The 55490-nt window shown below is 68.0% G+C and carries 52 protein-coding genes (1 of these 52 running past the window's edge); 22 read left to right on the plus strand and 30 right to left on the minus strand.

The window, feature by feature from the left end; translation table 11 throughout:
* Nucleotides 1-85: 85 nt before the first annotated feature.
* Nucleotides 86-748 carry a glycosyl transferase gene (locus MLE27_RS13865; protein ID WP_243312683.1) on the minus strand — a complete coding sequence of 221 codons (663 nt, stop codon included), beginning with the start codon at nt 746-748 and terminating at the stop codon, nt 86-88.
* A gap of 114 nt (nt 749-862) precedes the next feature.
* Here MLE27_RS13865 and MLE27_RS13870 point away from each other — a divergent pair, with 114 nt between their 5' ends.
* Nucleotides 863-1126: a hypothetical protein gene (locus tag MLE27_RS13870; protein ID WP_243312684.1), complete on the plus strand. Its 264-nt coding sequence runs from the start codon at nt 863-865 to the stop codon at nt 1124-1126.
* Entirely contained in the window at nt 1123-1719 is a 597-nt protein-coding gene (locus MLE27_RS13875; protein ID WP_243312685.1) for a DNA-3-methyladenine glycosylase I, read from the plus strand. The genes MLE27_RS13870 and MLE27_RS13875 overlap by 4 nt, the downstream gene beginning before the upstream one ends.
* 4 nt (nt 1720-1723) lie before the next feature.
* Here MLE27_RS13875 and MLE27_RS13880 read toward each other — a convergent pair whose 3' ends face one another.
* From MLE27_RS13880 to MLE27_RS13890, 3 genes are read right to left on the minus strand one after another with little or no spacing between them, the layout of a single operon-like run.
* Nucleotides 1724-2614 carry a cell division protein FtsX gene (locus MLE27_RS13880; protein ID WP_243312686.1) on the minus strand — a complete coding sequence of 297 codons (891 nt, stop codon included), beginning with the start codon at nt 2612-2614 and terminating at the stop codon, nt 1724-1726.
* On the minus strand, nt 2590-3276 hold the full coding sequence (locus MLE27_RS13885; RefSeq protein WP_243312687.1) for a cell division ATP-binding protein FtsE: 687 nt from the start codon (nt 3274-3276) through the stop codon (nt 2590-2592). The genes MLE27_RS13880 and MLE27_RS13885 overlap by 25 nt, the downstream gene beginning before the upstream one ends.
* 16 nt (nt 3277-3292) lie before the next feature.
* Nucleotides 3293-5527 (minus strand): vitamin B12-dependent ribonucleotide reductase, encoded by a 2235-nt coding sequence (locus tag MLE27_RS13890; RefSeq protein ID WP_243312688.1) that lies wholly within the window; start codon nt 5525-5527, stop codon nt 3293-3295.
* Between the two features lie 296 nt (nt 5528-5823).
* On the opposite strand from MLE27_RS13890, the gene MLE27_RS13895 reads away from it, so the two are divergent.
* Together MLE27_RS13895 and MLE27_RS13900 are read left to right on the plus strand one after the other, a co-directional pair.
* Complete coding sequence (locus MLE27_RS13895; RefSeq protein WP_243312689.1) at nt 5824-6543, plus strand: DUF554 domain-containing protein; 720 nt, start codon at nt 5824-5826, stop codon at nt 6541-6543.
* A 146-nt stretch (nt 6544-6689) separates the two neighbouring features.
* The gene (locus tag MLE27_RS13900; protein WP_243312690.1) at nt 6690-7190 is read left to right on the plus strand and encodes a hypothetical protein; all 501 of its coding nucleotides are present in this window, start codon (nt 6690-6692) and stop codon (nt 7188-7190) included.
* Between the two features lie 64 nt (nt 7191-7254).
* On the opposite strand, the gene MLE27_RS13905 is transcribed toward MLE27_RS13900, so the two are convergent.
* From MLE27_RS13905 to MLE27_RS13945, 9 genes are all read right to left on the minus strand, one after another.
* Complete coding sequence (locus tag MLE27_RS13905) at nt 7255-8148, minus strand: RluA family pseudouridine synthase (protein ID WP_243312691.1); 894 nt, start codon at nt 8146-8148, stop codon at nt 7255-7257.
* 196 nt (nt 8149-8344) lie between these two features.
* Entirely contained in the window at nt 8345-9193 is an 849-nt protein-coding gene (locus MLE27_RS13910) for a hypothetical protein (RefSeq protein ID WP_243312692.1), read from the minus strand.
* 88 nt (nt 9194-9281) lie between these two features.
* The gene (locus MLE27_RS13915; protein ID WP_243312693.1) at nt 9282-9782 is read right to left on the minus strand and encodes a hypothetical protein; all 501 of its coding nucleotides are present in this window, start codon (nt 9780-9782) and stop codon (nt 9282-9284) included.
* A 1-nt stretch (nt 9783) separates the two neighbouring features.
* Complete coding sequence (locus MLE27_RS13920; RefSeq protein ID WP_243312694.1) at nt 9784-10467, minus strand: tetratricopeptide repeat protein; 684 nt, start codon at nt 10465-10467, stop codon at nt 9784-9786.
* Between the two features lie 9 nt (nt 10468-10476).
* Nucleotides 10477-11238: a CsgG/HfaB family protein gene (locus tag MLE27_RS13925; protein WP_243312695.1), complete on the minus strand. Its 762-nt coding sequence runs from the start codon at nt 11236-11238 to the stop codon at nt 10477-10479.
* 41 nt (nt 11239-11279) lie between these two features.
* The gene (locus tag MLE27_RS13930) at nt 11280-12665 is read right to left on the minus strand and encodes a hypothetical protein (RefSeq protein WP_243312696.1); all 1386 of its coding nucleotides are present in this window, start codon (nt 12663-12665) and stop codon (nt 11280-11282) included.
* Between the two features lie 38 nt (nt 12666-12703).
* Nucleotides 12704-13345: a hypothetical protein gene (locus MLE27_RS13935; protein WP_243312697.1), complete on the minus strand. Its 642-nt coding sequence runs from the start codon at nt 13343-13345 to the stop codon at nt 12704-12706.
* A 177-nt stretch (nt 13346-13522) separates the two neighbouring features.
* Nucleotides 13523-14257 carry a FecR family protein gene (locus tag MLE27_RS13940; protein ID WP_243312698.1) on the minus strand — a complete coding sequence of 245 codons (735 nt, stop codon included), beginning with the start codon at nt 14255-14257 and terminating at the stop codon, nt 13523-13525.
* Nucleotides 14254-14655, minus strand: coding sequence for a MerR family transcriptional regulator (locus tag MLE27_RS13945; protein WP_341482536.1), 402 nt, complete (start codon nt 14653-14655; stop codon nt 14254-14256). Before MLE27_RS13945 ends, MLE27_RS13940 begins: the two co-directional genes overlap by 4 nt.
* Before the next feature lie 130 nt (nt 14656-14785).
* Here MLE27_RS13945 and MLE27_RS13950 point away from each other — a divergent pair, with 130 nt between their 5' ends.
* The 4 genes from MLE27_RS13950 (at nt 14786) to leuA (ending at nt 21269) form a co-directional block, all read left to right on the plus strand.
* Nucleotides 14786-16192, plus strand: coding sequence for an MBOAT family O-acyltransferase (locus MLE27_RS13950; RefSeq protein ID WP_243312699.1), 1407 nt, complete (start codon nt 14786-14788; stop codon nt 16190-16192).
* 9 nt (nt 16193-16201) lie between these two features.
* Complete coding sequence (locus MLE27_RS13955; protein ID WP_243312700.1) at nt 16202-17326, plus strand: alginate O-acetyltransferase AlgX-related protein; 1125 nt, start codon at nt 16202-16204, stop codon at nt 17324-17326.
* A gap of 118 nt (nt 17327-17444) precedes the next feature.
* Nucleotides 17445-19253 carry a methyl-accepting chemotaxis protein gene (locus MLE27_RS13960; RefSeq protein WP_243312701.1) on the plus strand — a complete coding sequence of 603 codons (1809 nt, stop codon included), beginning with the start codon at nt 17445-17447 and terminating at the stop codon, nt 19251-19253.
* A 315-nt stretch (nt 19254-19568) separates the two neighbouring features.
* Nucleotides 19569-21269 (plus strand): 2-isopropylmalate synthase, encoded by a 1701-nt coding sequence (leuA, locus tag MLE27_RS13965; protein ID WP_243312702.1) that lies wholly within the window; start codon nt 19569-19571, stop codon nt 21267-21269.
* Nucleotides 21270-21697: 428 nt separating this feature from the next.
* On the opposite strand, the gene MLE27_RS13970 is transcribed toward leuA, so the two are convergent.
* The gene (locus MLE27_RS13970; RefSeq protein ID WP_243312703.1) at nt 21698-22495 is read right to left on the minus strand and encodes a 2-amino-3,7-dideoxy-D-threo-hept-6-ulosonate synthase; all 798 of its coding nucleotides are present in this window, start codon (nt 22493-22495) and stop codon (nt 21698-21700) included.
* Between the two features lie 244 nt (nt 22496-22739).
* On the opposite strand from MLE27_RS13970, the gene MLE27_RS13975 reads away from it, so the two are divergent.
* From MLE27_RS13975 to MLE27_RS14000, 6 genes are all read left to right on the plus strand, one after another.
* Entirely contained in the window at nt 22740-22970 is a 231-nt protein-coding gene (locus MLE27_RS13975; RefSeq protein ID WP_243312704.1) for a hypothetical protein, read from the plus strand.
* 151 nt (nt 22971-23121) lie between these two features.
* Nucleotides 23122-23358, plus strand: coding sequence for a MoaD/ThiS family protein (locus MLE27_RS13980; RefSeq protein ID WP_243312705.1), 237 nt, complete (start codon nt 23122-23124; stop codon nt 23356-23358).
* 40 nt (nt 23359-23398) lie between these two features.
* A complete protein-coding gene (gene moaA / locus MLE27_RS13985) occupies nt 23399-24421 on the plus strand; it encodes a GTP 3',8-cyclase MoaA (RefSeq protein WP_243312706.1) in 1023 nt (340 codons plus the stop codon).
* Between the two features lie 5 nt (nt 24422-24426).
* A complete protein-coding gene (locus tag MLE27_RS13990; RefSeq protein ID WP_243312707.1) occupies nt 24427-25665 on the plus strand; it encodes a molybdopterin molybdotransferase MoeA in 1239 nt (412 codons plus the stop codon).
* Nucleotides 25662-27626 (plus strand): molybdopterin biosynthesis protein, encoded by a 1965-nt coding sequence (locus tag MLE27_RS13995; RefSeq protein WP_243312708.1) that lies wholly within the window; start codon nt 25662-25664, stop codon nt 27624-27626. Before MLE27_RS13990 ends, MLE27_RS13995 begins: the two co-directional genes overlap by 4 nt.
* Nucleotides 27627-27636: 10 nt before the next feature.
* A complete protein-coding gene (locus MLE27_RS14000) occupies nt 27637-28167 on the plus strand; it encodes a GNAT family N-acetyltransferase (RefSeq protein WP_243312709.1) in 531 nt (176 codons plus the stop codon).
* Between the two features lie 97 nt (nt 28168-28264).
* Here MLE27_RS14000 and MLE27_RS14005 read toward each other — a convergent pair whose 3' ends face one another.
* Nucleotides 28265-30265 carry a LysM peptidoglycan-binding domain-containing protein gene (locus MLE27_RS14005; protein ID WP_243312710.1) on the minus strand — a complete coding sequence of 667 codons (2001 nt, stop codon included), beginning with the start codon at nt 30263-30265 and terminating at the stop codon, nt 28265-28267.
* A 232-nt stretch (nt 30266-30497) separates the two neighbouring features.
* Here MLE27_RS14005 and MLE27_RS14010 point away from each other — a divergent pair, with 232 nt between their 5' ends.
* On the plus strand, nt 30498-31238 hold the full coding sequence (locus tag MLE27_RS14010; RefSeq protein ID WP_243312711.1) for a TrmH family RNA methyltransferase: 741 nt from the start codon (nt 30498-30500) through the stop codon (nt 31236-31238).
* A 19-nt stretch (nt 31239-31257) separates the two neighbouring features.
* Here MLE27_RS14010 and MLE27_RS14015 read toward each other — a convergent pair whose 3' ends face one another.
* The 4 genes from MLE27_RS14015 to MLE27_RS14030 all read right to left on the minus strand — a co-directional run bounded on the left by MLE27_RS14015 (nt 31258) and on the right by MLE27_RS14030 (nt 35955).
* On the minus strand, nt 31258-33171 hold the full coding sequence (locus MLE27_RS14015; protein ID WP_243312712.1) for an autotransporter outer membrane beta-barrel domain-containing protein: 1914 nt from the start codon (nt 33169-33171) through the stop codon (nt 31258-31260).
* A 602-nt stretch (nt 33172-33773) separates the two neighbouring features.
* Nucleotides 33774-34433 carry a hypothetical protein gene (locus MLE27_RS14020; RefSeq protein ID WP_243312713.1) on the minus strand — a complete coding sequence of 220 codons (660 nt, stop codon included), beginning with the start codon at nt 34431-34433 and terminating at the stop codon, nt 33774-33776.
* Nucleotides 34434-34520: 87 nt separating this feature from the next.
* The gene (locus MLE27_RS14025; protein ID WP_243312714.1) at nt 34521-34907 is read right to left on the minus strand and encodes a flagellar protein FlaG; all 387 of its coding nucleotides are present in this window, start codon (nt 34905-34907) and stop codon (nt 34521-34523) included.
* Nucleotides 34908-34995: 88 nt separating this feature from the next.
* Nucleotides 34996-35955, minus strand: a complete 960-nt coding sequence (locus MLE27_RS14030; RefSeq protein ID WP_243312715.1) for a DUF429 domain-containing protein — start codon at nt 35953-35955, stop codon at nt 34996-34998.
* A 126-nt stretch (nt 35956-36081) separates the two neighbouring features.
* On the opposite strand from MLE27_RS14030, the gene ileS reads away from it, so the two are divergent.
* Complete coding sequence (gene ileS, locus MLE27_RS14035; protein WP_243312716.1) at nt 36082-39165, plus strand: isoleucine--tRNA ligase; 3084 nt, start codon at nt 36082-36084, stop codon at nt 39163-39165.
* Between the two features lie 87 nt (nt 39166-39252).
* Here the strand turns inward: ileS and MLE27_RS14040 are convergent, their stop codons facing one another.
* The 8 genes from MLE27_RS14040 to MLE27_RS14075 form a co-directional block, all read right to left on the minus strand.
* Complete coding sequence (locus tag MLE27_RS14040) at nt 39253-39942, minus strand: phosphatase PAP2 family protein (protein ID WP_243312717.1); 690 nt, start codon at nt 39940-39942, stop codon at nt 39253-39255.
* Between the two features lie 350 nt (nt 39943-40292).
* A complete protein-coding gene (fliQ, locus tag MLE27_RS14045) occupies nt 40293-40562 on the minus strand; it encodes a flagellar biosynthesis protein FliQ (RefSeq protein WP_341482538.1) in 270 nt (89 codons plus the stop codon).
* Between the two features lie 172 nt (nt 40563-40734).
* Nucleotides 40735-41496: a flagellar type III secretion system pore protein FliP gene (gene fliP, locus MLE27_RS14050; protein WP_243312718.1), complete on the minus strand. Its 762-nt coding sequence runs from the start codon at nt 41494-41496 to the stop codon at nt 40735-40737.
* Nucleotides 41408-41800, minus strand: coding sequence for a flagellar biosynthetic protein FliO (gene fliO, locus MLE27_RS14055; protein ID WP_243312719.1), 393 nt, complete (start codon nt 41798-41800; stop codon nt 41408-41410). Before fliO ends, fliP begins: the two co-directional genes overlap by 89 nt.
* Complete coding sequence (fliN, locus tag MLE27_RS14060; protein WP_243312720.1) at nt 41793-42341, minus strand: flagellar motor switch protein FliN; 549 nt, start codon at nt 42339-42341, stop codon at nt 41793-41795. The genes fliO and fliN overlap by 8 nt, the downstream gene beginning before the upstream one ends.
* 15 nt (nt 42342-42356) lie before the next feature.
* Nucleotides 42357-43334: a flagellar motor switch protein FliM gene (gene fliM / locus MLE27_RS14065; RefSeq protein ID WP_243312721.1), complete on the minus strand. Its 978-nt coding sequence runs from the start codon at nt 43332-43334 to the stop codon at nt 42357-42359.
* Between the two features lie 9 nt (nt 43335-43343).
* Entirely contained in the window at nt 43344-43925 is a 582-nt protein-coding gene (locus MLE27_RS14070) for a flagellar basal body-associated FliL family protein (RefSeq protein ID WP_243312722.1), read from the minus strand.
* 36 nt (nt 43926-43961) lie between these two features.
* Complete coding sequence (locus MLE27_RS14075; protein WP_243312723.1) at nt 43962-44654, minus strand: YggS family pyridoxal phosphate-dependent enzyme; 693 nt, start codon at nt 44652-44654, stop codon at nt 43962-43964.
* 123 nt (nt 44655-44777) lie between these two features.
* On the opposite strand from MLE27_RS14075, the gene MLE27_RS14080 reads away from it, so the two are divergent.
* Nucleotides 44778-45650 carry a 4Fe-4S ferredoxin gene (locus MLE27_RS14080; RefSeq protein WP_243312724.1) on the plus strand — a complete coding sequence of 291 codons (873 nt, stop codon included), beginning with the start codon at nt 44778-44780 and terminating at the stop codon, nt 45648-45650.
* Between the two features lie 318 nt (nt 45651-45968).
* On the opposite strand, the gene MLE27_RS14085 is transcribed toward MLE27_RS14080, so the two are convergent.
* On the minus strand, nt 45969-46136 hold the full coding sequence (locus MLE27_RS14085) for a rubredoxin (RefSeq protein WP_243312725.1): 168 nt from the start codon (nt 46134-46136) through the stop codon (nt 45969-45971).
* Nucleotides 46137-46173: 37 nt separating this feature from the next.
* Between MLE27_RS14085 and MLE27_RS14090 the strand changes: the two genes are divergently transcribed.
* Both MLE27_RS14090 and MLE27_RS14095 read left to right on the plus strand, forming a co-directional pair.
* Nucleotides 46174-47934 (plus strand): ABC transporter ATP-binding protein, encoded by a 1761-nt coding sequence (locus MLE27_RS14090; RefSeq protein WP_243312726.1) that lies wholly within the window; start codon nt 46174-46176, stop codon nt 47932-47934.
* Nucleotides 47935-47986: 52 nt separating this feature from the next.
* On the plus strand, nt 47987-48763 hold the full coding sequence (locus MLE27_RS14095; RefSeq protein WP_243312727.1) for a dienelactone hydrolase family protein: 777 nt from the start codon (nt 47987-47989) through the stop codon (nt 48761-48763).
* Between the two features lie 84 nt (nt 48764-48847).
* Here MLE27_RS14095 and lepB read toward each other — a convergent pair whose 3' ends face one another.
* Both lepB and topA read right to left on the minus strand, forming a co-directional pair.
* Nucleotides 48848-49498, minus strand: a complete 651-nt coding sequence (gene lepB, locus MLE27_RS14100) for a signal peptidase I (protein WP_243312728.1) — start codon at nt 49496-49498, stop codon at nt 48848-48850.
* 73 nt (nt 49499-49571) lie between these two features.
* A complete protein-coding gene (gene topA / locus MLE27_RS14105; protein WP_243312729.1) occupies nt 49572-51977 on the minus strand; it encodes a type I DNA topoisomerase in 2406 nt (801 codons plus the stop codon).
* Nucleotides 51978-52065: 88 nt separating this feature from the next.
* Between topA and era the strand changes: the two genes are divergently transcribed.
* From era to MLE27_RS14120, 3 genes are all read left to right on the plus strand, one after another.
* On the plus strand, nt 52066-52983 hold the full coding sequence (era, locus tag MLE27_RS14110) for a GTPase Era (protein WP_243312730.1): 918 nt from the start codon (nt 52066-52068) through the stop codon (nt 52981-52983).
* Between the two features lie 193 nt (nt 52984-53176).
* The gene (hisG, locus tag MLE27_RS14115) at nt 53177-54055 is read left to right on the plus strand and encodes an ATP phosphoribosyltransferase (RefSeq protein ID WP_243312731.1); all 879 of its coding nucleotides are present in this window, start codon (nt 53177-53179) and stop codon (nt 54053-54055) included.
* 10 nt (nt 54056-54065) lie between these two features.
* Nucleotides 54066-55490 carry the 5' portion of a glycosyltransferase family 39 protein gene (locus MLE27_RS14120; RefSeq protein WP_243312732.1) on the plus strand. 360 nt of this gene lie beyond the right edge of the window, so 1425 of the gene's 1785 nt are visible here — the first part of the coding sequence; it begins with the start codon at nt 54066-54068; its stop codon lies off the right edge, out of view.

Consider the following 55490-nt stretch of genomic DNA (forward strand, 5'->3'; position numbering starts at 1 on the left):
CGGCCCCCGGATATTCTTCCGATATGTCCGGGGGCCGCGCCGCGCGGAGGGCTGGGGCGCTGACTACAACCACAACAGTAGCGAATCATTCACCTCGACGCTTGCCCTCAGCCGTACCGTCCAGCCCGCGCCCTGCGTCGTACACCCCCACCACGTCCCCGATCACCTTCACGCTGCGCGCCCGCAGCCAGTACCGCCGGATGTTCACGTAATCAGCCTGGTACCCTCCCTCGGAGGCCCAGCCGCGGCCACGGTTCACGGCCAGATCCCGCGACACGCACACGCACAGCGAATCCACGTTGCACTGGCGAAGGATTTCGCCATCCGGCCCGGTGCGGGGCAGCAGCCCCACTTCGGGATAGGCCCGGCTCACGTCGATCCGGGCCACCACCAGTTCATGCTCCAGGTGCGGCAGGTAGCTGGCCAGGGCCGTTTCGGCGAGGGTGTTGTCGTCGTCGAGGAACAGCAGGTGCGAGCCCCGGGCCATGCCCATGAGCCCGTTGCGGATGGCGTTGCCGAAGTCGCAGGATTTGGGGAAATCCACGAAGCGCGTGGGAATGCCCAGGCGCGGCCGCACGCCCTTGAGGCCGTCGAAGCCCACCAGCCACTCCACCTGCCCGGGCCGGAGCAACCCCAGGGCCTCTGCGCGGCGCGCGGCGGCCTCCAGGCTGCGCCCGGCCTGCTCCAGGGCCAGGGGCCTGTCGCCCCGGCTGGGGGTGATGACGCTGAAGATCGTGCTGGGGCGCATGGACCTCTCCTGCCGGACAGCTTTACCAAATCGCCGGGGCTGCGTATATGGCGCGCTGCATGGGTCCGTGCCCCTTCCCGGGGGGCGGGCCAAACCACCACGGGAGACGAAGCGATGAAAGGCGTCTGGGACGGATTGGACAAGGAACGCGTCAGCCACGCGGTGCTCACGGCCTTCGGCTCCGACGAATACCTGGAGCTGCTGGCGGCCATCAACAACGCCGACACCCCCGAGGAGGTGCGTCAGGCGCGCGCGGGCCTCAAGGAAGTCATGGCCCTGTGGCGCCAGGAGTGCCCCGAGTACGCCTTCATGGTGGACTGCCTCTATCTTTTCTCGGAAAAGATGGAGGTCTATCTGGCGGGCGAGGGCGGGGAGTGAGCGCCGAGCCCGGCCCCGACGGCAGGCCGCGCTGCCCCTGGAGTCTGGGGCATCCGCTGCTGCTTGAATATCACGACGCCGAATGGGGCGCGCCCCTGCGCGACGACCGCGCGCTCTTCGAGCTGCTGATCCTGGAGGGCTTCCAGGCGGGCCTCTCCTGGCTGACCATCCTCAAGCGCAGGGAGGGCTTCAGGGCGGCCTTCAAGGGCTTCCACCCGGAAGAGATCGCCACCTGGGGCAAGCCAGAGGCCGAACGTTTACTGGCCGACCCCGGCATCATCCGCAACCGGCTCAAGGTGGAGGCCGCCCCGGCCAACGCCAGGGCGTTCCTGAAACTGCGGGATTCGGGGAAATCCTTCTCGGACTATCTGTGGGGCTTCGTGGACGGGCGCCCCGTGGTCAACGCCTGGAAGGAGATGTCCCAGGTGCCCGCCGTGACGCCCCTGGCCGAGAAGGTCAGCAAGGACATGAAGGCCAAGGGCTTCCGCTTCGTGGGGCCGGTGAGCGTCTACGCCTTCCTGCAGTCCGCCGGGCTGGTCAACGACCACCTGGTGACCTGCTTCCGCTTCGCCGAGACAACCGGGAAAAGCTGAGACTCTACCGCCGGGCGGCCAGCAGCCCGCCCAGGGCGGACATACACGCCGCCAGGGCCACGATTGCGGCCGTCTCCTCCAGGGGCATGGGCGCAAGCTTGATCCACAACGGCGGCCCGTAGAGCCGCCCGGCCAGGACCAGGCGCAGGGCCGCCAGCGCCGCCAGCCCCATCAGAGACCCCGCCACGCTCGTCAGCGCCGCGCTCACCACCCAGGGCAGGCGCACGAACCATTCCTTCGCGCCCACCAGGCGCATCAACTCCACCTCGGCCCTGCGGCCCTCCAGACAGAGCCTCGCGGCCAGATAAGCCACCAGGGCCACGGCCAGGGCCAGCGCCCCCGCCAGCGGCCCCAGCGCTGCGGCCGAGAGGCTGCGCAGGGCCTGGGCCACGTCCAGTTGCGCCGGGGCGATGCGCACCCGCTCCACCCCGGGCAGAGCCTTGAGCCGTTCGAGCAACTCGCGCGCGGGGGACGTGTCCGTGCCGCGCACCGCGAACGAGGCCAAAGCCTTGGGCGGCAGGGTGGTCGCGACAGCAGGGCGGGGGAAATCGTAGCCTTCGTCCATGGTGGAGCGCAGGCTCTCCAGGGACTCCTCGGGGGTGAGTCCGGTGAGCTCGTCCACGCCCGGCATGGCCCGGATCGTTTCCCACTGGCGGCGCACCTCGGCCATGTCCGCCCCGGGCTTCCAATAGATGCGGAACTGGGCGTGCCCGTGCTTTTCGAGCAGGTTGCCCTCCAGGTTGGCAAGAAACAGCCCCAGCCCCCCGGCCAGGAAGCAGGCCAAGGCCAATGCCAGGGCCGCCATGAGGTGCAGCCCGGGGGCCCCGCCGATTTGCAGGAAGGCGCGCGCCAGCGCCCGGCGCAGGAGGATCACGCCGCGCCCCCGGCGGGGCATGCGCCGCCCGCCTGGCCCAGGAAACCGGCCTCCAGGTTGAGCACGCGGGCCTGCGGGGTGGCGGCCACGATGTCGTGGTTGTGGGTGGCCATGAGGATGGTCACGCCGTGGGCGTGGAACTGCTTGAACACGTCCATGAGGCGCAGGGCCATGTCGCGGTCCAGGTTGCCGGTGGGTTCGTCCGCCAGGATGACCTTGGGCCCGGCCACCATGGCCCGGGCGATGGCCACGCGCTGCTGCTCGCCGCCGGAGAGCACCGCGCAGGGCAGGTTCGCCGCCCGCTCAAGCTCCAGCACGGCCAGCACCGAGTCCACCCGGCGGGCGATCTGCCCGTCGGGCAGGCCGCAAACCTCCAGGGGCAGGCGCACGTTCTCGGCCACGGTGCGGTCGGGGAGTATCTTGAAGTCCTGGAAGACCACGGCCACGTCGCGGCGCAGCAGGGGCAGCCTGCCGCGCCTGAGCGACGCAAGGTCGTAGCCCGCGATGCGCGCCTTGCCGGCCTGCAGGGGCAGCTGCCCGTGCAGGATGCGCAGGAGGGTGGTCTTGCCCGCGCCCGAGCGGCCCGTGAGGAAGGCGAACTCCCCCTTGTGGACCCGGAAGCTCACGGCCTGGAGCGCCTTGTGCCCGCCGAAGGCGTGCGAAAGGTGCACGGCCGAGATCATGCCAGACTCGGGCGGCCTAGCCGCACTTGGTGAAGCCGCAGGCCTTGCACACGTAGCAGCCTTCCTCGAAGGTCAGCTCGTGCTCGCAATCCGGGCAGGTGGGCGTGGTCAGGGACTTCACGCCGTCGCCCATGGTGCGGCCCTGCATGTAGCGGCGCTCCAGCACCCAGGCCACGGAGTCCGGCAGGGAGAGCAGCAGCCCCTTCTTCTGGAACACCGGGTTCTCGCCGCCGATGCCCTTGAGCTGGCCCACCACGTCGGCCACGTCCACGCCCGAGCGCAGCGCCAGGGAGACGAGCCTGCCGATGGCCTCGGCCTTGGCCGTGATGGAGCGGCCGGATTTGCCGATGGTGGCGAACACCTCGAAGGGTTTGCCGTCCACTTCGTTCACGGTGAGGTAGAGGTCGCCGTAGCCGGTCTTGACCTTCTGGGTGAAGCCGTAGACCACGTCCGGCCGGGTGCGCACCTTGGACTCCTGGCGCTCGTCGGCCTTCTCCTGCTTGGCGCCGTCGCCGGTGCAGAGCACCTGGGCGGACTTGCAGCCGTCGCGGTACACGGTGACGCCCTTGCAGCCCAGCTCGTAGGCCAGCCAGTAGATGCGCCAGATGTCGTCCTGCACGGCGGAGTTGGGCAGGTTCACGGTCTTGGAGACGGCGTTGTCCGTGTATTTCTGGAAGGCGGCCTGCATCTTCAGGTGCCACACGGGCTCGATGTCCATGGCCGTGACGAAGGTGCGGCGCAGCTCCTCCGGGATGTAGTCGATGTGCTTGATGGAGCCCTTGGCCGCCACCTCCTCCATGAGCTTGGGGGAGTGGCACTGCGCGGCCTTCACCGCGGCCTCGAAGTACGGGTTGGACTCCACCAGCTTCTCGCCGTCCATCACGTGGCGCGCGAAGGAGAGCGCGAACAGCGGCTCGATGCCCGAGGAGCAGCCCGCCAGGATGGAGAGCGTGCCCGTGGGCGCGATGGTGGTGGTGGTGGCGTTGCGGAAGGGGCCCTGCTTGTGCTCGGCGTAGACCGAGCCCTCGAAATTGGGGAAGGCGCCGCGCTCCTCGGCCAGCACCTTGGAGGCCGCCTTCGACTCGTCCTGCATGAAGTCCATGATCTTCTCGGCCAGGCGCAGGGCCTCCTGGGAGTCGTAGGGGATCTCCAGCTGATAGAGCAGGTCCGCGAAGCCCATGACGCCCAGGCCGATCTTGCGGTTGGCGCGCACCATGTCGCTGATGCGCTCCAGCGGGTAGACCGAGGCCTCGATCACGTTGTCCAGGAAGCGAACGGCCAGGTGGATGACGCGCTTGAGCTCGTCCCAGTCCACGCCGTCGCGGGTGTCGGCCTTCATCAGGGCCAGGTTCACCGAGCCCAGGTTGCAGGCCTCGTAGGGCAGCAGGGGCTGCTCGCCGCAGGGGTTGGTGGACTCGATCTCGCCCAGGGCCGGGGTGGGGTTGTCGCGGTTGATGCGGTCCAGGAAGATGATGCCGGGGTCGCCCGACTCCCAGGCTTTCTGCACCAGGATGGAGAACACCTCCCGGGCCTTGAGCCGGGTGATGACCTCCTTGGAGTGCGGGGCCACCAGGTCGTACTCTTCGTCGGCCTCCACGGCCTGCATGAAGGCTTCGGTCAGGGCCACGGAAATATTGAAGTTGTTGAGGTCGCCCTCGCGCTCCTTGCAGCGGATGAACTCGAGGATGTCCGGGTGGTCCACGCGCAGGATGCCCATGTTGGCGCCCCGGCGCGTGCCGCCCTGCTTCACCTGCTCGGTGGCGGTGTTGAAGATGCGCATGAAGGACACCGGACCCGAGGCCACGCCGCCCGTGGAGCCCACCCGGGAGTTCACCGGGCGCAGCCGCGAGAAGGAGAAGCCCGTGCCGCCGCCGGACTTGTGGATCAGGGCCGCGTGCTTCACCGCGTCGAAGATCTCGTCCATGGAGTCGCCCACGGGAATCACGAAGCAGGCCGCGAGTTGGCCAAGGTCCGTGCCCGCGTTCATCAGCGTGGGCGAGTTGGGCAGGAACTTGAAGGAGGTCATGAGGTCGTAGAAGGCCCGGGCGAGCGCGTCCGGCTTCCAGGAGGATGAGGCGAACAGCTTCTCCTGCGCGGCGATGGCGTCGGCCACGCGCCAGAAGAGCTCCTGCTCGGTTTCTATGGCTTCGCCCTGGGGGCCTTTGCGCAGGTAGCGCTTGGCGAGGACGACCTTGGCGTTCTGGTTCAAACCGGGCTCGGGCAGGTCCGCCGGGATGCTGGAGACGGGCATGGAGACTCCTTCAAGAAAGGAAAATCAGACTTGTGATGTAGTTAGCCGGCCGAATGGCAGCAGGTGGGATTCTTACTCCAAAACCTCCAGGAAATCCACCGGGATTGCTCCTCGAAGCCCCCCCACCCCGAGCCACCCCCTGTTCGTAACTCCGCAAACAGCGTGGCATCATTGGCTTTAATTTTTCGCTTACAGCCTGGTCATCGCGAGGCCGCCCTGCCGGGGCTTGCCTGCCGCCGGGCGCAGGCGTATTGCGGGCGCTCGTCTTTGCGAAATTGTGATTGTCGGGGGGAACCATGCTCGGACCATACGTCAACGGCGTCTCCGTGGTGATAGGCAGCGTGTTCGGCGGCGCGCTGGGCGAGCGCATGAGCGCCAACCTGCGCAACAGGATGCCCCACGTGTTCGGCTGCTGCTCCATGGCCCTGGGCGTGGCCATGATCGTCAAGGTCAACGCCCTGCCGCCCGTGGTGCTGGCTTTGGTGCTGGGGGCCATCATCGGGGAGCTCGTCCATCTGGAGCGCGGCATCCGCAGCCTGGCCGGGAAGCTGCGCAAGCTGGTGGAGAAGGTGGCCCCGGCCCCCAAGGGCGACATAAGCCACGAGGACTTCCTGGAGCGCTTCGTGGCGCTCATGGTGCTTTTCTGCGTCAGCGGCACCAGCGTGTTCGGCTCCATGAACGAGGGCATCACGGGCGATGCGACCCTGCTGCTGGTCAAGGCCGTGCTGGACCTGTTCACCTCGGCCATCTTCGCGGCCTCGCTCGGCTACGCGGTGGCAGCCCTGGCCGTGCCGCAGCTGGCCATCCAGGCCGCCCTGTACGGGGCCTCCACCCTGATAATGCCCCTGACCACCCCGGCCATGGTGGCGGATTTCTCGGCCTGCGGCGGGGTCATCATGCTGGCCACGGGCTTCCGCATCTGCGAGATCAAGTCCATGGCGGTGGCCAACTGGCTGCCCGCGCTGTTCATCGTCATGCCGCTCTCGGCCCTGTGGGCGCGGGTGATGCCCCACTAGCCCCCTCCGATCCCGGGGAGGCATACAAATCTCAAAACCGCCCTTGTGCTTTTCGCCGTGCGATATTAGGAATTATAATTAGAAGAATCGCATCCTGGCAGGCGCCCGCATCGGGCGGCTCCAGCCGGGACCCAAGGAGCGGAAGCATGCGCCCTGTACCTTGCATCATCCTCGCGGCGGTCATCGCCTTGTTCACGGCGAGCGCAGCCCTGGCCCAGATCGAAATCTACGACGCCAACAACCAGTATCTGGGCATGGTGACTTCCTCCAACACGCTGGGCTTCTACAACCAGAAGATAGGCAAGTTCTTCGAATTGGACATGACCAGCTACAACCTGCAGAATATCTGGCTCTTTTACAAGACGGACGACTGCTCAGGCCAGGCTTACGCGCCTTACACGCTGACGGGATACATGGTCCGCTCGGGCAACAACATCTATGAGCACACGGGTGAGACGGAGAGCTTCATCTCCTACAGCTATTACTGGAACGCCCAGTGCTACAAGGCCACCTCGGCGATGCGGTTCTACGACAAGGTGAACCCTTTCGCCGGCGCATTGCCGTTCACCCTGCCCGTGAAGCCGCCCTTCCACTACAGCGTCAAGACGTCCAACAAGGCCGTGGTCGTGCCCATGCCCGTCAGTTGACCGGCCTGAACCGCACCCCGGCAAGGCGGCAGCGGACGCAACCGGCCGCCACGGGCCGATGGATTCAGGGCAGGTAATCGGCCGCGCTCCACGCGCCAGCCCAGGGCGGGGGGCAGGCGAACGTCTCTTCATCAATGGTCAACTTCCAGGCGTGCAGGCGCATGGGCGGCTTGCCGCCGCCGTACTTGGCGTCCCCGGCGATGGGGTGCCCGCGCGAGGACAGCTGCGCCCTGATCTGGTGGGTGCGGCCCGTGAGCAGGCGTACCTCCAGGAGCGATCTCGCCGCCTCGATGCGCAGGGGCACTGCCACCAGCCGGGCCTCCTTGCCCTCCTCACCGGCCTCCATGCGCTCGCGCCCGGGCGCGCCCGCCTTCTCCAGCCTGTCGGCCAGCTCCACCGGCTCGCCCTCGGCTGACAGGCTCCACTTCCCCAGCACCCAGCAGAGGTAGCGTTTGTCCGTCTCGCGCGCGGCCAGCATGGCGTGGGCTCTGGTCAGGGCCTGGTGCGTGCGCGCGGCCAGGAGCACGCCGGAGGTGTCGCGGTCCAGCCGGTGGGCGATTGCCGGCACGAAGGCGCTGCCCGCGTAGGCTTGGGCCAGCCTTGTCTGCACGGAGTCGGTCCAGCCGCTGCCGGGGTGCACGGGCAGCCCGGCGGGCTTGGCGATCACCAGCCAGTCGGGCGTTTCGGCCAGTACGGGCAGGTCCGGCCGTGTACGCTCCTCGCTCCCCACTTCCACGGGGCGCATGGCCGCGAAAGGCGGGATGCGCACGCTCTGGCCCTCGGCCACGCGGTCGAAGGGCTTGGCGCGCTTGCCGTCCACGCGGACCTGGCCCGTCCTGATCCAGCGCATGAGCACGGAGCCGGGGGCGTCCTCGCCGAGGACGCGGCCCAGGTACTGCACGAGCTTCTGCCCGGCTTCGGCCGCGCTGACGGTGCGTATGTTGGGATTGGCTTTCATGGGGTGTGCGGAATGGGGAAGCGGGGCGCGGCCCCGCGCCCCGCCGGGGGGAGTGCCTCCCCCCGGACCCCGGCGATATGTTTCACAGTGACTCCCGACCGGCGCGAAGCCGTCGAGGGGGTCCGGGGGAAATCATTTCCCCCGGCGGGGTCCAGGGGCGGAGCCCCTGTTTCCCCACCTCTCTCACTCTCTTCTCTTACTGCCCGGCCTTGCCGTTCAGGTCCGCCGGGGGCTGCTGCCCGGGCACGCCCAGGTCCCTGAACTCGGCGGGCTTGCGCATGGACTGGGGCGGCGCGGCCACCTCGTCCACCTGCGCGCCGCGCCCGGTGACGGAGATGATGTTCTCGTAGTTGATCTCGGTGACGTTGCCCATGAGGTCGCGGATCTTGCGGGCGTCCATCTCCAGCTTGACGAAGGCGATCCCCTTCTCGTCCCAGCCCCAGCCGCGCTGCGGGTCGTCCACGCGCGGATTGGGGATGTAGGCCCCGTAGACCGCGGCGGCCACCTTGGAGCGGTTGGAGTCCTTGGAGAGGATGAAATTCTCTGTGACCGTGCGGGAGGTCAGCTTCTCGCCCAGCAGGGCCGCGCCCATGAGGTCGTAGGCGTTGACCATGGCGGCGCGCAGGGACAGCAGCGGCGGGCGCGAGGCCTCGGTGGTGGTGCCGAAGCCGAAGCCTTCCACGCGCACGTCCTTGAAGGCGAGGCGCTCCCCGAGCACGTTCTGGATCTCGCCGTTCAGGTCGATGTAGCCGATAGCCAGGGCTATGTCCTTCTGACGGTCGTAGACCACCTGGTCCACCTGGATGTCCTTGATGACGGCCTGGGCCTTGGCGTCGGCCTGGTACTTGGGCTGCTCGGTGAGGCCGAACTGGGTCTGGCTCTGGACCTTGTAGCCGATGATGGTCTCCACGATCATGCGCTTCATGTCCTGGACGGCCATGCGCTCGCTCATCAACTGCTTGCTGCCCTGGGCCCAGGCCTGTCCGCCCGTCACGAGGGCGAGGACGAGGGCTACGGCAAGGGCTGCGGACGCTGTGCGGGTCATGAGGGGTCTCCTTGGCGGGCTTCCGGCGTCCGCGCCGCCCCGGGGCTGGACCGGGGCGGCGCGACGGGAAAGGGCTGACGGCATTTCGTCAGTTCTGGTTCTTCTTGGTGCTCTTGGTTCTGGGTTTGGCCTTCTTGGCCTTGGACGCGCCGTTCTGCGGCACGCCGTTCACCACGGTGACGCTCTCGCGCACCTTGACCTCGGGCTGCTTCTCGGAAGGCAGCGGCGCGGCCCCGCCCTTGAGCCCGGACGAGGGCACGGCCCCGCTGGCCGGATCGCGCGGGGCGAACACCGGGTCCAGGGCCTTGCCCTGCAGGTTGCCGGAGGGGCGCTCCTGCACGGTCACGGAGTCGATGCGCACGCTTGTGGCCTCGGGATTCACGGGGCTGCGCTTCACCGTGGCCTCGAAGGTCACTGTGCCGTTCTGGGGCACCTGCCCCTGGCGCTTGAGTTCCTGGAAGACCTCGTCCTTGGCCTTCTGCTTCTGACGCACGAGTTCGTCCATCAGCTCCTTGTTACCCTGCGCGGACGCCGGAGCGGCCGCCAGCAGAGCCAGAAGAAGCGAGAGGGGGAGGGCTGCGCGTCTCATGTTAGAACTGCCCCGGTGTCAATGGTGCGGCCCCGCCGGTGAGGCCGGAGGCCGGAGCCTGCGGCGCGGGCTCCGCCTTGGCGGCCTTCTTCGCCCGGTGCGCCGGGGCGGAGCCCTTGGCCTTGCCCTTGGGGGCGCGGCCGCAGGTCTTCTTCACGTTGGCCAGCTCGGCGCGCAGCGTGGCGTTGGAGCTGTCCACCGCGAGGCCGCGCTGCAGGGCCTCGGCGGCGTCGGGGCAACGCGACTGGGCGGCGTACACGCGCCCCAGGGCCAGGTACACGTCCGGGTTTATCGAGCCCAGGCTGCGCGCGGCCTCAAGCTGGCGCTGCGCCTCGGGGTGGTTGCCGTCCTTGTAGAGCAGGATGCCCAGGGATTCGCGCGCGTAGAGGTGCCCCGGATTGAGGTTGAGCACCTCCACGAAGCTCTTCCTGGCGTTGACCGTCATGTTCATCCTCCAGCAGGAGAGGCCCAGGTAGTACAGGGCCTCCTGCATGCTGGGGCTCTTGGACGCGGCCCTCTCGAAGTTCTGCGCCGCCTGGGCGTAGTTCTCCATCTTGTAGGCGCGCAACCCGGAGTCGAAATACTCCTGGGCCGAAGGCTCGGGCGGCGCGGGGGGCGCCTTCCTGGCGCAGCCGAGCGCGAGCGCGGCCAGCAGGACGGTCGTCAGCAGGAGTGCTTTGCGCATGGGGGCTCCCTACTTCAGCTTGTCGATGTCGGCCACGCACTGCTGGACCAGGCGCTGCACCAGCGTGTCCAGGGTGACCATCTTGGTGGACTGGGAGGAGACGCCCAGGGCGCCGCCGCCCTTGGTGCCCATCTCCATCTTGTCCTCGAAGTACCCGGTGGCCTTCTGCTCGCCGGTGTTGGCGTCCAGGACCTTGTAGCGCATGCCCACGATCCAGATGCCCACGGCTTCGTTGGCGTGCACGGAGCCCACGGCCGCGCCGGTGCCCACGCCAGCGGCCCAGCTGTTGGTGCTGGAGCCCACGATGGAGCCGGTGATGGCGCCCAGGTAGGAGCCGTCGAACTTGCGGGACTCCTCGGCCACGGGCTCGGCGCGCAGCACGTCGAAGCGCACCAGCCAGTTGGTGGCCTGGAACTTGCCCTTCTTGAACTTCTTGAGGGTCTGGGCGTCGCCCATGTTGGCGGCCACCTCGATCTCCTGGATCATGGGGCCGAGGTCCTGGCGCTCGAGCACCTGGAAGTTGTCCTTGCCCAGCTCGATCTCGGCGAAGTCGGCGATGTTGTTGGGGCCGTACTTCTGGGCGAAGGTGGCGTTCATGCTCTTCACCGCGCCGGGGATGACCACAAGCTGCGGGCCGGGCTTACCCTGGTTGGCGTAGGTCACGGGCTGGTACATGGCCTGGTCGGCGGTCTTGTTGGCCGACTGGGATGCGTTCTGGCACCCGGCCAGCACGAGCAGGGCGGCGAGGGCGAGAATGGCGCGGTTGGTCATGGTCGTTTCCTCCGTCAGGCGTCGTACGTCTGCCTGGGTGTCTAGAAGTTCTTCATCACGTCGAGCCCGCTGGCGGGCTTGGCACTCTGCGAATCCATGGCCTTGACCACCTCGGGCGCGGCCTGGGCCAGCTTGGCCTTGGTCTCCTCGGTCTGCACCACCTCGCGCAGGCGCTGCGGCGCGGCCTGGTTGAGCCCGGCCGGGGGCGCGGTGCGCAGGCGTTCGTCTATGTTGACGCCCCGGGCGTTCTTGTAGGCCACGGTGACGGCCCCGCCGGAGGCGCTCTCCAGGGTGAAGGCCTCCTCGCCCATCTTCTTGTTCAGCGGGGCCAGGATGGCCGCCTGCATGAACTGGTTGAAGTTGCCGCCCGCGCCCGCGAACTCGATCTCGAAGAGCGAGGCCCCGGAGCGGTCGAAGTCGCGCAGCTCCACGCCCAGCACGGGGCGCAGGCCGATGAACTCCTTGCGCAGCAGCTGGGCCGTGTCGTAGCTGGGCAGGCCCAGCACCTTGACCTGGTAGGTCTTGGCCGGGGCCTGGAGGTGCTCCTCGAAGAACTCCTTGGAGAACTCGCCGCCGATCAACTGGCCGATCTCCTTGATGGCCTGGTCCTCGTCGGGCCAGCTCTGCTTCTGGGGCACCTTGTTGTTGAAGTATATTTCCTCGCCGGTGTGGTTGTCCACGCACTTCACGCTCCAGGAGGTGAGCACGTACTTGGTGAGCGTGAGCCCGGAGGCCGCCAGCTTGGCCGAGACGGTCTTGAACTTGGCCTCGCCGCTGATGGTGAAGTCGGACTGCCCGGCCTGGCCAGTGGACCACACCCGGTAGCCGAAGCCCTTGATGCGCTCCTTGAGGATGTTCTCGGCCACCTCGGAGCGCTCGGGCTTGATGTCCACGCCGCGCTCGGCGTCGCGGATGTTGATGGCCACGGCGATGCGGGGGTTGCCCGCGTCCTTGATGAGGCTCACGCGCTCCTGGCGGCCCATCTCGGAGAGGGTGTCCTTGAGCTCGCCGGTGTAGACCTCGGCGGTCATCATCAGGTGGGCGAAGCCGTCCTCCCCGACCCAGGGCTGCGACTCCTTGACCACGCGCTTGATGATGCCCTTGGAGCGCGAGAGCACCTTGTCGTGCACCAGGGTGTAGTTCTGCATCAGGGTGGAGGTCTCCATGTAGGAGCCCACGGCCTTCTCGATCACCTGGCGGCGGGCGTCGGCGCGCAGGTCGTCCAGGAGCAGGCCCTTGTCGCGCTTGTAGGTGTCGGCGTTGGGGTCGGCCAGGCCTTCGGCCGTGACCGTGACGGTCTTGCCCGTTTCGGGCGCGGCGGCCGGGGCCGGGGTCGGGGCGGGCGCCTTGGGCTGGGTCTGGGCCAGCGCGGGCAGCGCGCCAAGCAGGAGCATAAGCAGCAGCGAAGCAAGTGTGCGGGCGTTCATGCGCGTTCTCTTTTCAAGTGGTGTTGCGGTGCGGGGGCTCATTTCTTGCCCCGGGCGCAGAAATCGGAATAGAGCTTGGCCACCAGGGTGTCGGCCTGATCGTCCAGCACGGAGAGGGCCGCGCCGGTGACGTCGCTTCCCGCCCAGGACTGGCCCGAGGCCCGCACCTGGGAGACGGTGCGCCCGGAGCCGTCGGAGAGGGTCAGGATGATGTCCACGCTGACTTCGTTGGCCTTGACCATCTTGTTGGCCCCGCTGCGCGCGGAGATGATCCCCTTGAGGATGAAGGCCGCGCCCAGGCGCTTGGAGGCGGCCAGGGCTGCGTCGGGGTCGTTGTTCAGGATGGCCTCGGCCTCGGCGCGGGCGATGCGCGCCGTGATGGCCTGCTGCGGGATGGTGGAGAGCCCGATGGCCCGCAGCCGGGAGTAGAGGGCCTCGAAGAGCACGCCCTGGTTGGAGGCGTTCACGTTCATCAGGCCCTGCTGCTTCTCCGCGATGAGCAGGGCGATGGTCTGGCCTTTGATGCTCTTGCGGCACGGCTCGGAGAGCAGGGCCGAAATTTCGGCCTGTTTGGCCTGCCGCTGGGCGGCGTCCTTTCCGGCCTCCTCGGAGAAGCTGAAGGCCAGGGCCTGGGCGGGCAGGGCCGCCAGCAGGGCGAGTACGGCGAGCCATATCTTCATCTTTTTTCCCTCATGCCCTCACGGGGAGGCGCATTTCCGACCTGGGGCCATATTCACCCCCGAACCCGCGACACTAATGCGGGGTCCAGGGAGATCATCCCCCTGGCGGGGTGCGGGGCCGCGCCCCGCTCCGGCAACAACTCTTCCTTACCCTTTACTCTTACTTCGCCGCCCTTCTCAACCCCCGCCTCCGGGCAGGCCGCGCCTGGGCGGAGCGGGGTCGAAGTTCTTGCGCTGGATGGTGAAGGTGCCGAAGCTCTCCCGCTCGCCCTCGGTGAGCGGGCGCACGGAGCCGGGCAGCTTGGGGCGCACCCAGGCCACGTCGCCGGGCTTCTTGAGCACCATCAGCCCCTCCTCGGTCTGCACGGTGACCTCCTTGCCGGAGGAGCTCTCGCGCAGGGCGTGCAGCTCGGCCAGCACCTCGGTGGAGGGCTTGCCCAGCACCAAGGTCTGCTTGGTCTGTATCCAGTGGTCCGTGGTGGTGCCGCGGATGCCGATGACCGAGAGGGGGCTCGCGATCTTGAGGTTCTCCGGGTTCTGGGCCACCACCTTGCCGGTGACGAAGCGGAACACGCCCTTGCTCATCTCGATGTTCTGGCGCGACTTGGACTTGTCCGCCTCGTCGTAGGCGAACTCCTTGAGCGCCACCTTGGATTCCGGCCCGATCTCAAGCGAGGAGCCGTCGGAGAACAGCAGGCGGGCCTTGTCCTTGGCGGAGGGTGTGACCACCACGTCCTGCGCGAACACGGGCGAGCCCTTGGCCAGCTTGCGCGGCGGCTCCTGCCCGGTGGAGGCGTCGGCCTGCCCGGTGAGGTCGTCCACCACCCCGGCGGGAGTGGGTGTATTGGCGAAGGCCACGGCCGCGATCCAGGCGGCCATCAGCAAAATCACGACATATCGTAAACGGATCATACTTCTTCCTCGGGGGCCAGCAGCGCCCTGATCTCCCTGAGTTCGCGCTCCACAAGGGTGCGCAGTTCATTCTTGCGCTGGCGCTCGGCCAGCTTGCGCCTGGCACCTTCAAGAGTCATGCCTTCGGTGTGCATCAGGCGCTGGATGTTTTTGAGCAGGCGCAGGTGCTCCTCGGTGTAGAGCCGCTGCCCCTTGGGCGTGCGCACCGGCTGGAGCATGGGGAACTCCGTCTCCCAGAAGCGCAGCACGAAGGGCTTGAGCCCCAGCAGCGCGGCGATCTGGCCGATCTTGTAGGTCTTGGCCGCGCGCTTGGGCGCGGCCGCGCGTCTTGCCTGCGGGGGCGCGGATTGGGTGCCGCCGTTGGCGGGTGTGCTTTGCGTCTGGTCGGAAGGGAGCATGGAGGCCTGCGGTCGATTGTTTTACACGATGTAGCAACATGGGGGGGTGAATGCAATCGCGGCCTGCCGCGCCGCAACTTCTCGGGAACACACGGCTTGCCTGCGCCGCCCGCTCGGGATATGGCTGCCCATGCCTGTCGATTCACCCTTGTTCCTGCTGGTCTGGCTGCCTGCCGTTCTGGGCGTTTTCGCCTTCTGCCCCGGGGGTTTGCGCGGAGGACTGCTGCTGGCCGCCAGCCTGCTGTTCTACGCCCTGTCCGACGTAACCTCCTTGCCGCTCCTGTGCCTTTCGGCCGCGGGCAACATGCTCCTGGGCCTGGCCATCGGCAAGGCCGAGCTGGGGTCCGGCGCGCGCCGGGCGCTCCTGGCCGGGGGCGTGGCGGGCAACCTGCTCCTGCTGGCCTGGGCCAAATACTTCACCTTCCTCACCGCGCAGGTGCTCGGCGTTTCGGCCCCGGCCTGGATGGCCCCGGCGGGCATGCCGCTGGGCGTCTCCTTCTTCACCTTCTCGGCCGTGGCCTACCTGATGGACGTCTCGCGCGGGCAGCAGGCCCCGGAGGCCAACCCGCTGCGCTTCGGCCTGTTCATGGTCTTCTTCCCCAAGATCACGGCCGGCCCCATCGCCCGATACCGCGACATGTTCCCCGAGGGCGGCTGGCCCGCCGCCCCAACCATGGAGGACCTGCGCGCCGGGCTCGCGCGGCTGGCTGTGGGTCTGGCCAAGAAGGCCCTGGTGGCCGGGACGCTGGGCCCCATGGCCGACGCCGCCTTCGGCGAGCCCGCCGGGCGCCTGGACATGGGCACGGCCTGGCTCGGTCTGGCGAGCTACTCCCTGCAGCTCTACTTCGACTTCTCCGGCTATACCGACATGGCCGTGGGGCTGGGCCGCATCTTCGGCTACAGGCTGCCCGAGAACTTCAGCTACCCCTACGTCAGCCAGTCCGTGCGCGAGTTCTGGCGGCGCTGGCACATGACGCTCTCCAGTTGGTTCCGCGACTACCTCTACATACCCTTGGGCGGGGGGCGCGTGGCCCCCTGGAAAGTGCAGCGCAACCTGCTCGCGGTGTTCGCGCTGTGCGGCCTGTGGCACGGGGCCTCCTGGAGCTTCGTGGTCTGGGGCCTGTGGCACGGAGTGTTCCTGGCCCTGGAGCGCACCCGGATAGGCAAGGCGCTGGACGCCCTGCCCCGGCCGCTGCGCCACGCCTACGCCCTGGCAGTGGTCTGCCTGGGCTGGGTGTTCTTCCGGGCGGCGGACTTCAGCCAGGCCCTGGCTTATTTCTCGGCCCTGGCCGGAGCCAACCAGGGGAGCTTCGACTACACCTGGATGGTGCGCGTGAACCGGCAGTACATGGCGGCCCTGGCCGTGGGCCTGATCGGCAGCGCGCCCGCGCTGCCCTGGCTGGCCGCCCGGCTGGAGGCCCTCTCCCCCGCCGTGGCCGGAGTTTGCGCCCGCATCGCGGCTCCCGTCCTGCTGGCGGCTGCGCTTTTGCAGCTGGCCGCAGGCACCTACGCACCCTTCATCTACGCCCAGTTCTGAGCCGCCGCCATGAAACGCATCCTCACCTCCGTCAGCGCCGCCCTGCTCCTGTTGCCCCTGATCCTGCCCCAGGGCCTGGCCCTGCTGGGCGTCTCCCAAGGCCCCAAGGCCGTGGAGAACCGCCTCAAGACCCCGCTGCCCCCTCTTTCCCTGGCCGGGACCGACTTCAAGGCCTTCGCCAAGCAGTTGACCACCTCCTACGGGGAGACCTTTCCCTTCCGCGACGACATGATCCGCGCGGCCAACCGCATCAAGCTGGCCCTGTTCCAGGAGTCGCCCTCCAAGAACGTGATCCTGGGCCGCGAGGGCTGGCTGTTCTTCAACATGGAGTCCGCCCTGGAGGACTGGCTCGGCGTGAACCTGCTCAGCCGCGAGGAGCTGGACGCCTTCTCGGCGGAGATGAAGGCCCGGCGCGACTGGCTGGCCGCCCGGGGCACGGCCCTGCTCCTGGTGATCGCGCCCAACAAGGCCAGCGTGTACGGGCAGTTCATGCCCCCGGCCATGCACACGCTCTCCCCCGTGACCCGGCTGGACCAACTGGCCCAGGCCATGCGCGAGGCGGGCGTCCCCTTCCTGGACCTGCGCCCGGCCCTGACCAGCGCGGGCCAGGTGCGCCGCGCCTACTGGAAGACGGACACCCACTGGAACGGCTGGGGCGCGTTCCGGGGCAGCGCGGCCATCGTGGAGGCGCTGCGGGCGCGCTTCCCGCACATGCCGCCCCTGGCCGACGAGGAGTACCGCGCCCTGGAGTTCGAGACCCACGGCGGCGACCTCTCGGACATGCTCCTGCTCACCGACACCCTCACCGAGCGCGACATCGAGATGGAGCGTCTCTCCCCCTCCCTGGCCCACGCCGCCGGGCCTCCGGGCTACCCCAACCCGGCCATGCGCTCCGGGCGCGACATGGTGGTGCTCGAAACCGGGGACAAAACCCTGCCCAAGGCCGTCTTCTTCCGGGACTCCTTCTCCAGCACGGCCATTCCCTTCCTGTCGCAGCGCTTTTCGCGCAGCGTCTTCCTCTGGGAGCACACCTTCCAGCCCCAGATCATCGAGGCCGAAAAGCCCGACGTGGTCGTGATCGAGGCCGTGGAGCGCTACCTGCACCAGCCCTTCCGGCCGGTACCCCTGCCGTAGCCACAGCGAGTTTCCTCGTCGCGCAGTCTTGATTTGACGAATTTGTCATTATTTGTTGAACTGGCCCCAGGCGAAGGGCCGCCCCTTCCATTTTGGAAATACCCTCAGGAGTCGTATCATGAAGCTGTCGGTGAAGCTCTTCGGCGGATTCGGGATTGTGGTCTTGCTGGTCGTAGCGGTGGGCCTGTTCGCCATCTCCGAAATGGGGGCCATCCGCGCTGAAACCGACCAACTCGCCGGGGATTGGCTGCCAAGCATCACCCGGCTGGGGCAGATCAACGAGGCCGTCCAGCAGTTCCGCCGCTACGAACTGGTACACATTCTCTCCACAGAGGAAGCCCAGATGCGCTCCTACGAAGCTCAGATGAAGCTTGCGAAGGAGAAGGCTTCAAAACTGCTGGCCGAGTACGAGAAGCTGGTCACCACTGAACAGGCCGAGGAGAGGGCCGGGCTCGACAAGTTCCTGGCACTCTGGAAGCGCTACCTGGAGCTGCACGAAAAGATCGCTAAGCTCTCCGAAATCAACCAGGCCAAGGCCGCCGAGGTGGCAACGGGCGAATCCGCGAAACTGATCCAGGAAGCCCTGGCCACCTTGAACGCGTTGGTGGATATGAACACCAAGGGCGGCGAGCAGAGCGCGGCCAAGGCATTGGAAATCTACTCCAGCGGCCGCGCCAAGCTGCTGCTGGCCATCGCGCTCTGCGCGGGCGCGGGCGCGGCCCTGGCCTTCTTCACAACGCGCAACGTGCGCGGCCAGCTCGGGGAGGACCCCGGCTACCTGGGCCAGGTGGCCGCCGAGGTGGCCGAGGGCAATCTGGACGTGGCCTTCAAGCCCGTCGAGGGCAAGGGCGGCGTCTACGCGGTGCTCATCCGCATGGTGGGCACCCTGAAGGAGAAGATCGGCGAGGCCAACCAGAAGTCCGAGGACGCCGCCAAACAGGCCCAGGCCGCGCGGGAGGCCACCGCCGCCGCAGAGGAGGCCACCGCCAGGGCGGAGCGCGCCAAGGCCGAGGGCATGCTCCAGGCGGCGGGCAGGCTGGAGGACGTGGCCGAAGTGATTTCCTCCGCCTCGGAGGAGCTTTCCGCCCAGGTGGAGCAGTCCACGCGCGGGGCCGAGATGCAGACCGGGCGCGTGGCCGAGACCGCCACCGCCATGGAGCAGATGAACGCCACCGTGCTGGAGGTGGCCCGCAACGCCTCCCAGGCCGCCGAGACCTCCGAGCAGGCCAAGGGCCGCGCCCAGGAAGGGGCCAGGGCCGTGGACGAGGTGGTGCGCGAGATCGGCCTGGTGGCCAGACAGGCCGAGGAGCTCAAGGCCGACATGACCGGCCTGGGCGCGCAGGCCGAGGCCATCGGGCGCATCATGGGCGTGATTTCCGACATCGCGGACCAGACCAACCTCCTGGCCCTCAACGCCGCCATCGAGGCCGCCCGCGCGGGCGATGCGGGCAGGGGCTTCGCGGTTGTGGCCGACGAGGTGCGCAAGCTGGCCGAAAAGACCATGACCGCCACCAAGGAGGTGGGCGAGGCCATCCGGGGCATCCAGGAGGGCACCCGCTCCAACATCGCCAGCGTGGAGCGCACCGTGACCCTGGTGGGCAAGGCCACCTCCATCGCCAGCGCCTCGGGCGAGGCCCTGCGCTCCATCGTGGAGCTGGTGGACCGCAGCACGGACCAGGTGCGCTCAATAGCCGCCGCCTCCGAGGAGCAGTCCGCCGCCAGCGAGGAGATCAACCACTCCGTGGAGGACATCAGCCGCATCTCCTCCGAAACTTCCGACGCCATGCGCCAGTCCGCCCAGGCCGTGGCCGAGCTGGCTTCCCAGGCCCAGGTGCTCTCCCGCCTCATCGAGGAGCTCCAGACCGAGGGTGGCGGCGCGGGCGGCAAAGCCCTCCCGGGCCGCAGGCACGCCGCGCTCGGCGTGTAACCCCTTTCCATCACCCGCAATGTTGACAGCGGGGCGGAGGGTCCGTATCGTGAGCCCATGTTCACGACGCTGAGCCTCCGCCCCCGCTTCCTCGCGGCCCCCGCCGCCCTCTCGCTACCGCCCCTGGCGGTCTGTTAATCGTTTTTTCTTCCCTTATTCCGTTTTCGTCCCGTTCCAGCCGCCAGGCGGCATTGTTCCATGTGATCGACCGTGCAGGAGGTCCGCCATGATCGACCGACGCCGACTATCAGGCCCGAACCGCAGCCGTCCCCGTGCCGCTTCGCGCCGATAACGCAGAAAACCCCGGAGTCATCCATGCAGACCGCCCGTATGATCGAGAAATATCGCCCCTTCCCCGCCGTCGCCCTCAAGGGCCGCACCTGGCCCGACAAGACCATCGCCAAGGCCCCCGCGTGGCTCTCCACGGACCTGCGCGACGGCAACCAGGCCCTTTTCGACCCCTTGGACACCGCCTCCAAGCTCAAGCTGTTCAAGCTGCTGGTGGACATCGGCTTCAAGGAGATCGAGGTGGCCTTCCCCTCGGCCTCGCAGACCGACTTCGATTTCGTGCGCACCCTCATCGAGGGCGGCCACATCCCCCGCGACGTGACCATCTCCGTGCTGACCCAGGCCCGCGAGCACCTGATCCGGCGCACCGTGGAGTCGCTCGAGGGCGCGCGCTCGGCCATCGTGCACATTTACGTGTCCACGGCCCCGGTGTTCCGCGAGGTGGTCTTCCAGAAGACGCCCGAGGAGGTCCGCCGCATGGCCGTGGAGGCCGTGCTCCTGACCCGCGAGCTCACCGCCGCCCAGCCCGGCACGGCCTGGACCCTGGAGTTCACCCCCGAGAACTTCACCGGCACCGAGCTGGAGTTCGCCCGCGACGTCTGCGACGACGTCACCGCCGCCTGGGGCGCCACCCCCGAGGACAAGGTGATCGTGAACCTGCCCGCCACCCTGGAGCTGGCCACGCCCAACGTCTACGCCGACCAGATCGAGTGGATGCACCGCAACCTGGCCCGGCGCGACAGCGTTGTCATCTCGGTGCACCCGCACAACGACCGCGGCTGCGCGGTGGCCGCCGCCGAGCTGGCCCAGCTGGCCGGGGCCGAGCGCGTGGAGGGCTGCCTGTTCGGCAACGGTGAGCGCACCGGCAACGCCGACCTGGTGACCCTGGCGCTCAACCTGCACACCCAGGGCATCGAGCCCGGGCTGGACTTCCGGCGCATGGCCGAGGTGACCGCCGCCATGGAGGAGCTCACCCGCCTGCCCGTGCACCCGCGCCACCCCTACGCGGGCGAGCTGGTGTTCACGGCCTTCTCCGGCTCCCACCAGGACGCCATCAAGAAGGGCTTCGCCGCGCGCACGCCCGAGTCGCTCTGGAACGTGCCCTACCTGCCCATCGACCCGGCGGACCTGGGGCGCGGCTACGAGGCCATCGTGCGGGTCAACGGCCAGTCCGGCAAGGGCGGCGTGGCCTACGTGATGGAGGCCACCTACGGGCTGGTGATGCCGCGCAGGCTCCAGGTGGAGTTCGCGGCCGCCGTGCAGCACCACGCCGACACCCACGGCGGCGAGATACCGCCCGAGACGCTCTGGAAGCTCTTCGCCCGCGAATACCTGGAGAAGACCAAGCCCATCCTCTACGCCGGGCACCAGCTGGTGGACGTGCCAGGCCGCCAGGGCATCCGCCTGGAGGTCGGCGTCGGCAGGCGCACCGTCTGCGCCATGGGCGAGGGCAACGGCCCGCTGGACGCGGCCGTGCACGCCCTGGGGCTGCCGCTGCGCATCCACTCCTACGAGGAGCGGGCCATCGGGGTGGGAGCGGACGCCAGAGCCGCCTCCTTCGTGGAGGTCAGCCTGGACGGCGTGACCGGAAGCACATTCGGCGTGGGCCTGAGCCCCAACATCGTCACCTCGGCCATCCTTGCGGTGCTCTGCGGAGCCAACAGGCTCCTGGCGCGCCTGCCAAAGGACAAGCGCCAGGACGTGCTGGACATGCTGCTGGGGGAATAACCCTGCGCGCCCCGGGCGCGAAGCGGAAAGGGAGTACAGAGGGCCGAAGGCCCTTTGCACTCCGGAGGCTTCTTTTGGCTGTGTGACAACGGGATGGAGAGGGCCTCCGGCGGCAAAAGGGAGTTCCTCCCTTTTGAATCCCTTATGGCTTCGCGTCCCGGGCGGACGAACTTCGCAGGGATGTCCGGCCCCTCGGCCGCGCCGGGAAGCACCCGGCCAGAAAGCCCTGACGAGAGTGAGCGGCCACACTGCCGCGATGAGCCGCGCCGGTTCCGGCCTCGGCCTCCGCAGCGCCGAGCTGGCCGATGTTCTTCAAATACAGCGGACAGTTCGGCGCTGCGGAGGCCGAGGCCGGAACCTACAACCCCATCATTCTTCAGCGGCCAAAGGGCATTGTCCTTTGGCCGCTGCGTCGTAACGAGGGTTCTTTATTCCCCCAGCCCGGCCAGGGCGTCCTCCAAGTCTCCGCCGTCGTGCACGATCTTGCCCAGGGCCTGCAGCAGGCGGGTGGGGTCCTTGTGCTGGAAGATGTTGCGGCCCACCGACAGGCCGGAACCGCCCGCCTGGATCGAATCCGCAACCATGCGCAGGAAGTCCCTGGTGGTGGGGGTCTTGGGCCCGCCGGCGATCAGCACGGGCACCCGCGCTCCGGCCACCACGCGGGCGAAGCTCTCGGGGTCCCCGGTGTAGGGCACCTTGACCATATCCGCGCCGAGCTCCATGCCCACGCGGGCGCAGTGGGCCACCACCTCGGGGTCGAACTCGTTCTTGATCTTGGGGCCGCGCCCGTAGACCATGGCCAGCACCGGGATGCCCCAGCGCGCGGCCTCGCGGCTGATGCGCCCCATGTCCGCCAGCATGTCCCGCTCGGACTCGTCGCCCAGGTTCAGGTGCACGCTCACGGCGTCCGCGCCCAACTGCACGGCCTCCTCCACTTCGCAGACCAGGGTCTTGGCCCCGGGGAAGGGCGAGAGCGAGGTGGAGGCCGAAAGATGCACGATCAGGCCGATGTCGCGGCCGCGCGCCCTGTGCCCGCAGGGCACCACGCCCTTGTGCATGAGCACGGCGTTGGCCCCGCCCTCCACGATCTTGGTCACGGTGTCGCGCATGTCGATGATGCCGTCGATGGGGCCCACGGTGACGCCGTGGTCCAGGGGCACGATGATGGCCCGGCCGGTGTCGCGGTTGATGATGCGTTCGAGGCGGATGGTTTTGCCGATGTGCATGGTGTTTGCTCCTGGCCTTTCCCGGCCCATGACGCCCGCGCCACGAAAAAGGGCCGCGAACGTCGTGTTCGCGGCCCTGTGGAAAGAGCGCTGCTTGGGTTGATCCTACTGGAGTACGCTCCGCCACGCCCCGCGAACGCGGACCCCGTAGGAATAATAATACTGGCTGCCGTGGGCGTGGGTATTGCGCATGGATGACGGTTTAGTCATGGTGGGGCGCAACTGTCAAGCCGTGGAGGTTCCGATGCGTCTTTTCGTCTGCGTAGCGCTTTCCGCACTTCTGCTGGGCTGCTCCGGCCAGCCCAAGGTGGTCAACCCCAACAAGCCGGGCACCGCCGCCCAGGCCGACTACGACGAATGCCGGGGCCGGGCCGCCGTGGCCACCGCCATGCCCGGCGTGAAGGACCCCGAGACGGCCATGCAGAAGGCCCTGGACGAATGCATGAAGGCCCGCGGCTACGAGGTGACGAACTAGCGCCCCCCGGGAATCACCTGCGGGCCGTCCGGCCCAGCGTCGTAAGCGCACCGGAAAGCGGTTCGCTCGGCAGTCGTGCCGAATCTGTCTTGGCCACGGCGCCCGGCTGTTCAGACTGACGGGATGCCGCGACACCGGGGAGGAGGCCTCCATGAAGGTCACAGTCGAATTGGTGGGCCATTTGGGGCGCAACCGCCCCGCCGGGCACGCGCCCGCCCGGTCCGAGACACTGCCCGAGGGCGCGACCCTGGGCGAGCTGCTGGCCCTGCTGGGCTTTGCCGATGCGGGCGAGCTGATCGCCATCCAGGACGGAGCCCCCGCCAGCCCCGGCACCCCCCTGCGCGACGGCGCGGAGATACGCCTTATTCCCATGGTTGACGGAGGCTGAGACCTTCCCTTTGTGTCAATGATGGCATATCCTTTTCTCCATGAATCGTGATACCAGCCCTCCAGCCCCGCAACTGGCCGACGGCTTCGGACGCGAAGTCAGCTATCTGCGGGTCAGCGTCACGGACAGGTGCAACCTGCGCTGCGTCTACTGCAGGCCGGTGCACGATTTTCACGAGCTCAACCACAAGGACCTGCTCTCCTACGAGGAGTATCTGCGCGTCATCCGCCTGGCCGCCCCGCTGGGCCTGACCAAGATCCGCCTCACCGGCGGCGAGCCCTTGGCCAGGCGCGGCTTCCCGGACTTCTTGGCCCGGGTGATGGACGCCGCCCCGGGCCTGGACGTGCGCCTGACCACCAACGGCACGCTCCTTGGCCCGCAGGCGAAGATGCTGGCCTCCCTCGGGCTGCGCGCCGTGAACATCTCCCTGGATACGCTCGACCGCGAGAGCTTCCACCGCATCACCGGCATGGACCTCTACGCCCAGGCCCGCTCCTCCATCGAGGCCAGCCTGGAGGCGGGGCTCAGGGTGAAGGTCAACGCCGTGGCCATGCGCGGCGTCAACGACCATGAGCTCCCCGGCTTCATCGAGCTGGCCCGCACCCTCCCGCTGGACATGCGCTTCATCGAGTTCATGCCCATCGGCGGCGGCACCACCTGGGACGAGTCGCGCTTCTGGCCCGCCTCCGAAATCCTGGAGAGCGCCCGCCGCTTCGCGGACCTCACGCCCGTCGAGCCCGTCAAGGGCAGCCACGGCCCGGCCCGCATGTGGAAGATCGAGGGCGGCCAGGGCAGGCTGGGCGTCATCTCGGGCCTCTCCGGCCACTATTGCCTGAGCTGCAACCGCCTGCGCCTGACCTGCGACGGCAAGCTCAGGCCATGCCTCTACTCCGACAAGGAATACCGGCTGCGGCCCCTGCTGCGCTCCCCCAGGACCAGCGACGGCAAGCTGCTGGAGGTGCTCAGGCGCGCCCTGGCCCGCAAACCCATGGGCTACAAACTTCTGGACGAGCGCCACAAGCGGGCGGTCTGCTCCAGGGCCATGACGGCCATCGGCGGATAGACTCGATGGAAAAAGGCTTTCTGGATCTCATCTCCCCGGAGCAGTTCCGGGGCGTTCTGGCCACGTTTTCCCGCCTCGACAGCGAAACCCTGCCCCTGGAAGGCCTGCTTGGCCGTTATCTGGCCGGGCCCGTGACCTCCCGGGAGGACCTCCCAGCCCTGCCCCGCTCCAGCATGGACGGCTACGCCGTGCGCGCCGCCGACTGCTACGGCACCACCGAGACCAACCCCTCCTACCTGGACCTGGCGGACGAACTGGACATCACCGCCGTGTCCGCCGAAGAACTCCAGCCCGGCACCTGCGTGCGCGTGGTCACGGGGTCGAGCCTGCCTCCGGGCGCCGACGCGGTGGTCATGGTGGAGCACACGGCGGACCTGGGCGGCGGCACCATCGAGATCAGGAAGCCCTCGGCCCCGGGCGAAAACATGATGCTCGCCGGGGAGGACGCCCGCGCCGGGCAGACGGCGCTTGAGCCCGGCATCCCGTTGCGCCCCTCCGAGATCGCCTTCCTGGCGGCGCTGGGCATCCTGGAGGCTCCGGTTGGGCGCAAGCCAGTGGCGGCCATCCTCTCCACCGGGGACGAGCTCATTCCGCCCTCCGACGCGCCCCGCCCCGGCCAGATCCGCGACGCCAACGCCCCGGCCCTGGCCGCCATGGCCATACAGGCCGGAGCCCTGCCCCTGCACATGGGCATCGTGCCCGACAGCCTGGAGGCCATCACCGCGGCCCTGGCCGAAGCCGTGGACAAGGCCGACGCCGTGTTCCTCTCCGGGGGCAGCTCCGTGGGCGTGCGCGACCTCACCGTGGAGGCGCTCTCCCTGCTGCCGGACACCGAGGTGCTGGTGCACGGCCTGGCCGTGAGCCCCGGCAAGCCCACCATCCTGGCGCGCTCGCGGGGCAAGGCCGTGTGGGGCCTGCCCGGGCAGGTGGCCTCGGCCCAGGTGGTCATGTACATTTTCGGCTGCCCCTTCCTGGCCCACCTGGGCGGGGACCGGGCCGCCTTCACCCGGCCCAGGCCCTCGGTGAGCGCCGTGCTGGCCCGCAACGTGGCCTCGCGCCAGGGCCGGGAGGATTACGTTCGCGTGCGCCTGGAGCAAGCCGGAGACGGCGGGCTCAAGGCCCATCCGCTGCTCGGCAAGTCCGGGCTGGTCAAAACCCTGGTCCAGGCCCAGGGGCTGGTCCGCATCCCGGCGGACCTGGAGGGCCTGGAGGCCGGGACAACCCACCAGGTGGTGCTGCTATGAACGCCAAGCGAAACATCTACCTGCGCACCGTGCCCATCGCCGAAGCCCTGGCCCGCACGCGCGCCGCGCTGGACCGCAACACCCTGGTGGGCGTGGAGTCCGTGCCCACGGACCAGGCCCTGGGCCGCGTCACGGCCCGGCCCGTGCTGGCCCGGCTGAGCTCCCCCACGTACCACTGCGCGGCCATGGACGGCATCGCCGTGCGCGCCGAGACCACCTTCGCCGCCCGCGAGGGCGACCCCGTGACCCTGGAGCCCGACGAGGGCTTCGGCATGGTCAACACCGGCCATCCCCTGCCCCCGGGCATGGACGCCGTGGCCATGATCGAGCACGTGGTCTTCACCGAGGACGGCAAGGCCCAGCTGGAGGCCCCCGTGGCCCCCTGGACCCACGTGCGCCGCATCGGCGAGGACATCGTGGCCACCGAGCTCGTCCTGCCCCGGCGCAGGGTGCTTTCGGCCTACGACATCGGGGCGCTGCTCTCCTGCGGGGTGTGGGAGGTGGACGTCTACGAGCAGGTGCGCATGGCCGTGATCCCCACCGGGGACGAGGTGCTGGACTACACCTCCAGGCCCGAGCCCGGCCCCGGGCAGGTTGTGGAGTCCAACTCCGTGATGCTCTGCGCCCTGGCCCAGGGCTGGGGCGTGGACGCCCGCCGCCGCCCGCCCGTGCCCGACAGCCTGGAGGCCCTCTCCCGCGCGGTGGACGACGCCCTGGACACCCCGGCCCACATCGTCACCCTGGTGGCCGGGTCCTCCGCCGGCAGCAAGGATTTCACCCGCGCCGTGATCGAACGTTTCGGCGAGGTCGTCGTGCACGGCATCCAGGCCATGCCGGGCAAGCCCTCGCTCTTGGGCGTGGCGCGCGGCAAGCTCATCGTGGGCGCGCCGGGGTATCCCGTCTCCTCCGTGGTCTGCTTCGAGGAACTGGTCGGGCCGCTGGTGGCCTGGCTCACCCGCCGCGAGCCGCAGCGCCGCCAGAGCGTGACCGTGCGCCTGGCCAAGGACGCCCCCTCACGCCCGGGGCTCACCGAATTCCTGCGCCTGGCCGTGGGCCGCGTGGGCGACGGCTACTCCGCGCTGCCGCTCTCGCGCGGGGCCGGGCTCATCACCACCCTGACGCGCGCCCAGGCCGTGGCCCAGATCCCGCCCGACAAGGAGGGCCTGGCTCGCGGCGAGGAGGTCCCGGCGGAGCTGCTGGTCTCCCCCGACGAGCTGGAGCGCACCCTGGTGGTGGTGGGCAGCCACGACATGATCCTGGACCTGCTGGCCGACGAGCTCATGCGCCAGGACCCGCCCATGCGCCTGGCCTCCAGCCACGTGGGCAGCCTGGGCGGCCTCGCGGCCCTGGCCCAGGGCACGGCCCTGCTGGCGGGTTCGCATCTGCTGGACACCGAGACGGGCGATTTCAACTTCTCTTTTATCCAAAAGCACCTGCCAGGCAGGGAGGTGGCGGTCATCAACCTGGCCGTGCGCCACCAGGGCCTCATTGTGGCCCGGGGCAACCCCAAGAACATCCAGGGCGTGGCCGACCTGGCCCGCCCGGACGTGCGCTTCGTCAACCGCCAGCGCGGGGCGGGCACGCGCATCCTGCTGGACTACCACCTGAAGCTGGCGGGCATCGCGCCCTCGCAGGTGCGGGGCTACAGCCAGGAGGAGACCACGCACATGGGCGTGGCCGCCAACGTGCAGAACGGCGGGGCGGACTGCGGCCTGGGCGTGTACGCCGCGGCCAAGGCCCTGGGGCTGGACTTCGTGCCCCTGGCCCGCGAGCGCTACGACCTGGTGATGCCCCTGGCCAGCCTGGAGGAAGCGCGCGTGCAGGCCCTGCTCAAGGTCATGGCCGGGGAGGGCTTCAAGGCCAAGCTGGCCGAAGTGGGCGGTTACGAGCCCACCTGGTGCGGCCAGCGCATGAGCCCCGGCATGGGGCTGCCGCCCGAAAACGGGAATGCCGCGGGGTGATGAGGCCCGCATGAGCGGACAGACCATCGTGCAGTGCGGCTTCGAGCGGCACGCCGGCGCCATACTGGAAATCTTCAACGAGGCGATCCTTCATTCGACCGCGCTCTACGACTACAAGCCCCGGCCGCCGGAGAGCATGACCGGCTGGTTCGAGGCCAAGCGGGCCGGAGGCTTCCCGGTTATCGGCGTCGAGGACGGCGCGGGCGCGCTGCTTGGCTTCGCCAGCTACGGAACGTTTAGGGCCTGGCCCGCCTACAAGTACAGCGTGGAGCACTCCGTGTACGTGCACAAGGAGCATCGCGGGCGGGGGCTCGGCCGCACGCTGATGCGGGAGCTCATCGCGGCGGCCCGCCGGAGCGGCGTGCACGCCATGATCGGCGGCATCGACGCCGCCAACGCCGGGAGCATCGCCCTGCACGAGAAGCTCGGTTTCAGGCACGCGGGCACCCTGCCCCAGGTGGGCTTCAAGTTCGGCCGCTGGCTGGACTTGGCCTTCTACCAGCTGCTGCTGGAAACGCCCGCCCAGCCTGTCGACGGCTAGCGCCGGGATGGTCGCTAGCGGGCCGCGTCACAACGAAAAAACCGCCGGAGGTTCGCCTCCGGCGGTTTCTTCGTGATGCTTCGCGGGCTGGACCGAGCTACTGCGTCTTGATGGTCAGCTTGTCGCCCGGCTTGAGCTGCACGGACTTGTCCAGGTTGTTCCAGGCCAGCAGGGCGTGGGGGTCCACCTTGAACTTGCGGGCGATGCTCCAGACCGTGTCGCCGCTGCCCACGCTGTAGAGCTGCGTGCCGCCGGAGGCGGGCTTCTTCTGCTCGGCGTGCTCTGCGGGCTTCGCGGGGGCCGGCTGGCCCTTGGCGCTGGTGGCCGCGACGGCCGCCGGAGCCTTGGGATCAGGCTTGGCCTGCGCCTGGGCCTGAGCCCGGGCATGCTGTGCGGCCGCATCCTTGCCCTTGGCCTCCTGCTTGGGGGGCGAGGCCTGGGCCTGCGCCGGGGCCGCCTTCTGTTCGGCGTGAGCGGCGGGAGCGCCCTTGGCCTGGGCCTGAGCCTGGGCGGGGGCTGGTGCGGGCGCGGCCGCCAGGGGCACCGGGAGAACGAGCTTCCGCCCGGGCTTGGCGTCCTTCTCGGACTTGAGCCCGTTGGCCGCCATGAGCGCCTTCAGGTCCACCTTGTAGGTCTGGGCCACCTGCTGCAGGGTCTGCCCTTTCTTCAGCTCCACGCTGCGCGGCTGCTCGGGCTGCTGCGCGGCCACGACGGGCGGGGGGCAGGCGGCGCCGCCCACGGCCACGAACTTGCCCGGGATGGTCAGGCTGGTGCCCAGCGAAACGTACTTCTCGTTCTTGATCCCGTTGGCCCGCATCAGCTCGGTCTTGTTCACGCCGTACTTCTTGGCGATGGACGCCAGGGAATCGCCCCGCTGGTAGCGGTGCACCAAGGCCCTCTGGCCCTCGGACCCCTTGCCGGGCTTCTCGTCCAGGTCGGCCAGGGCGGTGTCCTGCGCGGAGCCGTCCAGCGGAACGTAGACGGTCTGGTCCGGGGTCAGGGCGTCGCCGCAGGAGGGGTTCATCTGGCGCAGGGCCGCCACGGGCACGCCCGTGCGCTTGGAGATGTTCCACCAGGTGTCGGAGGCCGCGACCGGATAGGAGCGTATGCCCCTGTTGGCGATACAGCTGGGATTGGCCAGGTAATTGAGCGCCAGTTGTTTCTTCTCGACGGGCACGTAGCCGGGGCTCTCGCGGTCCGGCGGACTCACCTGCCTGCGGAAGCCGGGGTTCAGCTTGTGGAACTCCTCCCAGTTCATGCCGCAGGCCTCTGACAGGGCGGCCAGGTCCGTGCCGCCGGGGAGGGTCACCTCTTCCAGCACCTGCCCGGCGTCCCACTTCACGGGGGTGAAGCCCAGGGCTTCGAGGTTCTTGAAGATTTTGAGCACCGCCAGGAACTTGGGCACGTAGTGCCGCGTCTCCTGCTTGAGCAGCGCCGGGTTCTTGGCGATGTCGAAGAAGTCGTTCTGGCCCGACTGGCTGATGACCCTGCTCATCTTGCCTTCGCCGCAGTTGTAGGCGGCCAGGGCCAGGTTCCAGTCGTTGAACATGTTGTTGAGCTCGGAGAGGTACTTCGCCGCGGCCACGGTGGCCAGGTAGGGGTTGCGGCGCTCGTCCACCCACCAGTCGACCGTGAGGTTGAAGCGGCGGCCCGTGGCGGGCATGAACTGCCACATGCCGCCCGCGCCCGCCGGGGAGTAGGCCATGGTGTTGTAGCCCGACTCGATGAAAGGCAGGGCGATGATGTCCGGCGGGAGCTTGTAGGTGGCGAGCACGGCGCGTATGTAGGGCAGGTGCGGCGCGGCGCGCTCCAGCCAGCGCTGCATGGTGTCGCGGCGTTCCTGGGTGAAATAGGTCAGGAACATCTGCACGTCTTCGGTTTCGCGCACGTCCAGGTTGAAGGGGATGTCCGTCTTGGAGGCCAGGGCCTTTTTCTCCTGCTCGGTCAGGGGCCTGGGGCGCTTGATCTTCAGGAAGTCCTGCGAGAGCTCGGGGTCCAGGTTGGGCTTCATGTCCTGGTTGTCGGCCTGGTATTTCTTGGCGCACGCGGGAAGCAGCACCAGGCATAAAATGAGCAGTGCTCTGACGGATGATCGCATTGTGTATCCTCGGCTGCGGACGGCCATGCGGGTGAGGTCCGGAAGTGGGCTGGCCGGCATTGATGGCTTGTGGCTGCCTTCTCTGGCTGATGGCCCGACTAGCCCAGGGACGCAAAAAAATCAATGGGTGGTCTTTGTTAACTTCTTGTAATAATCAACAGGAAAGACCTTGCCGCACCGCTGTTTCCACGCAACGGCGAGGCCATGCAACGCACATACGGCGGTAACTAACATGGAAAACGTGGTCATGGGCCGCAAACCCGTACTGGAACTGGTGCAGCGCGAACCGGCCATGGTGGAGCAGGTGCTCATCCGGCAGGGACTGCAAGGCCAGGACATCAAGGAACTGACCAACCTCTGCCGCGATGCGGGGATTCGTTTCCGCTTCCTGCCTGCGGAAGGCCTGGAGCGCACCGTGCCGGACTGCAGGCAGGGTGTCGCCGCATTCATCTTCGGGCAGTCTTTCGTGCCGCTGGAGTCCCTGCTGGAGTCCGCGCGCCACGCGCCGCTTCCCGTGGTGCTTGCGCTGGACCAGGTGCAGGACCCCGGCAACGTGGGCACGCTGGCCCGCACCCTGCTGGCCCTGGGCGGCGGCGGGCTCATCGTGCCCAAGCACCACGGCTCGCGCCTGGGCGGGTCGGCCTCCAAGGCTTCGGCTGGCGCGCTGGAGCGCATCCCCGTGCACCAGTGCGTGAACCTCTCGCGCGACCTTGAGGAGTGCGCCCAGGAGGGCTTCACGGTCTACAAGGCCGAGGCCGGCCCCGAAGGCCAGGACGTGTTCACCTCCCAGGTGCGCTTCCCCCTGGTGCTGGTGCTGGGCGGCGAGGAGAAGGGCGTGCGCCCGGGCGTGGCCAAGCATTGCCAGGAGAGCCTGTTCATCCCCATGCCCGGGGAGTTCGACTCCCTCAACGTGGCCCAGGCCGGGGCGGTGATCCTGGGGCAGATGGCCCGGCAGGCCTTCGGCGGGAAGTAGCGGCCCCGGTGAGGCTCCGTTAGAAGCTCACGGAGAGGCTCAGCTCCCCGCCGAAGCCCACGGCCTTGGGGTTGGAGAACTGCGTGGAGGCCACGCCGCGCAGGAGCACCCTGTCGGTGAGCTTCAGGGAGCTGCCCAGCGAGGCGCTGCCCCAGTCCGCGCCCACGGGCGCGGCGTCCATGGAGTACGGCGCGGCCGCCGCCGAGGTCAGCGCCGCCTTGATCTTGCGGCTGGTGTCCGCCAGTTCGTGATTCCATTTGATTTCAGCGAAGGGCCGCCACCTGCCCGCATCCACCGCCGCGCGCCAGCCGAGCTGGCTCACGGCCGAGTCGCGCACCTGCTCGCCGTAGGACAGGGCCGTGACGCCACTCAGGCCCGACTCCGAGAATCCCTTCACGCGCACCTGCTGCAACACCAGCCCGGCCACGGGGCCGGTGGTGAGCGGCCCCCAGGTGATGTCCCCGCCCGCGCGCAGGGCCAGGGCCAGGGACGTGCCCGTGGTGGACCCGGTGTTGGTGTCGGTGAACAGGCCCAGGCCCACCTGCCGGGTGATCTTGTCCTGCTGGAAACCGTAGGAGCCCACCACGTTGCCCCAGACCGGCCCGGCCTGGTAGGCCGCGTAGAGGCTCACGGCCTGCTCGTTCTGGTCGAAATGGCCGCCGCCCATGGAGAAGTTCTGCGTCTGGGTTCCGGCGCTGAAGGCCGTGCCCAGCACCAGGCCGAAGGGGGTCTGCCAGTCCACGCCTGCGGTGCCCGTGAACGGCGTGCTCTGGAGATCGGGGAAGCCCGAGGCGTTGCCCAGGTACAGCGAGCCCACGCCCGCGCTCAACCAGGCGTTCACGCCGCCGGGGCCGCGCTGCCGCCCGGCCGGGTCGATCTGCCCCTGGATGGTGGCCGCGCGCGCCAAACCGGCCTGCACAGGGCCTTCCGCCAGCAGCGAGACCAGGCTCGGGGCGGTGAGCAGGCTCTGCTCGTAATCGGCTTCGATCTGCTGGCCCGCCGTGGTCAGGTGCTTGCCGTCGATGAAAAGGTAGGTCTGCATCTGGGCGGGCGTGATGTCTGCCCAGGAGGTCACCAGGGCCGACACCGGCGAGGGCGCGTTGGCCGCCAGCACCGAGGCCGGGGTGAACCCGAACAAAGCCGGATAGGTGGAGACGAAGCGGAACACGCTGGTCAGGTCGGCGGGTATGAAGCGCACGCCCGCGGCGGTCAGCTTGGCCCATTTGGTGTTCCCGTAGTCGATGGCCCTGGCGTAGGACGCGGCGTTGGCCTCGGGGAGCGATCCGCCTGGGCCGAGCAGGGCCGAAGTGTAGAAGGTGTTGGGCACGATGATGGTCCTGGCCCCTGCCGCCTGCAGTGCGGCCACGCCTGCCGTCAGTTCGGAGGCGACGCCGCTCAGGAAATTGGGATTGGCGGCTATCCAGGCCGGGCTCTGGTTCTGCACGAAGATCAGGTCGTTGTTGCCGGTGTTGACCACGTACAGGGCGTGGGGGTTGGCCACGCCGCCCACGGAGGCGAGGTAGTTCGCTATCTGCTGGGTGGTGGCCACGTTGCCGGGCAGGTTGCCCGGGATGGCCGCCACGCCCGGGGAGGCGCTCAAGGGCGCGGTGTAGGCGCTGCCGTTGGCGTAGTTTGTCCCGCCGCCGCCGAAGGGCGCGGCGGTCTGGCCGAAACGCGCGCCCAGCATGGTTGTGGTCATCACCCCCGGCCCGGCGAAGCCGCCCTGGGCCCCGAGTTTGAGCGCCGCGGCCAGTTGCGCGTCCACCTGGGTGTTGCCCGAGGTCGTATAGCGGAAATAGCCGGAGTCGAGGGTGCTGTCGCCCAACCCGACGAACTGGTTGAACCTGCCCGCCGCCGCGGCCGGAAGGGCCTGGGCCATGGCGATGCTTGCGAAAAGTGCGGCCAGGAGAACGAAACGCTTGGTCACGGGCATGGCGAAGGTCCTTGAGGATTGACCGGTGGATGAGGACACAACGCTCGACCCGGCGACTATCCGGAGTTCGGGCCACGGGGTCCGGCCCGACGGCCCGTCGTGAACGGATGCTGGAGCAAGCGACTGCGCGGCCTTATACGACTCGCTGAACATCCTCATGCTAGCGTGCCCAATATCATCTCGCAACACTTTATTTTCGCTGCACTTATTACACAATACGCCCCGGCTGTTCCGAATAGTTCCTGTCATGCCCCACCTACGCCGGGCCGCCTATACTGAATTGTTTGCGCTTGCCGGTCGCGGCCGTAGCATCGCCCCGGAACAACGCTCCACGGGCAGGAAATATGCCGAACCGGAAGGGGTTAGGCCGCACCCGTGGGATTGGCCACACCGACAGGAATAGCGCTCCCCGCCGGGATTGCGCCGCACCGGGAGCAATCGCGCCGCATGGCGCGGGAAAAACGGGAGGCGCATGCCGCCTCGCTTCGGTCCGGAACCCGAGCCCTCGAACGCCTCGTTGGGCCGTAGGCGTGAAAAAAGCCGGGGCCGGGCACCACTAAGGTGTCCGGCCCCGGCCATTATTACATACGGAGGCCAGCGCGCTACGGCGTGGCGGTCTGCTGGCAGGTGGCCAGCGGCTCCTTTGCGAACCAGGCCAGGGCGCCGGTGGAGCCCTTGGCCGAATACTCCATCATGACCGAGACGTCCCCGGCGTCGAAGCGCCAGGAGCGGTCGCCCTGCAGGTTCTCCGGGCTCTCCAGGGGCGCGCCGTGGAGGTCGGTGAGCCTGCCCAGCAGGGTCAGGTGGTTCACCTGCCCGTCATAGCGGGTCAGCACGCCCGCCAGCTTGTCCTTGCAGAACACGTAGACGATCTCGCGCATCTCCACGCCCTGCACCATCATATTGTCGCCGGGCACCGTGTAGTAGCGCAGGTTGCCGCTCTCCTCGCGCAGTTCCGGCTCATTGAGCGCGGAGAGCGGCGAGCCCCAGGCCAGGCCCCGGAAGCCCTCGCCGGACGGGGCCTTCTTCTTGGAGGGCTTCTCCCCGGACTGGGACTTGGAAGACTTGCCCTCGGACTTGCCGGACTTCTTGGATTTCTTGGAATCCTTGGAGTCCTTGGACTTCGACTTGGATTTGGCTTGGGACTGCGACTGGGACTTGCTGGTGGAATCCTGGGCCAGGGCGTCGGCGGCGGGCGCGGACAAAGCAAGGCACAGGCCGAGCGCCAGGGTCAGGCCAAACAGGCGGGTGAGCGTTTTCATGCCGCCTGGATAAAGAAAGCCCGGCCCCGCATCAAGGGTTCCGGGCCTCAAAAAGCGCATTCTTGCAATGTGTTAACCCGCTCGGGCTCAGACGGCCTTGTCCAGCACGCCCTTTGCCATCTTGCGAAGCCCCTCCGAGAGCTTGACGATTTCATCCCGGGGGATCTTCATGATGACCTTGCGCTCGTCCTTGTCCATGACCTCCACCTGCACGTCCTTGCTGTCTTCCAGCAGCTTGAAGTGCAGGTCCACGCCTTTGTCCTTGAAGTAGCTCTGGGCCTGGGAGAGCACCTGCTTCGCGTCGGGCTGCCCGGCCTGCCCGGCCTGCCCGGTCAGCGCGGCCTCCGCGCCTGGAGCCGCCAGTGTTTTCCGTGTATCAGCAGTGTCAGGATGCTTGGGCGCCGCCGGCGCGCGCTCCGCATCCCCCGCCGCAACCGCCGCGTCCTTGGGCTGATCGATGGCATTGATGTTCATGTCCCACCCCTCCATGGATGAAACCATACAATTCCGGTTTCCTGCGGCTCCTTATCGGTCTTGATGGGGGAAACTTTAGGGGGAAATTTCAGACTCCCTCGGGAACCCACACGGCGGACGCCGCATCGCCGTAGGCCGTGGCCGCGCCGTCCAGCCAGCAGGCCCCCACCCAGGCGCAGATGGCCGCGTCGAGCATGTCCTCCCAGGCTTTGAGCCGCCAGCCGTCCGGCGGGGGCAGCACGCCGGGTTCGATGACCATGCGCCCGGCCAGGGCCTCCCGGATGCGCGCCCAGACCGCCAGCAGCCGCGCCGCGCGCTCGGCGCGCGGCAGGCCCGGCCAATAGGCGTTGGTCTTGCCCGATTTGTAGGGCAGGCGCATCCGCTCCCCGGTGAGCGCCAGCAGCGCCGGGTGCGGGTAGACCTCCAGCAGGTCGCGGCCCGTGGGCGCGCTCCCGGCCACGGCCACATGATAGCCCTTGCCCTCCAGGCCCCGGCTGAAATTTTCGCCCAGCGCACCGGGGCGCTCCTGGGTGGGGCTGTGCGTGGCGCACTTGCGGCCCCCGAAGGCCCGGGACACGGCATTGTCGGCCGCCCTGCGCCCCGTCACCCGGCCATTGGGCACGATGGGCATGTCCACGGCCACGCACTGGGGCTCCACCCCGGCCAGCTCGCGGCAGCGCGCCAGCAGTGCCTCGGGCTCCGGGGCCTGGGCGGCCTGGGCCAGCGCGTCTGTTGAACTTGGCGAGCCCCCTGATGCGGTTCCCATCGCGGTTTCCGGCCTGGCTTCCGCTTCTGCTTCAGCTCCTGCTCCCGGCCCGGCTCCTGACTTGGCGTCCGCCCTGGCTCCTGGCTTGACGTCCGACCTGGCTCCTGGCTTGACGTCCGACCTGGCTCCGGTTCCGGCTCCGGGCTCGCATCCCTCGCGGGTTCCGCCCATGAACCCGGCCATGTCCGGCGCGGCGAGCACCAGCCGCCAGCCGCCACCGTCGTCAACGGCCAGGGCGACGCCCCAGGGGTTGGCCGGGGTCCAGGCCGCGTCCAGGCCCAACGCGGCCCGCGCAGTCCGCGCAGTCCGCGCAGTCCGCGCGGGCCCTGCGCCGCCCGCCAATCTTGACTTGCCCGCTGTTTTCATCAAAAGTCCTGGCCTCTCAATTTAGCATTCCCGGAGCCTACCGTGAAACCAGCCCCGTCGTCCGTATCCTTCCCCAAGCTCGAGGAGGAAGTCCTCTCCTCCTGGCAGCAGGACCGCACCTTCTGGAAGTCCATGGACCGGACCAAGTCCGGCAAACCCTACGTCTTCTACGACGGCCCGCCCTTCGCCACGGGCCTGCCCCACTACGGGCACATCCTGACGTCCTACGTCAAGGACACCGTGCCCCGTTACCACACCATGCGCGGCCGCTTCGTGGACCGCACCTGGGGCTGGGACTGCCACGGCCTGCCCATCGAGTACGAGGTGGAGAAACACCTGGCCATTTCAGGCAAGGCCGAGATCCAGAAGTACGGCATCGACAAGTTCAACCAGAAGTGCCGCGACATCGTGCTGGGCTACGCCGGCGAGTGGGAGCGCGTCATCACCCGCATCGGCCGCTGGGTGGACTTTTCGCGCCAGTACAAGACCATGGACCTCACCTTCATGGAGAGCGTGCTCTGGGCCTTCTCCGAGATGTTTGGCAAGGGTCTGGTCTACGAGAGCCCGCGCGTGGTGGCCTACTGCAACCGCTGCATGACCCCGCTCTCCAACTTCGAGACCGGTCTGGACGACTCCTTCCGCGAGCGCGACGACATGGCCATCACCGTGCGCCTGCGCGACCGCGAGAACCCGCAGTGGTCCTACCTGGCGTGGACCACCACCCCCTGGACCCTGCCCTCCAACCTGGCCCTGGCCGTCAACAAGGACATCGCCTACGCCCTGGTCGAGGTGGCCGAGGGCGACCTTGTCTGGCTGGCCAAGGACCGCATGGAGGCCATGAAGAAGTTCCTCCCCGAGGAGCCGCGCATCGTCGAGGAGCGCCCCGGCTCCGGGCTCATCGGCCGCGCCTACGAGCCGCTCTTCCCCTACGCCAAGGGCGAGCGCACCCACGTGATCCTGGAAGGCGCCTTCGTGGACACCTCCATGGGCACGGGCATCGTCCACATGGCCCCCGCTTTCGGCGAGGACGACTACAACCTCTGCACCTCCGAAGGCATCGACCTCTTCGACCCTGTTGACCACCAGGGCCGCTTCACCGAGGCCGCGCCCGACTGGCAGGGCATGGGCGTTTTCGAGGCCAACAAGCACATCGCCCGCCGCCTGCGCGAGACCGGCGCGCTCTTCGCCCAGGAGAACTACCGCCACAAGTACCCGCACTGCTGGCGCTGCGACCAGCCCCTGATCTACCGCGCAATCTCCAGCTGGTACGTGCGCGTGGCCCAGAACCGCGAGGCCCTGCTCAGCTGCAACGAGGACATCAACTGGGTGCCCGCGCACATCGGCCAGGGCCGCTTCAAGAACTGGATCGCGGACGCGCGCGACTGGTCCGTCTCGCGCAACAGGTTCTGGGGCACGCCCATCCCGGTGTGGCGCTGCCAGACCTGCGGCGCGGTGGAGGTGCCCGGCTCCATCGCGGAGCTGGAGGCCAAGACCGGCACCCAGATCACGGACTTGCACCGCCCCTTCTGCGACGAGCTGAACTGGAAGTGCTCCGCGCAGGGCTGCTCCGGCACCATGCAGCGCGTGCCCGAAGTCTTCGACTGCTGGTTCGAGTCCGGCGCCATGCCCTACGGCCAGGCCCACTACCCCTTCGAGAACAAGCAGTGGTTCGACGACAACTACCCCGCCAGCTTCATCGTGGAATACATCGCGCAGACGCGCGGCTGGTTCTACACCCTGCTGGTGGAGGGCGCGCTGCTCAAGAACCAGACCCCCTTCACCAACGCCATCTGCCACGGCGTCGTCCTCGCGGAGGACGGCCGCAAGATGTCCAAGCGGCTCAAGAACTTCCCCGACCCCATGGAGGTGGTGGACAAGCACGGCTCCGACGCGCTGCGCATCTACCTGCTCTCCTCCCCGGTGGTGCGCGGGCAGGACGTCCGCTTCACCGAGCGCGACGTGGAAGAGGCCGTGCGCCGCTATCTGATCCCCTACTGGAACGTGTTCCACTTCTTCACCTCCTACGCGGCCCTGGCCAAGGGCTACGAGCCGAGCCTGCTTACGTCCGCCTCGGCCCTGCCCGACAGGCACATCCTGGCGGAGCTGGAGCGCCTGCGCAAAACCGTCGAGGCCCACATCGAGGCCTACGACCTGCCCCGCTGCTACCAGGCCATCCTGGAGTTCGTGGAGACGCTCTCGGGCTGGTACGTGCGCCTGAACCGCTCCCGCTTCTGGACCGAAGAGGTCACGGACGACGCGCGCCAGGCCTTCGACACGCTCTACACCGTGCTTGTCGAGTCCTCGCGCATCTTCGCGCCCTTCATCCCCTTCGCCATGGACCACATCCACACGCACCTGGTGGGCTCCTCCGTGCATCTGGCCGACTGGCCCGTTGCCCAGCCCGCCCGCGACGACGAGAAGCTCACCAGCGAGATCGACACAGTGCGCCGCATCATCGAGTGCGGGCGCAGCGTGCGCGAGAAGGTGCGCATCAACCTGCGCCAGCCCCTGGCCTCCATCATGGTGGCGGGCGTGGACAAGGCCTCCGTGGAGCCCTACCGCGCCCTCATCGAGGAGCAGGTCAACGTCAAGGCCGTGGAGTACCCCGAGGACGCCAGCGCCTTCGCCGCCCGCGTTGTCCAACTGGACGCCAAGAGCCTCGGCCCCCTGCTCAAGGGCGCCTTCGGCCCCACCCTGGCCGCCGTGAAGAAGGGCGACTACGCCGTGGGCGATGACGGCGCGCTCACCGCCGCCGGTACCCGCGTGGAGCCCACGCACTACACCGTGGCCTGGGAGGCCCTCTCCGGCGACGTGGGCGTGGCCGCGGACAAGGGCGTGGTGGCGGGCCTTAAGCTGACCATCACCCCCGAACTCAAGCGCGAGGGCGCGGCCCGCACCTTGAACCGCCTCATCCAGGACCAGCGCAAGAAGCTGGACCTGGCCTACGACCAGCGCATTACGCTCGGCATCGAGGCCGACGGCGTCTGGAAGGAGGCCCTGGAGGCCCACCTGGGGTGGCTCACCGAGCAGTGCCTGGCCGTCGGGGTGGAGTGGAAGGCCGCCTCGCCGCAGATCGAGGTCAGCGACGACAACGGCTCGCTGAAGGTGGAGATCGTGGCCCAGTAGGCCGCTGGCACCATAGAAACAGAAAGCGGACGCCTCCTTGGGGGGGCGTCCGCTTTTTTTGTTCAGGATATATGCTTCAGGTATCTGCTACTTGTACCCCAGTTGCGTCCGCACTTCGGCCTTGGCGCGCTCGAAGTCGGTCATGAACTGCGAGCTCTGGTACAGCGCGGGCAGCAGCAGCGTGGCCTCCATCTGCCCGGCGGTCACGTCGGTGGGCCAGTGCGCCCCCAGGACCAGCCGGTTCAGGCCGAACTGCACGCCGTAGGTCAGCAGCTGGTCCTTCTTCTCCGGGATCATGTCGGCCAGGATCACGCCGTCCACGAAGCCCAACAGCGTGTGCGCGCTGGGGTAGGAATCCGGGCTCACCGGGCCCTGGCTGTGGTAGAGCTTGTCCAGGTTGATGTTCGTGTTCTCGATGTTCGTTATGACCTTGGTGAAGAAGGCGTTGGTGACGGGCAGCTTCTCGGCCGTGAAGCCCGGCCCCAGCACCTGGGAGAAGTCGAACACCGAGGGCGTGGAGTCGTACCAGGCGGCGCTCACCATCTGCGGGGTCGCCGTGCTGGTGACGATGTTCAACAGCTGCACGTTGGCGGCCTGGTTGGCCGACCCGGGCTGCGGTGGCGTTGGAATCAGCGTCAGGGCCTCCAGCGTGGCCGCCTGGCTGGAGAAGTAGGGGTCCGGCCCGAGCAGTTGGGCGCGCCCATGACCGGGAAAGGAAAGGATCGGAAGGGCCAGGGCCGCCAGGATGGTCATGGACCGCAGCAACATCGAACGCATGGTTCCCCCTCGCGCGAACGTCGCGGGCCGGACTCTGGCCCGCCCCCTGACGGTAACGGTTTGCACGGCTGTCGTCCACCGGAAAATCGTTACAATAACGAGCGGATGCGTACACTCGGCGGAAGTCCGTCGAGGCACCCGGCCGACTGCGGGGGGAGGCGAAAGGGGCTCCGCCTCGCACCCGCCAGGAGGATGATCCGTTTGGCCGCTCCGGATGGGCTGGACAAGCCGGATTATGCGCCGTGAACGCGAAGCTATATGGGAGTCGAGAGGGAGGAACTCCCTCTCGCGGGAGAGTGCAGAGAGGGCGGAGCCCTCTTTGCCCGCCGGAGCCACCCCGGCGGCGCGCTCTACTTGATATACTGGGGAATGGTGGTGATCAGTTCCCGGGTGAAGGCGAGCATGGTGTCCATGAGCCAGGGGAAGGCGATGATGAGCGTTATGAACATGGCGATGAGCTTGGGCACGAAGGTGAGCGTGGTCTCCTGGATCTGGGTGGCGGCCTGGAACACGGAGAGCACCACGCCCACGATGAGGCTCACGGCCAGGAGCGGCAGGGAGAGCATCAGGGTGGTCTCGATGGCCGAACGGGCCAGGGTGATGACTGTTTCGGGCGTCACGTTCCACTCCGTGCGGCACCCTCTGGGAGCGTCCGCTGTAATCTTCAGGCCGCCTGTTCAAAAAGCGGGCTGGCAAGGCGCGGGAAAAAGGCAAGCCCGAAGCATATCAAGCATATGTGAGGGTTTGGCTTCTTTCCCGCAACGCCGCCAGCGTGCTTTTTCAACAGGCGGCTTAGTTGAAGCTGTTGACCAACGAGGCCGTCATCAACGCCCAGCCGTCCACCATGACGAAGAGCAGCAGCTTGAACGGCATGGAGACCATGGCCGGGGGCAGCATCATCATGCCCATGGCCAGCAGCACGCTCGAAACCACCATGTCCAGCACCAGGAAGGGGATGTACACCAGGAAGCCGATGGTGAAGCCGGTCTTGAGCTCGCTTATCATGTACCCGGCGGCCAGCATCATGGTGGGCACGTCCTGCTTGGTCTTGGGCTGCTCCATCTTGGTGATGGTGTAGAAGATGGAGAGGTCCTTCTCCCGGGTGTGCTTGAACAGAAACTCGCGCAGCGGGGCCTCGGCCTTCTTGAGGGCCTCGTTGAAGCCCATGCGCTCCTCCATGTAGGGGTTGAGGGCCTCGTCGTAGATCTGCTTGCCCGTGGGGTACATGATGACCACGGTCATGAAGATGGCCAGGCTGGCCAGAATCTGGTTGGGCGGCATCTGGCCCGTGCCCATGGCCTGGCGCAGGAAGGAGAACACCACGATGATGCGCGTGAAGGAGGTGACGCACAAGACGATGGAGGGCGCCAGCGAGAGCACCGTGAGCAGGAAGAGTATCTCCAGCAGCACGCTGACCTTGTCGGCCTGGGGCTGCCCACCCGCCAGATTGAGCGTGAGTGTGGGCTCAGCCGCCAGCGCCAGCGTCGCCAGGCCCAGCGTCGCCAGGACGCTTGCGAGCGTCGTCAAGAGCGGTCTTGAAATCCGTGCTTTCATCGGTGCAGTCCGTTTGCGAGAGCAGGTTGATGCTGTTTTCGGTGACGCCAAGGAGCAAGAGCTTGCCCGCGAAGCGCACCACCATGAGCGACTTGCGCGGCCCGAGGCCCATGTGCCCCTCCAGGCGAAGGCCGTGGGGCCTGGCCGCCACGCCCAGGCCCAGGCGCGGCCCGAAGCGGCGCAGCATCCAGTACCCCAGCAGGATGATGCCCAGGATGAGCGCCAGGGCCAGGGCCATCTGGAGCACCGTGCCCCCCAGGCTGACCTGGTGGACCGTGGAGAACGTCTCGGCCGCGTCAGCCAAGCTGCTTCACCCGCTCGATGGGGCTGATGATGTCGGTGAGGCGCACGCCGAACTTCTCGTTGATGACCACCGCCTCGCCCCGCGCCACCAGCTTGCCGTTGACGTAAATCTCAAGCGGTTCGCCCGCCAGCTTGTTCAGCTCGATGACCGAACCCTGGCCCAGCTGCAACAGCTCGTTGATGAGCAGCTTGGTGCGCCCCAGCTCCGCCGAGACGTCCAGGGGGATGTCCAGGATGAAGTCCAGGTCGCGCCTGCCGGTCTCTGGCCTGGGGGCCTTGGCCTCCTGGGTCATATCCTTGAAGGTGGCGTCGCGGCTCTTGGAGGCCAGCTGGGCCTGGGCCCGCTCCTGCTTGACCGAAACCTCCTCGTCGCCCGCCAGGGCCGAGGCCCACTGCTCGGCCAGGGCCGCGTCGCCGCCGCCTCCGCCCGCCGCGCCAAGAGCCTGTTCGAAGGGGTCCAGCGCGCCGGCGGCGTTGTCGGTCTCCTCCAGTGCTGCGGCCCATTCTGCGGCCAGTTGGTCTTGATCTACGTCATCGGCCATCGGAGCCTCCTCCGCTTAGAAATGCGTTTCCTCTTCCCGGAGAACCTGGAAGGCTTTGTTCGATTTCACCGTGCCGGGGATGCCCCAGAACTTCTTCACGCCCTGCACCTCGGCCTTGAGCAGGGCCTCCACATCGGTGTTGAGCAGCAGGATGTCGCCCTCCTTGAGGGAGAGCAGCTGCCGGCCGGAGAGCTGCGTGGTGCCGAACTCCACCTTGAGCTCCACCGGGGTCTCCATCAGGCGCTCCTTGAAGCGGCTGATCCAGGCGTGGTCCACCTCCAGCCGCTCGGACTGGAAGGAGGCGTACAGCTTGGAGCGGATGGGCTCGATGGTGGCGTAGGGCAGGCAGGCCACCATGGAGCCGATGGCGTTCTCCAGCTCCACCTCGAAAGTCACGACCACCACCACGTCCGAGGGCGGCACGATGGCCGCGAACTGGGGGTTGATCTCGGAGCGCACCAGCTCGATGTGCACCTCGTGTACGGGCCGCCAGGCGTCCTCCAGGTTGGCCAGGGCGATCTTGACCACCTTGGAGATGATGGCCTGCTCGATGGGCGTGAAGTCGCGGCCCTCCACCTTGGGCTGGGAGCCCGCGCCGCCGAAGAAGTTCTCCACCAGGGCGAACACCAGGCGCGAGTCCACCACCAGGATGGCGTTGCCGCGCAGGGGGTCGAGCTTGAAGATGTTGATGGAGGTGGGCACCGGCAGGGAGCGCATGAAGTCCCCGAACTTGGACATGTCGATGGAGATGGGGTTCACGTCCACGCGCTTGCGCATGGCGTTGGCCATGGCGTTGGTGGCCAGCCGGGAGAAGCGGTCGTTGATGATCTCCAGAACGGGCATGCGCCCGCGGATGATGCGGTCCTGGTTGGAGAGGTCGAAGGGCACGATGCCCGAGTCGTCCTCCAGGATGTCCGTCTCGGCCTCCAGCTCTCCGCCGGTGAGGCCGCGCAGGAGGGTATCGACCTCGTCCTGGCTGAGAATCTTGCTCATGGCCGTTCCCTATTGGATCACGCGGTCGGTGATGAACACCTGTTTCACCTTGCCCTGGCCCATGATCTGGTTCACCCGGGCCTGCAGCTCGCCCCGGAAGGCGATCATGCCGTCCACGGAGGAGAGGTCCTCGGAGGTTTTGGACCACAGGAGCGTGAGCACGGCGTCCTTGATGCGGGCCTGGTACTTCTCCTCGAACTCGCTCTGGGCCTCGGAGTCCTTGAAGTCGAACTCCACGGAGAGGCGCACGTAGCGCCTGCCCCCGGCATCGGCCAGGTTGGTGACGATGTTCTGCAGCCCGATCACGGGCTTCTTGTCGTCCTTCTTGCCGCCCTCTTTCTTCTCTTCCTTCTTCTCTTCTTTCTTTTCTTCTTTCTTCTCGGCCTTTTTCTCGTCCTTCTTCTCTTCCTTCTTCTCGCCCTCGGCGTGGCTTTCCTCCGCCGTGGCGGGCTCGGCCTTGAAGTACTTCGGATAGACGTAGAAATATCCGGCGGCGCCCAAACCGCCCAGGATCACCAGCAGGATGATGATGAGCAGAAGCTTGCTTTTCTTCTTTTTGGGCTGTTCGTCGCCTTCTTCTATCTTGGCCATGTGCGGCTCCTTGAGAATGTGCCCGTCAAGCGGCGGTCATAGCGCGCAGGGGCGCTGCCCGAAGAGGTCGGTGCCCACGCGCACCAGGGTCGCGCCCTCCTCCACGGCCTGCTCCACATCGTGGGACATGCCCATGGAGAGCTCCGGCAGGGCCAGCCCCAGGCTCCGGGCCAGGGCGTCGCGCAATTGGCGCGCCTGGGCGAAGAGGCCCCTGTTGGCCTCGGGGTCCGGGTCCCAGGGGGGCATGAGCATCAGGCCGTCGAGCCTGAGCCCGTCCAAGCCTGCGATGGCCCGGGCCAGCGCCTCGGCGTCCTCGGGCCCGCACCCGGCCTTTTGCTCCTCGTGGGCCAGGTTGACCTGCAGGAGCACCGGCTGGACAAGGCCCAATGCCGCGGATTTCTTATGCACGATCGATGCCAATTCAAGGCTGTCTATGGTGTGGAGCAGGTCGAACTTCCCGGCGATGTATTTCACCTTGTTCTTTTGCAGCCTGCCGATGAAGTGCCAGGCCAGCCCCTGGCCCGCAAGCGCCTCCATCTTGGGCAGGGCCTCCTGCACGTAGGATTCGCCGAAGAGGTTCTGCCCGGCCTGATGCAGGGCCAGCACGGCCTCGGCCGGGTGCGTCTTGGAGACGGCCACCAGCGTGACCTCCTCCGGCTTGCGCCCGCACCTGGCGCAGGCCCGGGCGATGCGCTCCCGCACGGCGTCCAGGCGTTGTCTCGGGGTCATGGCGTCTTGCATGGCGGATGCCTTACCACATTCGGCAGCGTTGGAAAATGGGGCGCGGCCCCGCGCCGGGGCTTGAATTGCCTGCGGCAAGGAGTACTGCTTTTCCCAGACAAGGAGCGCGTCATGCGAGACATCGTCGAAAACGTGGCGGCCTGGATGGACGACAGGGCCAACAACGCCATTGAGCCCGGGTCGGACCTGCCGGCCTTCGATACCCCCCTGCTGGGCTGCGCCTCCGGCGCGGACCCCCTCTTCGAGCGCATCAAGGCCGACATCGGCCCCGAATTCTACTGGACCCCCCTGGACGCCTACCGCCTGGCCTTCCCCGAGGAGGCCCCCGCCCCGGAAGAACTGCGCGTGATCTCCTGGGTGCTGCCCCAGACGGCGCACACCCGCGCCGCCCACCGCAAGGCCGGGCCCATGCCCAGCATCGAGTGGAGCCGCGCCCGCCACTTCGGCGAGATGGTCAACAGGGGCCTGCGCCTGTTCATGGTGGAGCTGCTGGAGAGCCGGGGCGTCAACGCGGTGGCGCCCGTGATGCTGCCGACCTGGGGCCGGGCCATGTCGCGGCGCTACGGCTTCGCCTCCATGTGGTCGGAGCGGCACACCGCGCACGTCTGCGGCCTGGGCACCTTCGGGCACTGCGACGGACTGATAACGCCCGTGGGCAAGGCCGTGCGCCTGGGCTCCGTGGTGGCCCGCATGGAGATGGAGACCACGCCGCGCCCCTACAGCAAGCACAACGAGTGGTGTCTGCGCGTTTCCAAGGGGGTATGCAAGGCCTGCATCAAGCGCTGCCCCGCCGGGGCCATCAGCGAAAGCGGGCACGACAAGGTCAAGTGCAAGGACTACATCCGGGGCGTCACCGGCCCCTTCGTGGAGAGCGACCAGCTTGGTTTCAGGGTCAACAGCTGCGGCCTCTGCCAGGCCGGCACGCCCTGCGAATCGCGCAACCCCAGCGCGCCCAAAGAGAAGAAACTGGAGGAGGTTGGATAGCCTCCGGCGGCCAAAGGGACTTCGTCCCTCTGGACTCCCATACGGCTTCGCGTTGCGCCCGGCACGATTGCTCAGGCCCGGATACTACCGCCCCACGCGAAGCGGTACGGGACATCAATGGACTCCCTTGCGAGGCTGAACAGCTTTTATCCTGTTCGCAGTGAACCGCGCTGTCTTCGCCCAGGCCCGGCCCTCGTGCTACGGCCTGATATTCTTCAAATATATCGGGGCGTAGCAAGCGGGCCGGGCCTGGGCGGCGACTAAAACCCAATAATTTCGCAGTTCCCCATCCGGCTAGCCGACGAGCCGCCGCCCCAGCTAATCGTCGCGCTTGGCGAAGTTGCGCTGCGGCCCGTTGCACACCGGGCAGGTCCACTCCGGGGGGAGCTTGTCTCCGGGCGTGCCGGGGGCGATGCCCCCTTTGGCGTCGCCGCGCTTGGGGTCGTAGGTGTAGCCGCAGAGCAGGCAGACATACCGGTCGTTCATGGTTTTCCTCCGTGAGGGCTTGGCGTATACTCCCCTGATGCGCATCACATCAAGCTGGACCCTCGCCCGTCTCTGGCCCTTCGTGGCCCCGTACCGCAACCGCTATCTGTTCGGCATAGCCGCCAATATTCTGGCGCGCTCCTGCGACCTGGTGCCCATGGTCATCGTGGGCAAGGCCGTGGACGCCATAACCGCCGCCAAGGACGGGGCCTCCCCCGGGGCGGACACGCTGGTCTACTACGGGCTGGCCGTGCTTCTTTCCTTCGTGCTGCTGGCCGTGTTCCAGTCCGTGTCGGACTACACCCTGGACGCCCTGGCCCAACTGGTGCGCCACGACCTGCGCGTGGCCCTCTACGGCCACCTCCAGCGTCAGGATATGCACTTTTTCGAGGAGCGCCAGTCAGGCGACCTACTGAACATCGTCTCCTCCGACGTGGACACCCTGGAGAACTTCCTCTCCGACGCCACCACCTCCACCATCCGGCTCATCATCACCTTCGTGGGCACCTTCGCGGTGCTCTTCTGGATCGACTGGCGCCTGGCCCTGCTGCTCATGGCCCCCATGCCCTTCGCCTTCGCCGCGGTGCGCACCTTCTCCACGAGCATCAGGCCGCGCTACCGCCAGGCGCGCCAGGCCGTGGGCCAGGTGGCGGGCATCATCGGCAACAACCTGCGCGGCATGGGCGTGATACAGGCCTTCACGGCCGAGGCCGAGCAGGCCCGCCGCGTGGAGGAGCAGTCCGCCCTGTACCGCGACGAGGCCATCGGGGCCTCGCTGGCTAGGGCCCGCTTCGTGCCCGTGCTCTACGCCGTGGCAGGCATGGCCTTCGCCCTGCTCATCGCCGGAGGCGGCTGGCTCACGCTCTCGGGCAACGGCCCAAGCGTGGGCGACTACGCCACCTTCATCCTGCTGGCCACGCGCCTGGTGCTGCCGCTGTTCGTGTTCGGCATGCTCATCAACCAGTTCCAGCGCTCAGAGGCCTCAGCAGGGCGCATCTGGGGCGTGCTCTCCCTGGCCCCTGCCATCGCGGACAGGCCCGGAGCCGAACCCCTGCGCGAGACGCCCCAGACCATCGCCTTCGAAGACGTCCGCTTCTCCTACCCGGACCGCGACCCCGTGCTCAAGGGCGTGAGCTTCGAGATGCAGCGCGGCAAGGTGGTGGGCGTGGTGGGGCCGACGGGCGCGGGCAAGTCCACCCTGGTCAAGCTGCTGCTCAGGCACCTGGAGCCTCAGTCCGGCCGGATCGCGCTCAACGGGCGGGACATGGGCGGCTACACCCTGGCCAGCCTGCGCGGCCGCCTGGGTTACGTCTCGCAGGAGGCCTTCCTGTTCACGGGCACCGTGGCCCAGAACATCCGCCTGGGCGCGTCCGAGTCCACCGACGAGCAGTTGAGGGAAGCCGCGCGCATCGCCGGGGCGCTGGAGTTCATCGAGGCGCTGCCCCAGGGCTTCGAGACGGCCATCGGCGAGGGCGGGATCAAGCTCTCCGGCGGGCAGCGCCAGCGCATCTCCCTGGCGCGGGCCGTGCTGCGCGACCCGGACGTGCTGGTGCTGGACGAGGCCACCTCGGCGGTGGACACCCGCACCGAGGAAATCATCCAGGAGAACCTGCACGCCTTCCGCGAGAACAGGATGACCCTGGCCGTGGCGCACAGGCTCTCCACCGTGCGCCAGAGCGACCTCATCATCGTCATGGTGGACGGCGTCATCGTGGAGCGCGGCCGCCACGAGGAACTCTTGGAGATGAACGGCGTGTACGCGGGGCTGTGGTCGGTGCAGAGCGGGGAGCTGCGGTGAGGCGCGGGGACGTGTCATGCCCCTTGAGGGGGACGCGAAGTGGGGCGATGCCGTGAGGAATGGCAACGGGTCGAACCACTGGCGGCCGGCCCTGGCCGGGTTGGCAGGCGTGCTCGGGCTGCTGCTCTGCTGCTGGGCTCACCCGGCCCGGGCGGAGGCCCGGCCGCATGAGCTCCGCCTGGGCGCCGGGCGGGATGCGGTGCTGGCCTGGAAGTTCCAGGCTCCGGGAGACGGCCCGCGCCCAGCCGTGATCGTGCTGCACGGCCGGAACGGCATCGGCCCGCTGAAACAGGCCTATTTCAGGTATGCCGCCGGGCTGGCGGAGTCGGGCATGGACGCCTACGTGCTGTCCTACTATGCGGCGGACGAGAGCCCGCCGGAGGAGGGCTTGTCGGGGAAGCTCTTCTTCGCCCGGCACCTTTCCGCCTGGACGGCCAGGGTGCGCGCGCTGACCGATCTGGCCCTGGGCGGGCCGCGCTCGAACGGCAAGGTGGGCGTGGTGGGCTTTTCGCAGGGCGGCTACCTGTCCGTGGCCTGCGCGGCGGACGACAAGAGGATTTCGGCGCTGGTGGTGATGTACGGCGGGGTGCCCCACCGGCTCAGGGGCAAGATGCGGCATCTGCCCCCCGTGCTGGCCTTCCACGGGGAAAAGGATCGGATCGTGCCTTTCTCCGAAGGCGAAGAGCTGGTCAGGGAGGCCCAGGCCCTGGGCGCGCAGGCCCAACTGGTGCCCTATCCCGACGAGGGGCACGGCTTCGGCCCGGCCGCCAGCCAGGATTCGGGCAGGCTCACCAGGGAGTTCCTGTCGCGCAACCTCGGAGGGAAATAGCCCTCCGGCCCGGGCTCAGTCGCCGCCATGCGCCAGCACGTGCGGAACAACCGGCTCAGCAGGGAATAGCGCCCCGGAACCGGCTCACTCGATCACCTGCCCGATGTTGCCCCAGCGGATGCGCCCCGTGCCCGGCTCCTTGGAGAAGTACTTCATCATGGCCTTGCCCTTGACGTTGGCCATGGGCACGAAGCCCCAGAAGCGGCTGTCGTAGGATTCGTCGCGGTTGTCGCCCATGACGAAGTACGAATCCGCGGGAACCTTCACCGGGCCGAAGTTGTCGCGCGGCCCCATGTAGGTGGGCATCACGTTCTTGTCCCGGTGGTTCTCGCCGGGGAACTCCCTGAGCGCGCCGTTGACGTACACCCGCTTCTCGCGCACCTCCACCACGTCGCCGGGCAGGCCCACCACGCGCTTGATGTAGTCCTGGCTGGTGTCCTGCGGGAACTCGAAGATGACGACGTCGCCGGGCATGGGCGCGCGCAGGCCGGGCAGGCGGTAGCCCGTGAAGGGGATGCGCACCCCGTAGATGAACTTGTTGGCCACCAGGTAGTCCCCGATCTGCAGGGTCTCCAGCATGGAGCCCGAGGGGATCTCGAAGGTCTGGACCAGGGCCGTGCGGATCACCAGGGCCAGCACCAGGGCCCAGCCCAGGGCCACGCAGTATTCCCGCAGCAGGCTCTTGGAGGGGGCGGTTCTCTCGGCCGTCAGGATGCTTCCGGGCTGTTCGCTCATGTGTCTCTCCGGCCGCGCCGTTTGCGGCGGTCAAAAAAGCGGCCCCCCGTCGCCGGAGGGCCGCCGCGTGCGCCTATTGCTGGAGCTTTCGGTACTTGCAGGTCTTGACCGGGCAGGCCAGGTGCTCGCCGTGGGTCTTGGTGGTCTTCTTCACCAGGATGGGCGAGCCGCATTCCGGGCAGGGCTCCACCACGGGCCAGTCCCACACGGCCATGTCGCAGTTGGGGTAGTTGGAGCAGGAGTAGAACAGCTTGCCGTAGCGCGAGCTCTTCTCCACCAGTTCGCCGTCGCAGCCCTCGCGGGGGCAGGCCACGCCCGTGGTGAACGGCTTGGAGTACTTGCACTTAGGGTAGCCCGAGCAGGAGTAGAAGCGGCTGCCGGTGCGGGTCTTCTTGAGCAGCACGTCCTTGCCGCATTCCGGGCAGGAGCCCACCACCTCGGGCACCATCTGCTCCGGGGTCTCCACGAACTGGTACTTGCCGGATTCGTCCCGCGTGAAGTTGGCCGTGGTGCTGCAGTCGGGGTAGCCCGCGCAGGCCAGGAAGGGGCCGCGCTTGCCGAACTTCACCAGCATGGGCTTGCCGCAGCTGGGGCAGACCAGGCCGCTGTCCGCGTTGGCGATCTTCTCGGCCAGCTGGTAGGCCCCGGACTCGTCCTTGGTGAAGTTGGAGGTGAACTTGCACTCCGGGTAGCCCGCGCAGGCCAGGAAGGGCCCCGAACGCCCGAACTTGGCCTTGAGCGCCTTGCCGCAGTCGGGACAGGTGAGGCCGGTGTCCTCGTTGGCCATGTCCTTGCCGGCCTTTTCCAGGGCTTCGTTGAAGCCGGAGGCGAAATCGGTGAGCAGGGCGCGCCAGTCCTTCCCGCCTTCGGCCACCTGGTCCAGCGCTTCCTCCATCCCGGCGGTGAAGCCCACGTCCATGACGGTCTGGAAGTGCGCGGTGAGCTGGTCGGACACGGTGACGCCGAGCTCGGTGGGGGCGAAGTGCTTCTCCTCCAGGCGGGCGTAGTCGCGGTCCAGCAGGGTGGAGATGATGGCCGCGTAGGTGGAGGGGCGTCCGATGCCCTTCTCCTCCAGCTCGCGCACCAGGGAGGCTTCGGTGTAGCGCGGGGGCGGCTGGGTGAATTTCTGTTCGCGCTTGAGCTCCAGGAGCTTGAGCTCCTGGCCCTTGGCCAGCGGCGGCAGGGCCTTGGAGGCACCGGACTCGTCCTCGGCGTCCTGGCCGTAGACCTTGAGGAAGCCGGGGAATGTCAGGCGCTCGCCCTTGGCCTTGAACTCGGCCGGGCCGCACTCGATGGCGGCCGAGGTGTCCCAGAAGCGGGCGGCGGCCATCTGCGAGGCCACGAAGCGCTCCCAGACCAGCTTGTAGACCTGGTACTGGTCCTTGGGCAGCAGGCCCGCCACGTCGCGCGGGGTGATGGCCACGTCGATGGGCCGGATGGCTTCGTGGGCGTCCTGGGCGCCGGCCTTGGTCTTGAAGACCCGGGCCTTTGCGGGGTAGTATTCCTTGCCCAGCGTCTCCACGATGTAGGCCTTGGCCGCGTCGCGGGCCTCGTCGGCGATGCGCGTGGAGTCGGTACGCATGTAGGTGATGAGCGCCGTGGTGCCGCGCTCGCCCAGGTCCACGCCTTCGTAGAGCTTCTGGGCCGCGCCCATGGTCTTCTTGGCGGCGTAGCCCAGGCGCTGGTTGGCGGCCTGCTGCAGCGTGGAGGTGATGAACGGGGCCGGGGGCTGCTTGGAGCGCTCCTTCTCGGCCACCTCGCGCACCACGAAGGGCTTGCCCTCGAGCTCGGCGGCCAGGGCCTGGGCCGCGTCGCCGCTGCCCACGTGGGCCTTCTTGCCGCCGATCTTGGCCAGGTCGGCCTCGAAGGGCGGGGGAACGTCGCCTTCCAGGCGGGCCTTGAACAGCCAGTACTCCTCGGGCTTGAAGGCCAGGCGCTCCTTCTCGCGGTCCACCACGATGCGCAGCGCCACGGACTGCACGCGCCCGGCGCTGATGCCCTTGCGCACCTTGCGCCAGAGCAGGGGGGAAATCTTGTAGCCCACCAGCCGGTCCAGGATGCGCCGGGCCTGCTGTGACTGGAAGAGCTTCTCGTTGATCTCGCGCGGGTGCTCCAGGGCTTCGCGCACGGCCTTGGCCGTGATCTCGTTGAACTGGATGCGCTCGATGTTGGAATTCGTCTCCTTGAGGAGCTCCGCCATGTGCCAGGCGATGGCCTCGCCCTCGCGGTCGGGGTCGGGGGCCAGGAAGACGGTCCCGGCCTTGGCGGCCACCTTCTGCAGCTGGTCCACGACCTTCTGCTTGCCGGGGATCACGCCGTACTGGGGTTCGAAGCCCTTGGATTCGTCAACGCCGAGCTTCTTCTGGGGCAGATCGCGCACGTGCCCCACCGAAGCTTCCACGTAGAACTTGTCTCCGAGGAACTTCTTGATGGTTTTCACCTTCGCCGGGGACTCGACAATTATGAGGTCTTTCGCCATGACAGGGCGGCTATAGCCATCACAAACCGCTAAGGCAAGGGGGCGCGGGCTCCCGGCAACGCCTTTTCACGCATATGGAGCAAGAAACATGAGCGCCCACCGCTTCGGCTACGTCGTCCTGATCGGCCCCCCCAACGCGGGCAAGTCCACGCTACTTAACGCCCTTCTCGGGCAGAAGCTGGCCATCGTCAGCCCCAAACCCCAGACCACCCGCAACCAGCTTGCGGGCATCCTGACCACGGACGAGGCCCAGATCGTCCTTTTGGACACCCCCGGCGTGCACATCCCGCGCGGCTCGCGCCTGAACAGCCGCCTGGTGGAGGCGGCCTGGCAGTCCCTGGCGCAGGCCCAGGCCATCGTGGTGGTGCTCGACGCCGCGCACCACGCCCGCAAGCCCGACGTGCTGGAGAGCGACCTGAAGATGCTCTCCCGCCCGGTGGAGCGCTCCGGCCTGCCCGTTATCGTGGCGCTGAACAAGACCGACGCCGTGTCGGACAAGGGCCTCCTGCTGCCCGTGATCTCCCGCGTGGCCGAGCAGTGGCCCGGCGCGGAGGTGGTGCCGGTGTCGGCGCTCAAGAAGCAGGGCCTGGACGGCCTCATCGGCCTGATGACGGCCCGCCTGCCCGAGGGCGACGCCATGTACGCCGACGACGAGCTGACCACCGCGCCCATGCGCTTCCTGGCCTCGGAGATCATCCGGGAGAAGCTCTTCCTGCAGCTCTCGCAGGAGCTGCCCTACAACACGGCCGTGGCCATCGAGCACTGGAAGGACACCCCCAAGGGCGCGCGCGTCTCCGCCGTGATCTACGTCTCCAAGGACCGCCACAAGGGCATGGTCATCGGCAAGGGCGGCAAGGTGCTCAAGGACGTGGGCTCCCAGGCCCGGCAGGAGATCATGGAGCTCACCGGCAGGCCCGTGCACCTGGAGCTGTGGGTCAAGGTGCGCGAGGACTGGACCGAGGACGACCATTTCATGAACGAGCTTGGGGAAGACCTGGGCTCGTAACGTGCTCGCTGTCAGCCGAGGCCCCCGTGCGGCATGTACCGCCGTGGGCGCGGCGGCCTTTGCGCCGTAACGCAAACGTCGCCTGCGGACGCCCCGCAAGGCTTGCCAACCGCCGCGATCCCGGCTACCAACGCTGCTTCGGAAGCATTGCGTCCGTATGCCGCCTTTTCCAGATCCACATCAGGAGACCCGCATGTCCGCCCCCAAGCTCAAACTGGGCATTCCTAAAGGCTCCCTCCAGGAAGCCACCATCAAACTGTTCGAGAAGTCCGGCTGGAAGATCAAAGAACACCACCGGAACTACTTCCCCGAGATAGACGACGACGAGATCACCTGCTCCATGTGCCGCGCGCAGGAAATGTCGCGCTACGTGGAGAGCGGCCTGCTCGACTGCGGCCTCACCGGCAAGGACTGGATCCTCGAGAACCAGTCCGACGTGGTGATCGTCACCGACCTCGTGTACTCCAAGGTCAGCTCGCGCCCCGCGCGCTGGGTGCTGGCCGTGGCCGGGGACTCCCCCTTCCGCCGCCCTGAAGACCTGCAGGGCAAGCGCATCGCCACCGAGCTGGTGGGCTACACCACCCGCTACTTCGCCCAGGCCGGGGTCGACGTGGAGGTCCAGTTCTCCTGGGGCGCCACCGAGGCCAAGGTGGTCGAGGGCCTGGCCGACGCCATCGTGGAAGTCACCGAGACCGGCACCACCATCAAGGCCCACGGCCTGCGCATCATCGCCGAGGTGCTGGTGACCAACACCCAGTTCATCGCCAACAAGGAAGCCTGGGCCGACCCCTGGAAGCGCGCCAAGATCGAGAACATGATCATGATGCTCCAGGGCGCGCTGCGCGCCGAGAAGCTGGTGGGCCTGAAGATGAACGTGCCCCTGGCCGCCAAGGAGGCCGTGCTGGCCCAGTTGCCCAGCCTGAACTCCCCCACCGTGTCCCACCTGCTGGATTCCGACTGGCTCTCCGTGGAGATCGTGGTGGCCGAGAACGTGGTGCGCGACCTGATCCCCAAGCTCAAGCAGGCCGGCGCCGAAGGCATCATCGAATACTCGCTGAACAAGGTCGTCTAGGTTCCGTGCCGTGCCGCACAAACTGAACGCTCCCTGCACTCCCGAATGCAGGGAGCGTTTTTATTTCCTGCTGGTTCTGCTGGCCGCGGCCCTCATACGCCTATGGCGGTTCGACACCCCCTCGTTGTGGTTCGACGAGGCGTTGGTGGCCATGGTCGCCAAACTGCCCGTGGAGTCGCTGATCCGCCGGGCCCTGATGACCGACTTCCACCCTCCCGCCTACTACCTGCTGACCAAGGCCATGCTGGCGGTGGGCGACGACGACGCCGTGCTGCGCGCGCCCTCCCTGCTCTTCGGTCTGGCCGGAGTGTGGCTGGCCTGGCGGACCGGGCGCGGCCTCTGGAACGCGCGGGTCGGCCTGTCCATGGCGGCTGTCGTGGCCGTGCTGCCATGGCACGTGCTGCTCTCCAGGCAGCTCAGGCCCTATGCGATCATATTCTTCTTCTCCCTGCTGGCGTTCTATTTCGCCTGCCGCTACGCCCGGGAAGGCAGGCTCCGCGACGCCGCCTGGGCCGCCCTGGCCCTCTGGCCCCCGCTGCTGCTCAACTACGCATCGCTCCTGTGCGCGGGCGGGGCCGGGCTGGTGCTGCTCGCATCCCCCCTCGCATGGGGAAGGCGCCTGCGGCATGTCCTGGCTTACGGGCTGCTCTGTCTCGTCCCCGCGGCCGTGAACCTTCCGTTCCTGCTGGCCTCCCTCGGGCACGAGCGGGGGCTGGAGCAGCCCGCCGACAGGTGGGGGCTCGCCCTGGCCTGCCTCGTCAAGCTGACGGAGCTTCTCTTCAGGGAAAACATCCCCTGGGCGCGTCTGGCCCTGGCCGCTTCAGCCCTCGCGGGGTTGGCCCTGCTCCTGCGCCGGGACCGCCCCCTGGCCCAAGCCTCAGCCATCTGGCTGGCCGCGCCCCTGGCGGCCCTGGTGGTGGTGGGGTACGGCTCCTACTTCAACCCCTGGCACCTCTTCTTCCTGCTCCCCGTGGCCGCCGTGTGGCTGGGCTGGACCCTGAGCATGCTCCCCGGCCCGCTGCCGCCGCTCGCCCTGTGCTACGCGGCGGCCTGGCTCTACCTGGGTTACGGCGCTCCGGCCTACTACCAGGAGCAGAGTTACACCGGCACGGCCAAGGCGGCCGCCCGCCTCCTGGCCGGCAGCCATTTCCCCGGGAAGGTCTACGTCTACCCCGAGGCCGGAGTGGTCAGCCCCATCAACTGGTACCTTGACCGCTTCAGTGAGCCCAACCCGCTGCGCGCCCAGCGCCTGACGCCGCAGGACGCCACGGCCTGCGTCAACGTCCCCGGCCAGGGCACTGGCTGCGCCCCGCTGGCGCGGGCGCCCGTGCAGGAGCTTGGCCCCCTCCCGGCCCGCCATTGGCTCACGGCGCGCCCGGCGGACCTGCTCTCCAAGGTGTCGGCCCTTGAAAACCTGGCCTGCATGCCCGTGCTC

Source organism: Fundidesulfovibrio agrisoli (assembly GCF_022808715.1).
GTDB classification, from domain to species: domain Bacteria; phylum Desulfobacterota; class Desulfovibrionia; order Desulfovibrionales; family Desulfovibrionaceae; genus Fundidesulfovibrio; species Fundidesulfovibrio agrisoli.

Coding starts and splice junctions, on each gene's coding strand:
- MLE27_RS13865 (WP_243312683.1), bottom strand. CDS start 748: ATGCGCCCCAGCACGATCTTCAGCGTCATCACCCCCAGCCGGGGCGAC.
- MLE27_RS13870 (WP_243312684.1), top strand. CDS start 863: ATGAAAGGCGTCTGGGACGGATTGGACAAGGAACGCGTCAGCCACGCG.
- MLE27_RS13880 (WP_243312686.1), bottom strand. CDS start 2,614: ATGCCCCGCCGGGGGCGCGGCGTGATCCTCCTGCGCCGGGCGCTGGCG.
- MLE27_RS13885 (WP_243312687.1), bottom strand. CDS start 3,276: ATGATCTCGGCCGTGCACCTTTCGCACGCCTTCGGCGGGCACAAGGCG.
- MLE27_RS13890 (WP_243312688.1), bottom strand. CDS start 5,527: ATGCCCGTCTCCAGCATCCCGGCGGACCTGCCCGAGCCCGGTTTGAAC.
- MLE27_RS13895 (WP_243312689.1), top strand. CDS start 5,824: ATGCTCGGACCATACGTCAACGGCGTCTCCGTGGTGATAGGCAGCGTG.
- MLE27_RS13900 (WP_243312690.1), top strand. CDS start 6,690: ATGCGCCCTGTACCTTGCATCATCCTCGCGGCGGTCATCGCCTTGTTC.
- MLE27_RS13905 (WP_243312691.1), bottom strand. CDS start 8,148: ATGAAAGCCAATCCCAACATACGCACCGTCAGCGCGGCCGAAGCCGGG.
- MLE27_RS13910 (WP_243312692.1), bottom strand. CDS start 9,193: ATGACCCGCACAGCGTCCGCAGCCCTTGCCGTAGCCCTCGTCCTCGCC.
- MLE27_RS13915 (WP_243312693.1), bottom strand. CDS start 9,782: ATGAGACGCGCAGCCCTCCCCCTCTCGCTTCTTCTGGCTCTGCTGGCG.
- MLE27_RS13920 (WP_243312694.1), bottom strand. CDS start 10,467: ATGCGCAAAGCACTCCTGCTGACGACCGTCCTGCTGGCCGCGCTCGCG.
- MLE27_RS13925 (WP_243312695.1), bottom strand. CDS start 11,238: ATGACCAACCGCGCCATTCTCGCCCTCGCCGCCCTGCTCGTGCTGGCC.
- MLE27_RS13930 (WP_243312696.1), bottom strand. CDS start 12,665: ATGAACGCCCGCACACTTGCTTCGCTGCTGCTTATGCTCCTGCTTGGC.
- MLE27_RS13935 (WP_243312697.1), bottom strand. CDS start 13,345: ATGAAGATATGGCTCGCCGTACTCGCCCTGCTGGCGGCCCTGCCCGCC.
- MLE27_RS13940 (WP_243312698.1), bottom strand. CDS start 14,257: ATGATCCGTTTACGATATGTCGTGATTTTGCTGATGGCCGCCTGGATC.
- MLE27_RS13945 (WP_341482536.1), bottom strand. CDS start 14,655: ATGCTCCCTTCCGACCAGACGCAAAGCACACCCGCCAACGGCGGCACC.
- MLE27_RS13950 (WP_243312699.1), top strand. CDS start 14,786: ATGCCTGTCGATTCACCCTTGTTCCTGCTGGTCTGGCTGCCTGCCGTT.
- MLE27_RS13955 (WP_243312700.1), top strand. CDS start 16,202: ATGAAACGCATCCTCACCTCCGTCAGCGCCGCCCTGCTCCTGTTGCCC.
- MLE27_RS13960 (WP_243312701.1), top strand. CDS start 17,445: ATGAAGCTGTCGGTGAAGCTCTTCGGCGGATTCGGGATTGTGGTCTTG.
- leuA (WP_243312702.1), top strand. CDS start 19,569: ATGCAGACCGCCCGTATGATCGAGAAATATCGCCCCTTCCCCGCCGTC.
- MLE27_RS13970 (WP_243312703.1), bottom strand. CDS start 22,495: ATGCACATCGGCAAAACCATCCGCCTCGAACGCATCATCAACCGCGAC.
- MLE27_RS13975 (WP_243312704.1), top strand. CDS start 22,740: ATGCGTCTTTTCGTCTGCGTAGCGCTTTCCGCACTTCTGCTGGGCTGC.
- MLE27_RS13980 (WP_243312705.1), top strand. CDS start 23,122: ATGAAGGTCACAGTCGAATTGGTGGGCCATTTGGGGCGCAACCGCCCC.
- moaA (WP_243312706.1), top strand. CDS start 23,399: ATGAATCGTGATACCAGCCCTCCAGCCCCGCAACTGGCCGACGGCTTC.
- MLE27_RS13990 (WP_243312707.1), top strand. CDS start 24,427: ATGGAAAAAGGCTTTCTGGATCTCATCTCCCCGGAGCAGTTCCGGGGC.
- MLE27_RS13995 (WP_243312708.1), top strand. CDS start 25,662: ATGAACGCCAAGCGAAACATCTACCTGCGCACCGTGCCCATCGCCGAA.
- MLE27_RS14000 (WP_243312709.1), top strand. CDS start 27,637: ATGAGCGGACAGACCATCGTGCAGTGCGGCTTCGAGCGGCACGCCGGC.
- MLE27_RS14005 (WP_243312710.1), bottom strand. CDS start 30,265: ATGCGATCATCCGTCAGAGCACTGCTCATTTTATGCCTGGTGCTGCTT.
- MLE27_RS14010 (WP_243312711.1), top strand. CDS start 30,498: ATGGAAAACGTGGTCATGGGCCGCAAACCCGTACTGGAACTGGTGCAG.
- MLE27_RS14015 (WP_243312712.1), bottom strand. CDS start 33,171: ATGCCCGTGACCAAGCGTTTCGTTCTCCTGGCCGCACTTTTCGCAAGC.
- MLE27_RS14020 (WP_243312713.1), bottom strand. CDS start 34,433: ATGAAAACGCTCACCCGCCTGTTTGGCCTGACCCTGGCGCTCGGCCTG.
- MLE27_RS14025 (WP_243312714.1), bottom strand. CDS start 34,907: ATGAACATCAATGCCATCGATCAGCCCAAGGACGCGGCGGTTGCGGCG.
- MLE27_RS14040 (WP_243312717.1), bottom strand. CDS start 39,942: ATGCGTTCGATGTTGCTGCGGTCCATGACCATCCTGGCGGCCCTGGCC.
- fliP (WP_243312718.1), bottom strand. CDS start 41,496: ATGAAAGCACGGATTTCAAGACCGCTCTTGACGACGCTCGCAAGCGTC.
- fliN (WP_243312720.1), bottom strand. CDS start 42,341: ATGGCCGATGACGTAGATCAAGACCAACTGGCCGCAGAATGGGCCGCA.
- fliM (WP_243312721.1), bottom strand. CDS start 43,334: ATGAGCAAGATTCTCAGCCAGGACGAGGTCGATACCCTCCTGCGCGGC.
- MLE27_RS14070 (WP_243312722.1), bottom strand. CDS start 43,925: ATGGCCAAGATAGAAGAAGGCGACGAACAGCCCAAAAAGAAGAAAAGC.
- MLE27_RS14075 (WP_243312723.1), bottom strand. CDS start 44,654: ATGACCCCGAGACAACGCCTGGACGCCGTGCGGGAGCGCATCGCCCGG.
- MLE27_RS14080 (WP_243312724.1), top strand. CDS start 44,778: ATGCGAGACATCGTCGAAAACGTGGCGGCCTGGATGGACGACAGGGCC.
- MLE27_RS14085 (WP_243312725.1), bottom strand. CDS start 46,136: ATGAACGACCGGTATGTCTGCCTGCTCTGCGGCTACACCTACGACCCC.
- MLE27_RS14090 (WP_243312726.1), top strand. CDS start 46,174: ATGCGCATCACATCAAGCTGGACCCTCGCCCGTCTCTGGCCCTTCGTG.
- lepB (WP_243312728.1), bottom strand. CDS start 49,498: ATGAGCGAACAGCCCGGAAGCATCCTGACGGCCGAGAGAACCGCCCCC.
- topA (WP_243312729.1), bottom strand. CDS start 51,977: ATGGCGAAAGACCTCATAATTGTCGAGTCCCCGGCGAAGGTGAAAACC.
- era (WP_243312730.1), top strand. CDS start 52,066: ATGAGCGCCCACCGCTTCGGCTACGTCGTCCTGATCGGCCCCCCCAAC.
- hisG (WP_243312731.1), top strand. CDS start 53,177: ATGTCCGCCCCCAAGCTCAAACTGGGCATTCCTAAAGGCTCCCTCCAG.